Annotated in this window: 43 protein-coding genes and 1 tRNA gene (2 of these 44 running past the window's edge); 13 read left to right on the top strand and 31 right to left on the bottom strand. The window is 42.7% G+C overall.

Annotation, left to right across the window (positions count from 1 at the left end):
• Both LY624_RS15355 and LY624_RS15360 read left to right on the top strand, forming a co-directional pair.
• A protein-coding gene (locus LY624_RS15355; protein ID WP_062568504.1) for a c-type cytochrome crosses the window boundary here: on the top strand, nucleotides 1-18 show its end. 375 nt of this gene lie to the left of the window's left edge; the window shows 18 of its 393 coding nt (coding positions 376-393); its start codon lies off the left edge, out of view; it ends in the stop codon at nucleotides 16-18.
• Nucleotides 19-220: 202 nt separating this feature from the next.
• Nucleotides 221-2785, top strand: a complete 2565-nt coding sequence (locus LY624_RS15360; protein WP_341803401.1) for a diguanylate cyclase domain-containing protein — start codon at nucleotides 221-223, stop codon at nucleotides 2783-2785.
• On the opposite strand, the gene rep is transcribed toward LY624_RS15360, so the two are convergent.
• Nucleotides 2775-4787 carry a DNA helicase Rep gene (gene rep, locus LY624_RS15365; protein ID WP_054561162.1) on the bottom strand — a complete coding sequence of 671 codons (2013 nt, stop codon included), beginning with the start codon at nucleotides 4785-4787 and terminating at the stop codon, nucleotides 2775-2777. The genes LY624_RS15360 and rep overlap by 11 nt on opposite strands.
• A 111-nt stretch (nucleotides 4788-4898) precedes the next feature.
• On the opposite strand from rep, the gene ubiK reads away from it, so the two are divergent.
• Nucleotides 4899-5162: a ubiquinone biosynthesis accessory factor UbiK gene (gene ubiK / locus LY624_RS15370; protein ID WP_054561163.1), complete on the top strand. Its 264-nt coding sequence runs from the start codon at nucleotides 4899-4901 to the stop codon at nucleotides 5160-5162.
• A gap of 45 nt (nucleotides 5163-5207) precedes the next feature.
• Here ubiK and can read toward each other — a convergent pair whose 3' ends face one another.
• The 7 genes from can to ilvG form a co-directional block, all read right to left on the bottom strand.
• Nucleotides 5208-5870, bottom strand: coding sequence for a carbonate dehydratase (can, locus tag LY624_RS15375; RefSeq protein ID WP_341803402.1), 663 nt, complete (start codon nucleotides 5868-5870; stop codon nucleotides 5208-5210).
• A gap of 18 nt (nucleotides 5871-5888) precedes the next feature.
• Nucleotides 5889-7067 (bottom strand): methyltransferase, encoded by a 1179-nt coding sequence (locus LY624_RS15380; protein WP_341803403.1) that lies wholly within the window; start codon nucleotides 7065-7067, stop codon nucleotides 5889-5891.
• 49 nt (nucleotides 7068-7116) lie between these two features.
• Nucleotides 7117-8121: an ABC transporter substrate-binding protein gene (locus tag LY624_RS15385; protein ID WP_341804415.1), complete on the bottom strand. Its 1005-nt coding sequence runs from the start codon at nucleotides 8119-8121 to the stop codon at nucleotides 7117-7119.
• Nucleotides 8122-8249: 128 nt separating this feature from the next.
• Nucleotides 8250-9803 (bottom strand): threonine ammonia-lyase, biosynthetic, encoded by a 1554-nt coding sequence (ilvA, locus tag LY624_RS15390; protein WP_341803404.1) that lies wholly within the window; start codon nucleotides 9801-9803, stop codon nucleotides 8250-8252.
• Between the two features lie 2 nt (nucleotides 9804-9805).
• Nucleotides 9806-11662 carry a dihydroxy-acid dehydratase gene (gene ilvD / locus LY624_RS15395; RefSeq protein WP_341803405.1) on the bottom strand — a complete coding sequence of 619 codons (1857 nt, stop codon included), beginning with the start codon at nucleotides 11660-11662 and terminating at the stop codon, nucleotides 9806-9808.
• 104 nt (nucleotides 11663-11766) lie between these two features.
• Complete coding sequence (gene ilvM, locus LY624_RS15400) at nucleotides 11767-12012, bottom strand: acetolactate synthase 2 small subunit (protein WP_341803406.1); 246 nt, start codon at nucleotides 12010-12012, stop codon at nucleotides 11767-11769.
• A complete protein-coding gene (ilvG, locus tag LY624_RS15405; RefSeq protein WP_341803407.1) occupies nucleotides 12009-13658 on the bottom strand; it encodes an acetolactate synthase 2 catalytic subunit in 1650 nt (549 codons plus the stop codon). Before ilvG ends, ilvM begins: the two co-directional genes overlap by 4 nt.
• Before the next feature lie 536 nt (nucleotides 13659-14194).
• Here ilvG and LY624_RS15410 point away from each other — a divergent pair.
• Nucleotides 14195-15073: a TraB/GumN family protein gene (locus LY624_RS15410; protein WP_341803408.1), complete on the top strand. Its 879-nt coding sequence runs from the start codon at nucleotides 14195-14197 to the stop codon at nucleotides 15071-15073.
• A 37-nt stretch (nucleotides 15074-15110) separates the two neighbouring features.
• Here the strand turns inward: LY624_RS15410 and modF are convergent, their stop codons facing one another.
• A complete protein-coding gene (gene modF / locus LY624_RS15415) occupies nucleotides 15111-16568 on the bottom strand; it encodes a molybdate ABC transporter ATP-binding protein ModF (protein ID WP_341803409.1) in 1458 nt (485 codons plus the stop codon).
• A gap of 129 nt (nucleotides 16569-16697) precedes the next feature.
• Here modF and LY624_RS15420 point away from each other — a divergent pair, with 129 nt between their 5' ends.
• Nucleotides 16698-17321 (top strand): hypothetical protein, encoded by a 624-nt coding sequence (locus tag LY624_RS15420; RefSeq protein ID WP_130149269.1) that lies wholly within the window; start codon nucleotides 16698-16700, stop codon nucleotides 17319-17321.
• A gap of 15 nt (nucleotides 17322-17336) precedes the next feature.
• Here LY624_RS15420 and LY624_RS15425 read toward each other — a convergent pair whose 3' ends face one another.
• The 20 genes from LY624_RS15425 to LY624_RS15520 all read right to left on the bottom strand — a co-directional run bounded on the left by LY624_RS15425 (nucleotide 17337) and on the right by LY624_RS15520 (nucleotide 44135).
• Nucleotides 17337-19085, bottom strand: coding sequence for a hybrid sensor histidine kinase/response regulator (locus tag LY624_RS15425; protein ID WP_341803410.1), 1749 nt, complete (start codon nucleotides 19083-19085; stop codon nucleotides 17337-17339).
• A gap of 94 nt (nucleotides 19086-19179) precedes the next feature.
• Nucleotides 19180-21516, bottom strand: coding sequence for a fatty acid cis/trans isomerase (locus tag LY624_RS15430; RefSeq protein WP_341803411.1), 2337 nt, complete (start codon nucleotides 21514-21516; stop codon nucleotides 19180-19182).
• Entirely contained in the window at nucleotides 21513-21893 is a 381-nt protein-coding gene (locus LY624_RS15435; protein ID WP_341803412.1) for a hypothetical protein, read from the bottom strand. The genes LY624_RS15430 and LY624_RS15435 overlap by 4 nt, the downstream gene beginning before the upstream one ends.
• Nucleotides 21894-22031: 138 nt before the next feature.
• Complete coding sequence (locus LY624_RS15440; RefSeq protein WP_341803413.1) at nucleotides 22032-22697, bottom strand: SDR family oxidoreductase; 666 nt, start codon at nucleotides 22695-22697, stop codon at nucleotides 22032-22034.
• A 99-nt stretch (nucleotides 22698-22796) separates the two neighbouring features.
• Nucleotides 22797-23513: a hypothetical protein gene (locus tag LY624_RS15445; protein WP_341803414.1), complete on the bottom strand. Its 717-nt coding sequence runs from the start codon at nucleotides 23511-23513 to the stop codon at nucleotides 22797-22799.
• A gap of 76 nt (nucleotides 23514-23589) precedes the next feature.
• Entirely contained in the window at nucleotides 23590-25386 is a 1797-nt protein-coding gene (locus LY624_RS15450) for an alkaline phosphatase (RefSeq protein ID WP_341803415.1), read from the bottom strand.
• A gap of 11 nt (nucleotides 25387-25397) precedes the next feature.
• Complete coding sequence (locus LY624_RS15455; RefSeq protein ID WP_130149263.1) at nucleotides 25398-26987, bottom strand: alkaline phosphatase; 1590 nt, start codon at nucleotides 26985-26987, stop codon at nucleotides 25398-25400.
• A gap of 287 nt (nucleotides 26988-27274) precedes the next feature.
• Nucleotides 27275-28459: an elongation factor Tu gene (tuf, locus tag LY624_RS15460; RefSeq protein ID WP_062567544.1), complete on the bottom strand. Its 1185-nt coding sequence runs from the start codon at nucleotides 28457-28459 to the stop codon at nucleotides 27275-27277.
• A gap of 60 nt (nucleotides 28460-28519) precedes the next feature.
• Nucleotides 28520-30634 carry an elongation factor G gene (gene fusA / locus LY624_RS15465; protein ID WP_062568388.1) on the bottom strand — a complete coding sequence of 705 codons (2115 nt, stop codon included), beginning with the start codon at nucleotides 30632-30634 and terminating at the stop codon, nucleotides 28520-28522.
• Nucleotides 30635-30661: 27 nt separating this feature from the next.
• The gene (gene rpsG, locus LY624_RS15470) at nucleotides 30662-31132 is read right to left on the bottom strand and encodes a 30S ribosomal protein S7 (protein ID WP_054554834.1); all 471 of its coding nucleotides are present in this window, start codon (nucleotides 31130-31132) and stop codon (nucleotides 30662-30664) included.
• A gap of 97 nt (nucleotides 31133-31229) precedes the next feature.
• On the bottom strand, nucleotides 31230-31604 hold the full coding sequence (gene rpsL, locus LY624_RS15475) for a 30S ribosomal protein S12 (RefSeq protein WP_002958885.1): 375 nt from the start codon (nucleotides 31602-31604) through the stop codon (nucleotides 31230-31232).
• A 192-nt stretch (nucleotides 31605-31796) separates the two neighbouring features.
• On the bottom strand, nucleotides 31797-35969 hold the full coding sequence (rpoC, locus tag LY624_RS15480; RefSeq protein WP_341803416.1) for a DNA-directed RNA polymerase subunit beta': 4173 nt from the start codon (nucleotides 35967-35969) through the stop codon (nucleotides 31797-31799).
• Between the two features lie 97 nt (nucleotides 35970-36066).
• Nucleotides 36067-40092 carry a DNA-directed RNA polymerase subunit beta gene (gene rpoB / locus LY624_RS15485; RefSeq protein ID WP_130149212.1) on the bottom strand — a complete coding sequence of 1342 codons (4026 nt, stop codon included), beginning with the start codon at nucleotides 40090-40092 and terminating at the stop codon, nucleotides 36067-36069.
• Between the two features lie 272 nt (nucleotides 40093-40364).
• Nucleotides 40365-40730 (bottom strand): 50S ribosomal protein L7/L12, encoded by a 366-nt coding sequence (gene rplL, locus LY624_RS15490; RefSeq protein ID WP_130149213.1) that lies wholly within the window; start codon nucleotides 40728-40730, stop codon nucleotides 40365-40367.
• Between the two features lie 81 nt (nucleotides 40731-40811).
• On the bottom strand, nucleotides 40812-41306 hold the full coding sequence (rplJ, locus tag LY624_RS15495; protein ID WP_130149214.1) for a 50S ribosomal protein L10: 495 nt from the start codon (nucleotides 41304-41306) through the stop codon (nucleotides 40812-40814).
• Nucleotides 41307-41626: 320 nt separating this feature from the next.
• Complete coding sequence (gene rplA / locus LY624_RS15500; protein WP_062568393.1) at nucleotides 41627-42331, bottom strand: 50S ribosomal protein L1; 705 nt, start codon at nucleotides 42329-42331, stop codon at nucleotides 41627-41629.
• A 4-nt stretch (nucleotides 42332-42335) separates the two neighbouring features.
• A complete protein-coding gene (rplK, locus tag LY624_RS15505) occupies nucleotides 42336-42764 on the bottom strand; it encodes a 50S ribosomal protein L11 (protein ID WP_054554827.1) in 429 nt (142 codons plus the stop codon).
• A gap of 226 nt (nucleotides 42765-42990) precedes the next feature.
• Nucleotides 42991-43548 carry a transcription termination/antitermination protein NusG gene (nusG, locus tag LY624_RS15510; RefSeq protein WP_062568394.1) on the bottom strand — a complete coding sequence of 186 codons (558 nt, stop codon included), beginning with the start codon at nucleotides 43546-43548 and terminating at the stop codon, nucleotides 42991-42993.
• A 4-nt stretch (nucleotides 43549-43552) separates the two neighbouring features.
• On the bottom strand, nucleotides 43553-43930 hold the full coding sequence (secE, locus tag LY624_RS15515; protein ID WP_062568395.1) for a preprotein translocase subunit SecE: 378 nt from the start codon (nucleotides 43928-43930) through the stop codon (nucleotides 43553-43555).
• Nucleotides 43931-44058: 128 nt separating this feature from the next.
• Nucleotides 44059-44135: transfer RNA gene (locus LY624_RS15520), tRNA-Trp, on the bottom strand.
• 162 nt (nucleotides 44136-44297) lie between these two features.
• On the opposite strand from LY624_RS15520, the gene LY624_RS15525 reads away from it, so the two are divergent.
• Nucleotides 44298-48242 (top strand): two-component regulator propeller domain-containing protein, encoded by a 3945-nt coding sequence (locus LY624_RS15525; RefSeq protein ID WP_341803418.1) that lies wholly within the window; start codon nucleotides 44298-44300, stop codon nucleotides 48240-48242.
• Between the two features lie 133 nt (nucleotides 48243-48375).
• A complete protein-coding gene (locus LY624_RS15530) occupies nucleotides 48376-49509 on the top strand; it encodes a CsgG/HfaB family protein (RefSeq protein ID WP_341803419.1) in 1134 nt (377 codons plus the stop codon).
• Between the two features lie 50 nt (nucleotides 49510-49559).
• On the opposite strand, the gene LY624_RS15535 is transcribed toward LY624_RS15530, so the two are convergent.
• Both LY624_RS15535 and deoC read right to left on the bottom strand, forming a co-directional pair.
• Complete coding sequence (locus LY624_RS15535) at nucleotides 49560-50060, bottom strand: hypothetical protein (RefSeq protein ID WP_341803420.1); 501 nt, start codon at nucleotides 50058-50060, stop codon at nucleotides 49560-49562.
• Nucleotides 50050-50793: a deoxyribose-phosphate aldolase gene (gene deoC, locus LY624_RS15540; RefSeq protein ID WP_341803421.1), complete on the bottom strand. Its 744-nt coding sequence runs from the start codon at nucleotides 50791-50793 to the stop codon at nucleotides 50050-50052. The genes LY624_RS15535 and deoC overlap by 11 nt, the downstream gene beginning before the upstream one ends.
• Nucleotides 50794-51064: 271 nt before the next feature.
• On the opposite strand from deoC, the gene cysG reads away from it, so the two are divergent.
• The 6 genes in view from cysG to cysQ are tightly spaced (at most 35 nt apart) and all read left to right on the top strand, a layout consistent with a single transcriptional unit that may run on beyond the window.
• Nucleotides 51065-52486: a siroheme synthase CysG gene (cysG, locus tag LY624_RS15545; protein ID WP_130149218.1), complete on the top strand. Its 1422-nt coding sequence runs from the start codon at nucleotides 51065-51067 to the stop codon at nucleotides 52484-52486.
• Nucleotides 52487-52521: 35 nt separating this feature from the next.
• On the top strand, nucleotides 52522-53421 hold the full coding sequence (cysD, locus tag LY624_RS15550) for a sulfate adenylyltransferase subunit CysD (RefSeq protein WP_341803422.1): 900 nt from the start codon (nucleotides 52522-52524) through the stop codon (nucleotides 53419-53421).
• Entirely contained in the window at nucleotides 53421-54845 is a 1425-nt protein-coding gene (cysN, locus tag LY624_RS15555; RefSeq protein ID WP_341803423.1) for a sulfate adenylyltransferase subunit CysN, read from the top strand. Before cysD ends, cysN begins: the two co-directional genes overlap by 1 nt.
• Nucleotides 54846-54876: 31 nt before the next feature.
• Nucleotides 54877-56604 (top strand): SLC13 family permease, encoded by a 1728-nt coding sequence (locus LY624_RS15560; protein WP_341803424.1) that lies wholly within the window; start codon nucleotides 54877-54879, stop codon nucleotides 56602-56604.
• Nucleotides 56605-56618: 14 nt separating this feature from the next.
• Nucleotides 56619-57215: an adenylyl-sulfate kinase gene (gene cysC, locus LY624_RS15565; RefSeq protein WP_130149221.1), complete on the top strand. Its 597-nt coding sequence runs from the start codon at nucleotides 56619-56621 to the stop codon at nucleotides 57213-57215.
• A 3-nt stretch (nucleotides 57216-57218) separates the two neighbouring features.
• On the top strand, nucleotides 57219-57671 hold the 5' portion of the coding sequence (gene cysQ, locus LY624_RS15570; RefSeq protein WP_237120500.1) for a 3'(2'),5'-bisphosphate nucleotidase CysQ. It continues 318 nt past the right edge of the window; 453 of the gene's 771 nt are visible here — the first part of the coding sequence; it begins with the start codon at nucleotides 57219-57221; its stop codon lies beyond the right edge, outside the window.

Below are 57671 nucleotides of genomic sequence, written 5' to 3' on the forward strand. Positions count from 1 at the left end.
TTTATGACTAGCAAATAATTGCTAAATAAATAACGACGAAGGGCTTAACTCTGTTAAGCCCTTTTTTTTGCTCTTTAACTCCTCTCAAACCCAAGCAATTCGTACCTATAATCGCATATCTTCACGACTAATAGAGACCATCATCTACTTGACGATCTACGAAAAAAGTGGAACTATAGAGAACAATAAATAAACAAAAATAATAACTGGCTCTAAATCATTGGAAGATTCAGCAACACACATTGAAAAGCTAGCCCATAAAAATGCTCGCTTAAAATCGCTTATAAAGAAATATAAGCAATCACATCACTTGCAGCATGCTCTACTACAACTTTCAGAGCAAGCAAGTACTGTTGCCGAATTAACCCTGCTCTACCCTGCTATTCATAATATTCTTCAAGACTTTATACCCAGTAAAAGCTTTTATGTCGTACTAAATAACCCTGTTACAGATAACCTTGAACTTTCTTATTTTGCCGATGAAAAAGATGGCCTGTCTGTTCCTCTAAAATATGAACATTTCTTCAAAGATGGTTTAACTGGGTACGTATTTAAGCACGGCAAAACAAGCTATTTTTCTAAACAGCAAACACAAGAAGCCGTTGAGAAGGGGTTGTTTAAAGCATACGGCACGCCAGCAGAGCATTGGGTGGGCGTACCCGTTTACCGTGAGAAAGCCATCATTGGTGTCATGGTCGCGCAAAGTTATGACAAGGCACAAATCTATACAGAGCAGCAAATAGAACTACTAGAAGTCATGTCGCTTTACCTTGCAACAGCAATCGAACGCGTGAAAAAACGCGAGTTACTTGAGTCTGAAGTAAAAATTCGCACCCGTGCACTGACGCAAAGTAACCAAGCTTTAAATGATGAAATTTTACAACGTAAAAAAGCACTCGATCGCCAACAAATTTTATTCAAAATCTCAGAGCTGGCAACTTTGAGTAAAAACGTTGAAGACGTCTATGCCCATGTGCATGAAATTATTAAAACCATCACCTATGCCGATAACCTATACATTGCCTTGTATGATCAAACAACTAATTGGTTAAGCTTTCCCTATTGCGTAGATGAATTTAATGACAACGCAAAACCTAGGCCTTTCGCCAAAGGCTACAGTGAATTAGTACTTAGTACAGAAAAGTGCCAAGTGATAGATGAGCAAAGAGCAAAAGATTTAATAAAACTAGGCGTCATTGAACGCCCTATCGATGTCCCACCACAAAGAAGAGCAACCAGTTGGTTAGGCGCACCACTAAAAACGTCACAAGGGGTCATTGGTCTTATTGTTTGCCAAGCTTATTGTAATAAACATGAATTTAGCCAAGATGATTGCGAATTAATTACTTTTGTATCACATCAAATAGCAAGCGTAATTCAGGCTCATTTAGCAAGCCAAGAGTTAAAGCTGAGCCACCAAAAACTTGAACAACGAGTTACAGAAAAAACGAAAGAGCTCCGCCAAGCAAATATGCATTTACAAATGCAAATTGAAGAGCGTAAAAAAATAGAGCAACAGCTATATCATGATGCACATCATGACTCACTAACCAGCTTGCCCAACCGTAGCTTATTCTTAACTCAACTTGAAAAAACATTACAACATTATCAACGTTATCCTGAGCAACAATTTGCGGTTTTATTTATTGATTTAGATAAATTTAAAGATATAAATGATCAACTTGGTCACCAAGCAGGGGATCAATTTTTAATTGGTGTTGCCGAGTCTTTCTCACATTGTATAAGAGAGCACGACTTATTAGCTCGCTTAGGCGGTGATGAGTTTGTGGTACTGTTAAATCATTTAACCGAAAGACAGCAAGCAGAAGATGTTGCAAAACGTATTATTGAGATAATGAAAAAGCCTTTTTGCATGAAAGGTCAGTGCGTTCAAAGTGGCGCAAGTATTGGTATTACTTATTCAAAAGCAAGTTATAAACATACCGATGAAATTATTCGTGATGCAGATGCTGCAATGTATTATGCAAAAAATGCAGGGCGTAACCGTTTTGAGTGCTTCCATCCTTTATTGAATGCTACCACCTCTCAACACGAAACCGAGAGTATGCATCATCTTGATGACCTGCCAATGCATTTTAGAAGCGCTGAAATCATTACGCTCAACGAGGAGTCTAGAGCTGAATCATTATTGGAAGCATTTGGTGAACACCCAGTGCTTGGCAGTACTAGTTTTGAAGTATTGAAAAAGTTTGCAACTGATAGAGTTCAACATTTCGAAGTGGAGCTTAGCTTATTGAAGCAAGCGTTCGAATTAGCCCATAATGCTAACTTACAAAAAGTACTCTTCCCATGCTCAGGGTTAGTATTAGAACGTATTAATTTTCAATCGTTACGCCAGTTACTAAAGGCAAACAATGCACAAAGAATGTGTTTACTGTTTAATGAACAAGAGATCCGTTACGCATCTGCGGTACAAATTGAAAACTTAAAAAGTTTAATTGAACAAGGGTTTTCAGTAGGACTAAACGAGTTCGCAAAAGACAGATGTGAGCTTAATTTACTGACTGAGTTTAACTTTGATTACTTACTACTTAGTTCTACCTTTAGTAAACGTGTGCTCCAACAAGATAATTATCACCTTCAATTGCAAGGCGTGTTGGCCATTACGAATATCCAAAATATTCAGGTAATCGCCAAGGGGCCATCGATTTTTAACTATCGCACTTTGTTAGATAAGCACGGTCTATCCTTGTTTATAGGCAAACAACACGCCCTAGCCCCTTTTAGTCCTTTTTCACAAACAGTACAAAGTATTACTTCTTAAGCATAGCTCTTAGATTAGCTACACGGGCTTGGCCTTTTTCCATGCGCTCAGCCTGTGAAGACGGTGGTTTTTTCGCTTCGAAGGCTAAATCATCTTGTGGTAACTCTTGCACAAAGCGACTGAGCTCAGTATCTGAAGTTTCACCAAATTGACGGCGTAACTTAGCATAGGTCATTACCAGCTCTTGCTGAGCACGCGTGATACCTACATAAGCAAGACGACGCTCCTCTTCAACGTTATCTTCATCAATACTTACTTGGTGCGGTAATAAACCCTCTTCCATACCAACCATGAACACATACGGATACTCCAAACCTTTTGAAGCATGTAGCGTCAGTAATTGTACCGCATCAGATTCATCTTCTTCTTCGTTGCGCTCAAGCATATCGCGCAGGGTCAGTTTACTGACCACCTCAGCAAGGTTCAGCGGTGGATTGTCTGCATCCCCTGTTAGCATGTCAGTGATCCAACGATAAAGCTCTGAAACATTCTTCATGCGCATTTCAGCGGCTTTTGCACTCGGTGATGATTCATATAGGTATGCTTCGTAGTTAATTTGCCTAACTAACTCTTTTACAGCTTCAAGGGTATCGCCCCGTACCGCATTATCAGAAAGCTCAACCACCCAGCGAGCAAAGCCAGCTAAGGCATTAAAGCCACGGCCTTTTAATCGGTGCGCAAGCTCAGGCTCAAAACAGGCAGCAAATAAGCTGATATGCTTTTCATTAGCAAGCGTACCTAGCTTTTCCAGTGTCACCGTACCAATTTCACGACGTGGCGTATTTACAATACGTAAAAAGGCATTGTCGTCATCTTGGTTCACCAATAGGCGTAAATACGCCATGATATCTTTAATTTCTGAACGCGAGAAAAACGACATGCCGCCGCTGATTTTATAGGGAATGCGGTTGCTCATAAGTGCTTTTTCAAACACCCGGGCTTGATGGTTACCACGGTATAAAATCGCGTAATCTTTATAGCTGGTGCGTTTCATGAATTTATGAGAAATGATCTCTGCCACCACTCGTTCAGATTCATGCTCTTCATCACGACAGCCAATTACTTTGATAGGCTCACCATAACCAAGCTCACTGAATAGTTTCTTATCAAACTCGTGAGGGTTGTTGGCAATCAAAATATTCGCCGCTTTAAGAATTCGCCCAGCACTTCGGTAATTTTGTTCAAGCTTAATTAAACGTAAGCCCGGAAAATCTTTACTCAATAGCACAAGGTTTTGAGGCTTAGCACCGCGCCAAGAGTAAATTGATTGGTCGTCATCGCCTACCACGGTAAAACGAGCGCGTTCACCCACCAATAGCTTAACCAGTTGATACTGACTGGTATTAGTATCTTGATACTCATCCACCAGCAAGTAACGAAAACGCTGTTGCCAACGCTCACGCGCAGTGGCATTTTGGCCTAGCAACAAAGTAGGGATCATGATCAGATCATCAAAATCTAGGGCGTTGTAAGCACGTAATTGATTTTGATAACGCGCATACAGCTGAGCAAACAAGGCTTTTTGTGGCTCACGGGCTTCGCGAACGGCACGCTCTGGTAGAATCAACTCGTTCTTCCAGCTACCTATTTGCATCTTCAGTAGATTGAGTAGATCTTTGTCTTTTTTAAGTTCTTCTTCGGTCAGCTCGGCTAATAACTGGTTGGTATCTTGATCATCAAATAGTGAGAATCCAGGTTTAAAGCCTAGCGTCGTTAATTCTTTTTTGATGATCTCAAGCCCAAGGGTATGAAACGTTGAAACCCATAAGCCTTTCGACTCTTGTTTACCCAGTGTTTGCGTTACACGCTCACGCATTTCTTTTGCGGCTTTATTGGTAAAGGTTACCGCCGCAATATTGCGTGCTTGATACTCACACTTTTGTACTAAGTAAGCGATTTTATTAGTAATAACACGCGTTTTACCAGATCCCGCACCGGCTAATACCAGACACGGTCCACTGATATACTTTACCGCTTCATCTTGTTTTGGGTTGAGTTTCATAAGCCCCTAAAGAAATTATCCAAAGACAGGACGGGCAATTTTACCGTAATCACTACACTACGCCTAGCCAATAAGGTAAGATTGTTTTTTTACGTGACTCAAGGGACGAAGATGATCAACCCAGCAAAACTTGAAGAAATCGCTAAGCAAATTACTGATAACATGCCACAAGGCGTGAAAAACCTTGCCGAAACAGTCGAAGGCAAAACCAAGCAAGCTATTCAAAACAAACTTGCTGAGATGGACTTTGTAAGCCGTGATGAGTTTGATATTCAAAGCCAAGTACTTATTCGTACTCGTGAAAAACTCACTGAGCTTGAAGAAAAAGTGGCTTTACTTGAGCAGCAACTTGCTAGTAAACAAGACGAACAATAAAAAAGGAGAGCGAATTAGCTCTCCTTTTTTCAATCTACTTCGGTATTAGCTTTTTTCAGCAATACGTTCAAATACACGCTTAACAGCCGTGCCATAAGTATCACTTGCTTCTTCCGCACAGGTCACAACCGACTCAAGATCATTAAGGTGACCATTCGCTAAGCCATACACCCAACCATGAATTGTTAACTCTTGGCCTTTCGCCCAAGCGTCTTGCACAATGTTGGTACGGCACACGTTACGTACTTGTTCAATAACGTTTAATTCGATCAAACTGTTTAAACGCTCTTGCTCAGGTAATGCATTGAGTTGTTCGATGTGTTTTTCTTTTACATCACCTACATGGCGTAGCCAGTTATCGATTAAGCCAAAACGTGCTTCGTTTAATACCGCTTGTACACCACCACAGCCATAGTGACCAACAACCATGATGTGCTTCACTTTTAGTACTTCAACAGCGTATTGCATCACTGAAAGGCAGTTATGATCGGTATGAACAACCACATTTGCTACGTTACGGTGAACAAATAACTCACCCGGCAACAAGTCTACGATTTCGTTTGCAGGTACACGCGAGTCAGAACAACCGATCCATAAGTACTCTGGATTTTGCTGCATTGATAGAATTTTAAAAAACTCAGGGTCATTTTCGCTCGTACGTGCTGCCCAACGTCTATTATTTTCGAATAAATTTTTTAACTTTCTCATTGCGCCTCTTTACGGTTTTTAATAATTAGCTTGGATCAAGATATTCCTTGGTGTCAGTTGTTTCTCACAAAACGTGCTCACCGTTACTTGATATCCTTGTTGTTGCAAATATAAAGCACGATCGAGCACGAGCCAAACTTCAATTGCCCTTCTGAACACATGTCGGACGAGTTCAACTCGCTCGGTGACCCTTTTGCGCTTTTTGCCTATTTCTAAAAACTTATTGTAATCAATACCTTCAGGTAGAGATAATGATTTTTTCTCAGCTGCCCATAAACAAAATGATTCAAAAGAATCGGAGAAGATTGCTTTGTTCACTGACGGCACACTCACATAGTGTAATTCACCAGTGATTGATTTACGTAACGCATCAAACCCAAGACGCCATTCAACCTCTGTTTTTCTGACCTTATCTACGCGACTCGGTGCCGTTACCGTTTCTTGCAGCGCCAGTTTTAAATCGCGATGAGTAAGCGCAAGCTGACTTTGTTTTGCAGGCTCGCTCATTGCCTGATAAGCGTTATCTGTGAATAAATGATAACAACATGGTGAAAAGCTGATTTGCTGGGTTTTCGCTTTGCTTGCTTGCTGCATAAATGTTTGATGCAAACGACCACAAGCATGTAAAGCTACAGCATGCTGTTGGCTTTCAAAAAAGCCGTCTGTGTTGTCGGTTAATACATCTGCTTGTGAAAACTGCATCGCCAAGTGCTGTTGTGTAGCACTGTGTAGGCCTTGGTCACATAAGTGCTGTTGCAGCTCAATACTATGTACACTGGGCGCGCCATTAAATGCCAGCATACGACCTAAATGCCCTTTACCTGCACACCACTCTAAAACAGGCTGGTTTAATGACTGCTGACTAATCGCTGCAACAAAGTCTTGTAGCTGCTCAAATTTACGACCTTTGATGCCATTACTTATCCAAAACGGAAATTCACTACGTGCAGAACTGATAGCTGGCAATTCACATAACAGAGCCAACTGGTCGATACCCTCAATTGCCTCAGCAAAATAGCGATATAAAGCAGGCTGATCGGCATCAAGCTCGCTGACTTGTTGGTCATCCAGCGTCCATAGTAAGTTAGCTAGTTCAGGCCAAGGAAGATCATCAAAATCGAAGGCGGTGCATTGCCAGTATTGGCGAGTTTTAAAAAGCAGCGTATCTAAGGCAATAAATTGCTGAGCAAGCGTCATAACTTCTAAACGACAAAAAATAAAAGTGATTATAACAGTTTTTCACCCTTTAACGCCTACCACTGCTGATTAAACGGATATAAAGAGGGATGCATAAAATACTCAGTACAATAGCTAGAATAAGCATCCAAGATAATTCAAAGCCGCCATCGTCTTGATGTTGATACATAAAGTGTTTAAACGCGCGGTCAAACTCGGTTTGATCTAGACCATATAGATCAGCAATTAAGCGCCACTTTGCCATCGACATACTGCCAAGATTTACTCCTGGCGGCTTAATATAACTCGTTAATACATTTGCTTCATAAGCAAGCTCTTGTAAGCTTTTATGAGTAGCATAATCGTGTTTAGTTACAGCAATACTCTCTTCTAAATGCAATAACGCGTAACGCCAGCCTTTAATACTTGCATGATAAAAGCGCTCAACTATATCTGGATTTTTTTCTACCATCGCTTCGCTGGTATATAAAATATCGCCATAAACATTCAAGCCAAACTTTTGTGGACAAATGAGTCGGTGACCCACTCCTTGTAATGTCATCGTGTATGGCTCATTGGTGACATAAACTTGCACCGCATCTAAGTCACCGGCAAGCCACTGTTCAATGCCCCCTTCATGGCTTGCAGCTATTAAACTTTGTTGATCAAGCCCTGCACGTTGCAACATCACTAACAACTCAGCGTTTTCAACTGAGCCGATTTTACTTAGCTTCTTATCGGCAAAGTCTCTGGGCTGAAAAATATCTGAGTTATTTTTTACCATCCAGCAGTAAGGTGAAAACTGCAGTATGGCTCCAAGGGCAACAACCGGTGCGCCTTGTTTGCGCTTATGTAATATGCCTGAGTGAGTAATGGCGAAGTCGGCTTCACCGCTTAATACTTTAGGGAAGGTATCTGGCGCATTCGGATCGGCAGGTATAATGGAAACATCAAGGCCCGCTTCCTTATAAAAGCCTTTTTTTGCAGCCATATAATAGCCTGTAAACTGAAACTGGTGAGTCCATTTTAGTTGTAGGCTAACTTTATCAGCGCACTGTGCGCTCATAGAGAGCATTAGACAGACTAACCCTAGTAGGCTTTTTATACCTTGCACGCATCATCCTTGCTTGAAACCGTGCATTAACTATAGGAAAAATAGAGAGAAAATCAAGACTGCACATTAGCAGTCTTGATGATACTTAGCTACTGATTTGCCGCTTTAACTTCACTAAGTTCTTGACCTTGGCTGGTTAAGAACTGAGTGAAACATGGGTTGTTCGTTTCATCTTGAACGTTGTATCCCAAACGGTTCAAATGCTCATTGAATACCTCATAATCATTCGGTTCAATCGCAAAGGCCGCCAGCACATTACCAATCGATCCACCATGATTACGATAATGGAATAAAGTGATATTCCAATTACTACCAAGAGTATCTAAGAATCGCGCCAATGCGCCTGGATACTCAGGAAACTCAAAGCGAAGTAAACGCTCATGAAGTTGGGCTGGCGCTTTACCACCCACCATATAACGAATATGCAATTTAGCCAGCTCGTTATCTGATAGATCGCAAAATGTATAGTCGTTTTCTGTCAGTGCTGCTTTTAATTCATCGAGCTCTTGTTGGCCTTGCCTTAACGCGATACCAACAAAAATTTGTGCTTCGCCTGGGCCTGCATAACGGTAATTAAACTCGGTGATAGCTCTGCCACCTAACGAGTTACAAAACTGCTTAAAGCTGCCCTTCTCTTCTTTAATCGTCACAGCAAGGAGTGCTTCGTTCTTTTCACCTAGCGCCGTTCGCTCAGCAACATAGCGTAAGCGGTCAAAGTTTAAGTTCGCACCCGATAAAATCGCAGCCACGTTTAAGCCTTTTACACTATTTTGTTGGCACCACTTTTTCAGCCCTGCTGTAGATAGCGCACCTGAAGGTTCTGCTATCGCACGAGTCGAAACAAAGATATCTTGCATTGCGGCGCAGATTTCATCGCCTGTAACAGTAACGACTTCATCACAAAACTTTTGTGCTAATCGAAACGTCTCAGTACCAATGATTTTTACTGCGACACCATCAGCAAAACTGCCAACACGGTCAAGCTCAACAGGCTTGCCTGCTTCAAGTGCTGCTTTTAAGCAGGCACTCTCGTCAGCTTCAACACCAATGACTTTAATATCAGGACGTAACGACTTAATGTACACCGCCATACCTGCAAGTAAGCCACCACCGCCAACAGGAATAAATACAGCATCAAGGTCGTTCAATTGCTGCATTAATTCACGGGCAACGGTACCTTGGCCAACAATGACATCGGGATCATCAAACGGTGGCACAAATACCCCGTTACGCTGCTCTGTCAGCTCTAAAGCATGGGCTTTTGCTGCATCAAAATGATGGCCGTGTAATACCACTTCACCACCGAGTGAACGCACTGCATTCACTTTAATTTCTGGTGTTGTAACTGGCATCACAATCGTTGCTTTATGCCCTAAAAATGAGGCACTGAGTGCCACGCCTTGCGCATGGTTACCCGCTGAGGCTGTGATCACATCAGAACCTTTTGGCAACTTGCTCAGTTTATGAAAAGCACCACGAAGTTTAAATGAATAAACCGGTTGTTGGTCTTCACGCTTTAGCCACACATGGTTGCCTAGCCGTGCACTAAGATCAGCCATTTCGCTGACCTCAGTGACTTTTGCAAGCGGCTCCATGTTCGCTTGAATGATAGCGCGAAAATAATCGAGCTCTTGAGAAACCATAATTAACTAAGCTCCTCAAGTTTTGCTAAATCGCGAACAGCTCCTTTGTCTGCACTGGTTGCAAGTAACGCATAAGCTTTAAGTGCAGATGAAACATAGCGGTCACGATCCAGTGGTTTATAAGCATCTTTACCACGTGCAAGTTGCTTTTGTTTACGTGCTTCAAGCTCTTCATCAGACAGCGCTAAAGTGATTTCACGGGTTGCAATATCAATCACTATCTTATCGCCATTTTCAACATAGGCGATTGCACCACCGCTTGCTGCTTCTGGTGAAACGTGACCAATTGATAAACCTGATGTACCACCCGAGAAACGACCATCGGTGATAAGCGCACACTTTTCACCTAAGCCCATTGATTTTAAGTAACTCGTTGGATACAGCATTTCTTGCATGCCTGGGCCGCCTTTTGGTCCTTCGTAACGAATTACAACAACGTCACCGGCTTTTACTTCACCATTAAGAATGCCTTCAACCGAATCATCTTGTGATTCGTATACAACTGCTGGGCCTTCAAAGTGCAGCATTTCTTCAACTACACCGGCACTTTTAACAATACAGCCATCAAGGGCTAAGTTACCTGAAAGTACAGCTAAGCCACCATCTTGACGAAAAGCATTTTCAACACTGCGGATACAGCCGTTTTCACGGTCATTATCAAGCTCTGGCCAGCGGCATTCTTGGCTCATAGCTTTTGTAGTACGGATTCCGGCAGGGCCTGCTTTATAGAATTTTTGCGCCACTTCATTATTCGGATCGGTCGCATCCCATTTAGCCACCATTTCAGCCATACTGTGGCCTGCAACGTGATCCACAGATAGATCAACAAGGCCTGCTTTACCTAACTCACGGATAATTGCCATCATGCCACCAGCGCGGTGTACATCTTCAATGTGATATTTATTGGTTGCGGGTGCCACTTTACAAAGGAAAGGTGTTTTGCGAGAAAGCTCATCGATGTGCGACATATCAAAATCAACACCCGCTTCTTGCGCTGCAGCTAATAAGTGTAAAACCGTATTTGATGAACCACCCATGGCAATATCAACCACCATTGCATTCATAAAGGCGGTGCGATTAGCAATAGCGCGTGGTAATACTGCTGCATTATCTTTTTGATAATACTCACGGCATAAATCAACAATGCGCGCACCTGCTTCAACGTAAAGTTGTTTACGGTCTTTGTGCGTAGCAAGTGTGGTACCGTTACCCGGCAGTGCTAAACCAATCGCCTCTAATAAGCAGTTCATTGAATTAGCAGTGAACATGCCCGAACATGAACCACAAGTAGGACAGGCAGAGCGCTCTACTTTGTCTGAGTCTTCATCGCTTACTGAGGTATCAGCACCTTTCACCATGGCATCCACTAAATCAAGTTTAATGTCGATATCAGCAAGGCGTGTTTTACCCGCTTCCATTGGACCACCTGATACGAAAATAACCGGAATATTTAAACGCAGTGCTGCCAGCATCATCCCTGGGGTAATTTTGTCGCAGTTAGAAATACAGATCATAGCATCGGCACAGTGTGCATTAACCATGTATTCCACTGAGTCTGCAATTAAGTCACGCGACGGTAGTGAATACAGCATACCGCCATGACCCATTGCGATACCATCGTCGATTGCAATGGTATTAAATTCTTTTGGTACACCACCCGCTTCGGTGATGGTTTCGGCCATTAGCTCACTGAGTTGATTAAGATGAACGTGCCCTGGTACAAACTGAGTATATGAGTTAACAACAGCGATAATTGGCTTACCGAAGTCTTTATCTGTCATCCCTGTTGCACGCCATAAAGCACGCGCCCCTGCACGTTTTCGACCTTCTGTTGTTGTTGCACTTCTTAATTTAGCCATAATTACCTCAGTTGTTGCAGTGGCATGCCACTGACTTCCTCATTCCTAATTTATTTCTCACTAAAGCATCAAACTGATTGCTCTAGTTACCTGTTGATTTTTTACTAGATTGCTTGTTGTTGAAATTGGTTTTCAACATTGACATGTTTTACATCAACCAATTTATTTAACTGTGATGTTAGTAGATAAATCGGCTTATCGCTGTCTACCGTTATGGTGACGTGAAACGCTTCATCAGCCATTTCTAAATTCATGGTTGTTAGATCAAAGCCGCGATGACGTGCAACGCGTAAAAAGCGCTCTACCGCGACACTTTGATTCTTTAGTGCAATCGTTAGGGTGTGTTTCATTTTACTGTCTCCGTCATCATTTCATCATTGGCAGCACCAGGCGGTACAAGCGGCCATACATTTTCTTTATCATCGATACAGGCATGCAGAATGTATGGGCCTTCACTATTAACTAACGCATCAACCGCAGCATCGACTTCATCTGCTTTAGTGATGGTTTGACCAGGAATGCCAAACACCGCTGCTAACTGCACAAAATCAGGATTATCTGAAAGGTTTGTTTCAGAATAACGACCTTCAAAAAATAGCTGCTGCCATTGACGTACCATGCCTAAGCGCTGATTATCTAAGATTAGAATTTTAACTGGCAGATTGTTACGGCGAATTGTTGCCAGTTCTTGAATGTTCATCATGATTGAGCCATCACCCGAGACCGTGATCACAAAATCATTTGGGCGAGCAACTTGCGCGCCAATAGCGGCTGGTAAACCAAAACCCATGGTACCCGCTCCACCACTACTTAAATGATTGCTAGGATGGCTAAACTTCATATGCTGTGCCACCCACATTTGGTGCTGACCCACATCACAGCACACAACACCCGTTGATGGCATTTTTTGGCTTAGCTGGTTTAATAAGTAAGGGGCAAACACTTTTTCGCCCGGATAGTCATAACGCCACGCATGCTCTTTCATCATGCTTTCGATGTGCGTTAACCACTCATCTGGTGTAACAAAACAATCAAGCTGCGGTAATGACGTTTTTAAATCTGCCACTAATGATGCTTTTGCAGGCTTACGCTTACCAACCTCTGCCGCGTCAATATCAAGGTGAATAACCTTTGCTTTTGCCGCAAACTTGCTTAAATTGCCAGTTACACGGTCGTCAAAACGAGCACCGATACAAACCAAAACATCACACTCTTGCACTGCTAAGTTAGCCGCTTTACCGCCATGCATACCTAGCATGCCAAGGTCATATTCATAATCAGGTAATACACTGCCAAGGGCTTTTAATGTTGATACTGCTGGCATGTGTGTTTTTTCTAAAAACTGCATAAGTTCGTTTTGTGCATCAGCAGCTTGTACACCACCACCGATATACGCCACAGGACGCTGCGCTTCACTCAATATTTGATTGGCAATAGCAACTTGGTTTGCGTCTAATTTTGGTAAATAATCTTCGGCGGCTAACCAAGGGTGAAATGGTACTTGCGCCATTTGGATGTCTTTGGGGATATCGACTAACACAGGGCCTGGGCGGCCGCTTTGTGCTATGTGGATGGCTTCTTGTAGGATTTCGGCTAAGTCTTCAGCTCTTTCAACCATGTAACTATGTTTAGTGCATGATAACGACATACCTAACACATCCACTTCCTGAAAGGCGTCGGAGCCTATCGCTGCGGTAGGTACTTGCCCTGTGATAGCAAGCAATGGCACTGAATCCATCATCGCATCAGCAAGCGCGGTTATTAAGTTGGTCGCACCTGGGCCTGATGTTGCAAAGCACACACCTAACTTACCTGTGCTGCGGGCAAACCCTACTGCTGCAAAACCAGCCCCTTGCTCATGGCGCGTCAAATAATGTTTGACTGGCGCACCGTACAAAGCGTCGTAAATAGGCATGATGGCACCGCCTGGGTAACCAAAAACATCCTTAACGCCATGTTTGGCTAATAAATCGATTGTTAATTCTGCGCCTGTCATCGTAAATCCTCATTCCTCAGTGACATTGTGTATTTGCTGCGACTCAAACCTTAAAACAAAAAAGCCCCCCGGACTGTTAAGTGCGGGGGGCTTTTTAAATGCTTCACTTTTCTCTAAGCACTAACTCGCCCCCGCGGTAATAATAATCACCACGACGTTAATCAGAATTAGAGAAAGTTTGTTTGTAAGCATTTATCTGTAACCAAATTTTGTTCATTTGTAGCGGAAATCTAGCCATCCCGCTGCCTTTTTCTATTAGTACCGCGCTAAGCCCTTCAAGTCAACAATAAAATTAATTCAAAAAAACATACAAAAAACACTCAAAAGGAAATTAATATTCAAAATATAGTTAATAAAGGGTTTATATTTCACTTTCACACAAATATGGAAATGTCATACCTCTTTATTAGCTATTCTATGGCTGATTAATTTTTAGCTCTTAGCTCGTATTTTTTCTGCTTTCATTCGATTTAATTTAACTGCTTATGGAAAATTAGTTTAGTATTGAAAACAGTCACAATTTGAAAGGGAAAATTATGAGATTCATTCAGCGCTTTAATGCTCTGTTTTTTATGGTGCTACTACTTGGTTTTAGCCAATGTGCATTGGCAGAGCCGGGACTATGGAAAATAGAAAAAAACGGCATTTCGTCCTATTTATTTGGCACTGTGCATGTTGGTGATAAAAGCATGCAAGGTCTACCAAAGAAGGTTACATCTGCAATTGAGAACAGTGATAAAGTTATTGTTGAGGTTGATATCAGCACCATTTCAGCAACCGAAATGCAGCGTCGTTCACTGCCTTTTATGATGCTTAAAGATGGAAAAACACTGCAATCAGAGCTTTCTGTAGATAACTTCAATAAGCTACAAAAATACTTTGCCGATAAGTCTATAGATATCGCAATGTTTAAAAACTTAGCACCGTGGGCTGTGATGGTCACCATGATGCAAATGGAGTTCCAAAACGTTGGTTTTTCAGATCAATACGGCATCGACAAACAAGTACTTGCTTATGCGCAAGCACACAATAAACCTATCGGTGAATTAGAAACTCTTGAGCTACAAATGGAAATGTTTACTCATTTAGCAGTTATGAACGATAAGATGATTGAAGAAACATTTGAGCAGCTAGCTGATGTCGACACTTACTTTTTTGGCCTTATCAATGCGTGGAAATCTGGCGATATGAAAACGCTAGCAAAGTTTTATAACGAAAGTTTTGATGATTCTCAATACGGTGAACTAAGTGAGCAAGTAATGCTAATCGATCGCAATAATAATTGGGTAAAGCAACTTTCATCACGTATCGGCAAAGAAAAACTATTTATTGCCGTTGGTGCTTTGCACTTGCCTGAACAACATGGTTTGCTAAAGCAGCTAACCGATAAAGGCTTCACGGTTACACGTATCTAAATGTTCTATAATCAAATTCAAATTTTATAAGCGCCTTTTATGGCGCTTTTTTTGTGAAATCAGCCATCTCTAAATAGTGTTCAATACCTGTGATTTTGTCACTTGCATGATGATTAACGTACACGACAGTACTTGTCCCTGCGGCGCAGATTTTTTCTATCAGTAATAGCACTCGCTGCCTATTTGCTTCATCAAGGCCAAGGCAAGGCTCATCTAAAATTAATAAATTAGGGTGTTTTATCATCGCCCTCGCAATCAATAATAATCGCTGATCACCAAAGGATAGCTGACTAAAAGAGCTATTTTTTTTGTCACTTAAACCCAGCAAAGCTAACCAATTGGTAGCAATTTCTAGCTGTTTATCAGTGGCTTTTTGATAAAGGCCAATACTGTCATAAAAACCCGATACAAGGGTATTGAGTGCAGTGATACTAACCCGATAATCCATATGCAGCGCATTAGAGATATAACCAATGTGCTGTTTAATTTGCCAAATACTCTCACCACTGCCACGCTGAAAACCAAACACCTTAATATCGTTGTTATAACACTGCGGGTTATCGCCAGTGATAAGGTTCAGCAAGCAGGTTTTTCCTGAGCCATTTTTGCCGGTTAACTGCCAATGTTCGCCTTGGTTTATTTGCCAGTTTAGGTTTTCAAAAACCGCCTCACCAGCATAACTCACTGAAGCATTATTTAGTCTTACCAGCATAGGTTCTGTGAGCGGGGGTGCTTGATGATCACTATCTGCGTTAGGTATTCGTAACTCAGTATGAGTTAGATGCAATAGCTTTAGTAAATCATCGCGCTGCTCGGTTGTTGGCTTTGCTAATTGCTGAGCCACATGACCTTCTTTAACATAGCCGTAGTGATCAACAAAATCAGGGATCTCAGTTAATCTATTGAGTACAAAAATGAGGGTTGTTGTTTTACTAAGCTCTGCGAGTAGCTGATTAAGTTCGGCCATTGCCGTGACATCTAAACCATCAAACGGCTCATCAAGCACAAGTAAATCTGGTCTCCCTATCAAAGCTTGAATTAATAATAGCTTACGGGTTTCTCCGGTTGATAAATCGCGAAACGCCTTGCTAAGCTTATCTTTAAAATCAAACATGGCAATTAATTGTTGTAGCAACTTACCATCAAACTGTTGCTCATCACGGCCAGCAATCATAATCTTGTAAACGGTGCTAGAGGCAGTAACACCATCAACAATGTCATCTTGATCTTTTGTTAGCTCAGCCGCAAGGAGCTGCTTTTGGCTGTCTGGCGAGACCAATGCAATTCGCTCAAAGCTATTCTCATAGTGGCCTTGTTCTATTTTTGCAAAGCCAGCAATGGCAGCAGCTACCGCTGATTTACCCGCGCCATTAGCGCCAAGTAAAACCCATTGCTGCAATCGCGATACATTGATATTAAGATCATCTAAATAATAAACATCATTACCCTGCCCCTTTAGGCCAGCTCTAACATTAACCAACTGCACTTGTTGCACGTTGAATCCTCATTCTAAATTACCGTTAGCTTGACGTTACCCCATTCAATAAAAAATTAAAAATCGTTTAAACCTTTTTTGAATACAGCTGCGACTAAGGTATAAAAGGTCATTTACAGGAAAAAAACAATGAAAAAATTACTTTGTGTGGCTGCAATAGGTCTAATACTGGCAACTTCAGACTCTACAGCAAAAGATTCACGAGAGCTCAATCACACCTTTACAATTAATGGCGCAAGCCAGCTTGAAATCGATTTTCCAGTTGGCAGCTTAGAAGTACAAAACTACGCAGGCAGTGAAGTAGTGGTCACAGTGCGTATTGAGCCCAAAAACGATACAGGTTGGTTTGGTTCTGAGATGGACTTATCAGATATTAAACTAAGTCACTCACAAAACGCAGGCTCACTGAGCTTAAAGCTTGATAACGATGACATTCAACAAAATTGGTTAGTAAAAATGCCCAACACAATGGCGATTGATGTAGAGCTCGGTGTGGGTGACATTGAAATAAATGATACAAGCAACTCTGTGGATATTGAGCTTGGAGTGGGAGCTGTGCGTATCGATAGTGCACTTGATGACTACAAACGTATTGAGCTGGAAACAGGTGTGGGTGATACAAAAATTCGTGGCATGCTAAATGAAGCAAAACAAAGCAGAAAAATTGTCAGTTCACACTCACAGTATAGTGGTAATGGGCAATTTGAGATTGATGTTGAGGTGGGTGTCGGCGATATAAAAGTCAGTAACTAAAACCTTTAATGGCGCTTATTCTGCTCTATTTTCAGCAAACATAATCGTCAAGGCTTTTTCTACTGTTTCGGCTGTTATTGGTTTATATAAGTGAAGGTTTGCACCTAACGCATAGATGCGTTGCAAATCTTCACTGGAGGTATTGGCTGTTACAGCCAAAATAGGCGTCAGTTGACATTGCTCATTTCTAATTATGTCAATTGCTTGAAAGCCATCCATCACTGGCATGTTAAGATCCATAAATATCACATCATATGGCTTAGTTTCGGTCATATCTGTCGCGATTAAACCGTTTGGCGCTATATCATAAGTATAATTAAATTGGCTCAGAATACGGCCCAATATTGTCGCATTTAAAGTGTTATCTTCAACAATCAAACAATGCAAGTTACTAGGTAATAATGCCTTAGCTGCCTCTTTGGGTGCTTGCTTAAAGGCTAGCTTAACCACAACTTTCACACCATGGGGCTGGACATTAAAAAACTGAATATCCCCTTCAAGCGCTTTAATAATTTGTTTTACCCTGAACAGTCCCGTTTTTAAACCTTGAAAATGCTGCTCTGCATCTTGCTCGTCATTTAAAAAATCACTGGATGAGTGGTCAAACCCTTTACCATTATCTTGCACCTCAAATACAAAACCTTTCTCTCCTTGGCAACTGGCGGTAACCGCTATACGCCCTTGTGTTGGAGTGAACTTGACAGCATTGTTTACAAGCTCTGCAAATACTTGTTGGAGTCGCCCATGATCACTAATGACCTGTTTGTTTACTGATTCTGCAAAGTTAATCGTAAAAGTAATTTTTTTATCATTACACGCATATTCAAAAGGAGTAACGGCCTGCTTAAGGCTAGTTAATAAATTCCCTTGTGATAAATTCAGCTGCCACTCCCCTGTAGTAAGCTTCTGCAAATCAAGTAGCTCATCCAGCATTGAGACTAACCTATTTACGCAGTATAAAGCCTGCTTTTTTGTGAGTTGCTGAGTATCATTAATATCCAGCGCCTCTATTGACGCTGTCAGTCCTTGCAATGGTGTTCTAAATTCATGACTAGCGCGGGCTATAAAACGTTCTTTATTGTGGCTAACACGCTCTACAACTTCTTTTTGTTGCTGATATTGTTTTATTGTTTTTGCAATGAGCTTTTCCATTGGTTTGAAGATAAATATAAGCTCCACAATCAGTAGCCCAATAGCAATAATCCAAAAAACAACCTCTAATATAGAAATGACTTTTACCTTGGTAACAGCGCTTTGCTCTAACAGATAAACAGCTTCATCTAAGTCCATTAAAAGCTTTTCTAAATGTTCACTGCTAAATGGGGAGCGACCTTGAGTACCATAATTAGAGCGACTATTTAATAGCTGCTGCGCTTTGCTAATGTATTGCTTAACGTGCAAATCTAGCTGTGTTGGAGAAGAGAAATAGTGAGCTTTTAGCGCATCATTTAAATAAAGAAACTGCCCGCTGCTATCTTTTTGAAGTAAAAACTGATGGCCCGCAACAAATTGCTCTACAGCATGTTGCAATAGCATTCGATGCTGATATGTTTGCTCTGACTGTTCGAAGATAAGCGCATTTCCATAAAGCGCTATTTTTTGTGACAACATACGCTGTTTACCAGCGAGGTTAATAACTTGCGCGTCACCTTTTTGAATATAAAGTAGATACTGCATCAAAGACACAGATACCGAAATTAAAATGGCGATTGCCAACAATCCCCAGCGATATCGTTTTCTGATATCTACAACCAGATCTAACATATCCGACTCAAGTCTTTTTTATATTCAGTGTAGTATAAAAAGATTTATAAAGCCTACAGCGGTAGGCTCTATAAATCATACTACTTACTCGTTATTACCTATTCTCTAAGCGGTTGTAATCGAATAAGCCAAACTCAACACCACGGTATTCTTTTGCCGTTTTATGCAAAATATCGCTGTACTGCCAAAACTGCGGGTGGGTTCGGCGAATTGCAAACTCACTTTTTAAATCTCGGTATGCAGCTTCATCCGTTACCTTTGCAAGCCCAGATGCAAACGCAGCGACTTGCTGTTCATTATGTAGATACCAAATAGCTTCAGGGTAATCACCAATAAAACCAGGCACAATAGTGACGGTGTCTTCCGCATATGCACGTTGGCCTTCTTCATTCAACAAGCTCGAAATATTATAGTGAGCGTTATGATGAATAAGTGTGTACGCCTTGTGTTTATCAGTGCCACCTTTTACTAACACAAACGATATTTGTGGTAATAGATTCACTGCCTTTACAGGTAAATGATTAATACTGGCTAACGGCTCTGGTACCTTTGTATAGTCAAATCGAGGGCTCAAAACAGACTGCAACTTTGCTTTTAACATAGTGAACAACTCTGCTTGCGGATCTGATGTTTTATAATCAATGCCTGTTGGCTGACTAAACGACAACTCATCTTCAAAGAAATTAGTTAAGCTAGGTGGCGATTTACGATACCACTGCGCTTTAATTTCCTTACGTTTAGCCTCTGGTAGCAATGCCAAATAATTCGCTTCACCTTCTAAACGCAAAAAATCCATATATAAACGGGTAAGTAACTGATGGCCTATATTGCCATACACGTCGAAGCCTGCCACCAGCAAGTAGTGAATACGTTCAAACAACGCATAATCAAGCACCCACGCTGTTTTTGGCTGCTGGCCTATCCAACCTTTGACAACCGTTGCGCTATCAAAATGGCGGAAAACTGTTAGCGCCGCATTTTGGTTATGTCCGTCACCTTGCCAAAGTAGATCTGTTGTTAAATGTTGGCCATTTTCAAACATTTTATTGGCCAGCGCGACTTTTGCTGACAAATACTGGTTTTGACGTTTGGAGTATTTTACCCAGCTTGAAATTGGTAAAGCATTACTCTCTTCCTCAGCTGGCAATGCAAGTGCATCTTCGTGCTGTAATAATAACTCACCCACTTTAGGTGTAGCTGCCATTTCAGGCTTTGCAAAGGCTACCCAAAATTGATCATTAATAACATTTAAGGCTATTTGACCTCGGCATACAGGCCCTTTAATGAAGCCCATAATTATCAGCTCTGCTTCATCAAGCATAAATTGATAACGTGAGTTAACAGGGATTGCAGAAAATGCTTTAAATGGGTTTGATGCAACTTCAGGTTTATAACTCGGAAGTTTACTCACCTGATAATCAGCGTCAATGAATTGCGAACGTATACGTTCAAGCTTCTCATCATTAAGTGCTAAAGGCAGGTGCGTTTTCGCTAAAATAGTTGAGCGATCATGCATTAAGCGATAGTAAACTCGTTCAACTTTAGGATCTTCATAAGGACGACGAGTACTTATTACTTTGATATCTTGCCCCGGTGGGGTTGATGAACGCACAAGTTTAAAGTAACTATGCTTATCAGCATGCTCAGGGAAGTAAATATGGGCCAAATACCAATGTTCATAAATATAGCGCGCAGCTAGCTGAGCTTTTAAATCATCTTGATTAAAAAATGCCTCCCAACGCTTAACCTGCTCAAGAACATCGGGCTCTGGTGACTCTATGTGAGCTAAATATCCCCCCTTTCTTAACCACTTAGCGAGGTGCTGAAACTCTTCAGTTGAAATCCCCGGTAAACCATAAGGCATACCACTGTGAGGATTATCTTTAGCAAATGAATCGAATTCACCCATTGTGGTACAGGTTTGCTCGCGATCAAGGCTGAAATCAAATTCATCGCCTAAAATTGCTTGCGCCGGTAATGGGCTACTTTGCTTAAGTACTAAGGCATTATAAAGCACACTGCCTGCAAGGTTGGCTTCTTCAGTTTGAATGCGCTCATTGAGCACGGGAGTAAAGCCTTTTTCACGCCACTGAGCGGTATTTACCGCATCGAAGAGCAAACGACTAGGCTCTTGAGCAAGTAAGCGTGTACCATCATAAACACGCTCTTTACTAAGGCCACGATCAATTCCTTCTACTGATGACAGTTTTAACTGACACGGTGCATCATAACAGCCATGGCACACAACACATCGGCTATCAAGCACAGGTTTTACGTCCGTTAAAAATTCTACACCTTCAGGTGAGGCTGCTCCGACTACTCGTTCTTGCGGCTGCTCTTTACCAAAAAGCTCATCGTAATGCGCTGCCCCTAAATAAGCACAGCCGCTTAATAATATTAAACCAAACAGCGTGGTTAAGGCCCTTTTCATCCTTCTTCCTCGCTATCTTCGATGTCATCACCTAAATCAAATGTTGGCATCATATCGACCTGTGGCGATACAAAGCTATGCTCCCCTTCAGTGCTCAACATTGCACTTAGCAAGGGACCTCGAACAAGGGTTAATTGGGCATCGTGTTCTGTATCAATAAGCGATTGGTAATCAACGCTAAGAACATCAACACGGTAATCTGTCAGCGTTATAGCTACGCTGCTATCTTGCGCAGGGTTTTGACAAAGCTGAGTCAGCAACTCTTCACTGAGCGTGACATGCAAAAGTAAATCTGGGGACTCAATGTCACGACTGTGAAGGTTCTCGTCAAAATAAAAAAGGGGAAGAGTTAAATCGCTATTTTGCTCTAATTCCATGTGCTGCTCTCTACATCGATATGGCTTTCAATTGTACGAGTATAGCAAACAATAAGTTCAAAAATTAGCGAAAGTTATCAGTAGTTAGCAGCAATTTAACTACTAACTACCCTATTTTTAAACAAGGTGAGCTTAGCCTTACCAAGGCAAGGTTTCACCATTGGAGTGCCAAAAGCCTCCGGTATTACTTAGGTTTAGTTCATCAATACGTTTTATTAAACGCTCTACTGCTGTGTTGGGGCTAATATCACCTGCAAAATTAACCATTTGCGTTTGCACAAATCCCGGATGGAATAATCCGACCGCAATTTTTTTATCTTTAAGCTCATGTGCCAAGCTTACACCTGCAGCATTGAGTGCCGCTTTAGACATACGATAACCAATGTAACCACCTGAACCATTGTCAGCAATTGACCCCATTCGTGATGTGATCATCGCAACCTTCGCATCAAGGCCCAAACTTTGTAGTAATGCATGGGTGACTCGAACAGGGGCGATGGCATTCACATGAAGTTGTTTTTCAATTGCGCTAAAGTCCATGTCGTCTAAAGTTTCATTATGAAAAACACCTGCGTTGTTAATCAAAATATCAATTTTGTCACCATGAAGGTGACTCGCTAAAGTGGTAACATCATCGGCGTTGGCTACATCAATATCGCTAATAATTTTGACATCTAATGCTTTAAGCTCTTCACTTGGGATGCGAACAACGGCGGTTACTCGATACCCTCTAGCCACGTATTGCTTGCAAAAATTAAGACCAATACCTTTGTTCGCCCCCGTTACCACAACATGCTTTGTCATCACCACACTCCTAAAATTATCATGTACCCTATAACCTTGGGGTTAATAAGAAAAAACCAAGAGCTAAAATCCATTAGCTGTGATGGCTGATCATTCTTACTAATGATGATGTTTATGTGAGCCTTGTAACTGATTGCCTTGGGCATCATAAAAACCGCTGGCGCCATGCTCAACAAAGCCTTGGTTGATCATTTTTGCAAGGAATGGGTCGCTCTCATTATCACCGATGTCTGCGTAATCTGTCGTTTGATAGCTATCCCATTTCGCAAACTGCGCCTGCACTTCTTGCTGGTTATGATTACTGGCTGTTAAAACAATTTCACGACTATAGCTTGGTGTTGAAATGCGAATTGATTTTAGTAATTTTTGATTTGCAAGCCAGCTTAGCTCTATCTTGCTCTCACCTTGCTGCTTTGTGTAATACTCCGTTAGCTCACAGCCTTCACCTGTACTTTTCTGGTGCGTCATTGAGGCTAAAAGCTTATCGCTGACTAACTGATATTTACTACTCCAATCTTGCTTGCCTTGCACTTCAGAGGGTTGATACTCAATACCGTGTTGGGCCTCTTGAAAGTAACGAATTGGTCTTATTTGTTGATTCCGTAACTCTTGCCATAATTCAATAAACTGTGGGTTTTGTTTAGCCACTTGATGCGGCGTACGCCAAAGGGTAAAGGTGCTTTCTGTATGCTGCTTTTTAGTAATAGTATCTGTCGTGACTTTGTAGTCAGCTTGCGTAAAACCTGTATTCATGTTGCATTGGCCAGCAACGGCAAGTGGACTCATTAATGTGGCAATTAAGATAGCTGCTTTCACGGTATTCTCTTTTTATCTACGTTTTTCTATCAATAACTTACAGAGTAAGGGAGGCTCAGAGCCTCCCAAAAACTCATTATTGTGCTAATTTAGCATCGGCTTGTTTAACAAGGTCAGCGGCATAATCCATGACATGGAAAATAAGGCTTTGCTCATTAGTACCCGTTACTAAATGCGCGCCAGGGCCTACTGCATACACACCCACATCTTCTGCAGCATGTGTTTCAGAACCCAATGGTACAACAGCCTCTTGGTGGAAGCCTGGTGTAGTTGTGTCAACATCAGTTAAATCAACGCGGCCTGTCACTGGTGCAAAGTTATAACCTGCGTCAGCATCGGTCTCATCACCTAGGTCACGGAAACCGCCGCCATTGGTATAACCAACCGTTGTATACGGCATATTATCGGCGGCAAGTGATGGTTCATCACTACCCACTGGTACCACTTTACCTAAAATTGGGTTACCGCGTTTAGGGTAGCCTGCAATGGTAAATACGTGACTATGGTCAGCTGTTACGATGATTAGCGTGTCTTCAATACTGGTTTTATCAAGGGCAACTTGCACTGCTTTTGATAACTCAACAGTATCGCTTAATGCATTGTATGCATTGCCCGCATGGTGAGCATGGTCAATACGACCTGCTTCAACAGTTAAGAAGAAACCATTGTCGTTGTTATCGAGTACATCAATTGCTTTTGCGGTCATTTCAGAAAGTGACGGCTCACCAGCAACATCGTTGGCGCGGTCTGCTTCGTATTGCATGTGTGATTCATTGAACAAACCAAATACACGTTCAGTTGATTCTGCATTGATTGCATCAAAACCTGCTTGGTCCATCACATATTGACCCGCTGGGTATTTCGCTTTCCATTCTGCGGTTAGGTCGCGACCATCGGTACGGTCGCCTTCAACAGAACTCACAGCATCTGCTGAGTTAAATGCAGCGTCTTTAGGTAAGAAATGACGACGACCGCCGCCCATCACAACTTCTAAACCATCAACATTTAAGCCTGCATAGCGTGCTTCTAAGTTCGCTTCGAAGTTCACTAACTGCGATGCAATATCTTCACAGCCAGCAGTAACTGCAGCTTCAGGCATATCTGATACATCTTCCCAGTTACGATCAGCCGATTTTGCATACGTTGCAGCAGGCGTTGCGTGCGTTATACGCGCAGTCGATACAATCCCTGTCGACTTACCAGCAATCTCAGCAAGCTCCGTCGCTGTTACCAGCTCATTACCCGCAACCGTTGCGCAGTTACCACGTTCGATATCTTCATCAACGCCGATAACACCTGCATCGGTTTTTACACCTGATGCCATTGCCGTCATCGTGCCCGCTGAATCAGGTGTTTGCGCATCCACGTTATAGGTTTTAGCAAAACCAGAAAACGGTAGGGCTTCAAAGCTAAGTTGGTGCTCTTCACCTAGCTTACCTTCTAGCTGACCTGCCATAATACGTGCAGCAGTCACGGTCGAAATACCCATGCCATCACCTACAAACAGGATCACGTTTTTCGCTTTACCTGAGTCTTTCGCAACTGCAGCAATGTTTTCTTCGCTAGTAGCCACTTTGACTTGCGCTTCTTTAAACCAGTCATTATCCGTAAGCGGCGCTAGCTGTGCTGCTGTTAAGGTGGTTGCCGGTGAATTACATGACAAAGTTGTATCGGTAACTTCTGCTGAGTCTAACGTACCGTTATCATTGCTATCGGTGCCAGTTAGAGTTTCTGTTCCACCGTTTACACACTGCTCTGACCCCACAGCGAGTGTGTTTTCAACAGTTAACGTTTTTGGTGAGTTGTCATCATCATCAGAACAACCCGCTAATGCCACTACTACAGCAAGAGAAATTAAATTTAGTTTTTTCATCGTCGTCGCCATTATTCTTCAATTAGTTCGAGAGCTTGATTAATGATGTGGAAAATTACATTCTGCTCCACAACCCCTTGCGCAAGCTGCGCACCTGGACCTTTCGCATGCAATGAAATATCTTCACCAGCATGTGTCTCTGAACTTAACGGCACGATGGCTTCTTGGTGATAACCTGGTGCAGTCGTATCAACCCCCACTAAATCAGCGCGGCCAGCAAAAGCAGCGTCGTTGTATGATGCATCTGCATCAGTTTCATCGCCTAAATCACGGAACCCTAAACCATTTGCATAACCAACGGTGGTATAAGGCATGCCATCTGCAGCAAGACTTGGCTCTTCGCTACCAACTGCAACTACTTGACCTAGAATTGGATTACCACGCTTAGGATAGCCAGCAATTGTAAATACATGGCTGTGATCAGCGGTAACTAGGATTAACGTTTCTTCAGGGTTCGTGTTATCGACTGCTGATTGAACCGCTTTAGCAAATTCAATAGTATCGTTTAACGCGTTATAAGCGTTGCCTGCGTGATGAGCATGATCAATACGACCTGATTCAACAGTTAAGAAAAAGCCTTTTTCATTACTCTTCAAGATATCGATTGCTTTAGTTGTCATTTGTGAAAGTGAAGGCTCACCTGCAACGTCATTATCGCGATCTGCTTCATACTGCATATGTGATTCATTAAACAGTGCAAAGACTTTTTTCTCGTCGCCTACCAGTGCATCGAAGCCAGCTTGGTCCATCACATACTTGCCATCAGGGTACATTGCTTGCCATTCAGCAGTTAGGTCACGCTCATCGGTACGGTCACCTTCAACACTGCTGACAGCATCAGCCGAATTAAATGACACATCTTTTGGTAAGAAGTGACGACGACCGCCGCCCATTACCACATCAAGACCATCGACATCCGTACCAACAAAACGCGCTTCTAAATTTTTCTCAAAATTAACGAGTTGTGAGGCTATGTCTTCACAACCAGCTTCTATCGCAGCAGCTGGCATATCTGATACATCTTCCCAGTTACGATCAGCCGATTTTGCATAGGTCGCTGCTGGTGTTGCGTGTGTGATACGTGCTGTAGAAACAACGCCTGTAGCCAAGCCCTTAATCTCAGCTAGCTCTGTTGCCGTAATTAACTCATTACCAGCAACTGTAGAGCAGTCGCCACGCACAATATTTTCATTAACACCAATAACCCCCACATCCGTTTTAACGCCTGAAATAATTGCCGTCATAGTGCCTGCGGAATCAGGTGTTTGTGCATCAACGTTATACGTTTTAATTTGCGCTGAGTAAGGGAATTCCTCAAAGCTGAGTAAGCCTTCTTCACCCGTTTTACCTTCCATTTGCCCTGCCATGATACGGGATGCAGTGAGCGTTGAGATACCCATACCATCACCAACAAATAGAATGACATTTTTTGCTTTAAATGTTTGCTCAGCCTGAGCTGCCGCTTCTTTTTTTGTTACTTTAGCTTCTGCGGCACTATACCAATCATTTTGTTTTTGACTATCTGGTAACACGCCCGCATTGGCGGTGGCTGATAATGCCAACGTTAAGCCAATTGCAGTGGCAATTTTATTAATTTTCATCGTTACGTTCCGTTAGTACGTTATTTTTTAAAGAGTTAGAGTGCTAACTAAACTGCACAAGAGTAATCAGCGCGGTTATGGTAAAACCGTTTTGTTACTTAAAAAGTGACTTTTCATGACGAAATGATGAAACAAAAGAGGAAGTCTAGTGGTAAGTTAAGCTATTAGTTTTAGAGGAATAAAAAGTAGTAATAATAATGAGTGGATGCTCAACTCATTTTCTTTAGGCATTAAAAAAGGTCGCCTAGGCGACCTTTTTATAAGCTGTGAAGCTCTATCTGTTGATATTACTCAACGATAGTTGCTACAACACCAGCACCAACTGTACGGCCACCTTCACGGATAGCGAAGCGTAAACCTTCGTCCATCGCGATTGGAGCGATTAATTCTACAGTCATCTTGATGTTGTCACCAGGCATTACCATTTCAACGCCGTCTGGTAACTGTACGTCACCTGTTACGTCAGTTGTACGGAAGTAGAACTGTGGACGGTAACCTTTGAAGAATGGCGTGTGACGACCACCTTCATCTTTAGAAAGTACGTATACTTCTGAAGTGAACTTCGTGTGTGGAGTGATTGAACCAGGCTTAGCTAGTACTTGACCACGTTCAACGTCTTCACGCTTAGTACCACGTAGAAGTGCACCGATGTTCTCACCCGCACGACCTTCGTCTAGAAGCTTACGGAACATCTCAACACCTGTACACGTTGTCTTCGTAGTTTCTTTGATACCTACGATTTCAACTTCGTCATTCACGTTGATGATACCAGCTTCAACACGACCAGTTACAACTGTACCACGGCCTTGGATTGAGAATACGTCTTCGATAGGCATGATGAATGGCTTATCGATGTCACGCTCTGGCTCTGGGATGTAAGAATCTAGTGCTTCTGCAAGCTCAACGATTTTGTCTTCCCACTCTTTCTCACCTTCTAACGCTTTAAGCGCAGAACCTTGGATTAGAGGTAGGTCATCACCTGGGAAGTCGTACTCAGAAAGAAGTTCACGAACTTCCATCTCAACTAGCTCAAGTAGCTCTTCGTCGTCAACCATGTCACATTTGTTCATGAATACGATGATGTAAGGTACACCAACCTGACGAGAAAGTAGGATGTGCTCACGAGTTTGTGGCATAGGACCGTCAGTCGCAGCAACTACTAGGATTGCGCCGTCCATTTGAGCAGCACCCGTGATCATGTTTTTAACATAATCGGCGTGTCCTGGACAGTCTACGTGTGCGTAGTGACGAGTTGGTGTATCGTACTCAACGTGTGAAGTTGAGATTGTGATACCACGCTCACGCTCTTCTGGAGCGTTATCGATTGATGCGAAGTCTTTCGCTACACCACCGTATACTTTTGCAAGTACGTTAGTGATTGCTGCAGTTAGGGTAGTTTTACCGTGGTCAACGTGGCCGATTGTACCTACGTTTACGTGCGGTTTTACGCGTTCAAACTTTTCTTTTGCCATCTTAAAAAATTCCTATAAAGAAATTAACGCCTGACCCACTATTGGGCCAGACAAGCTAAATCATGTAACAGCGCGAGCTGCAATTATTGCATCTGCAACATTCTTCGCGGCTTCTGCATACTTTAAGAACTCCATAGAGTACGATGCACGGCCTTGTGTTGCAGATCGCAGATCAGTTGCATAACCAAACATTTCAGAAAGTGGGACTTGCGCATTAATTTGCTTAAGACCACCAAATGCTTCTTCCATGCCTTCGATCATGCCGCGGCGACGATTTAAGTCACCAACTACATCACCCATGTTTTCTTCAGGAGTGATAACTTCAACCTTCATTACTGGTTCAAGAAGAGCAGGATTTGCTTCTAGCGCACCTTTCTTCATCGCCATTGAACCTGCAATCTTAAATGCCATCTCATTCGAGTCTACATCATGGAATGAACCATCAAATAGAGTCGCCTTGACGCCAAGTAATGGGTAGCCTGCCAGCACACCTTGAGTCATTTGCTCTTGGATGCCTTTATCTACCGCAGGGATGTATTCCTTAGGAACCGCACCACCAACGATTTCGTTAACGAACTCGTAAGTTGGCGCTTCATCTTCCGAAATATCCATCGGTTCAAGTTTAAGCCAGACGTGACCATATTGACCACGACCACCTGATTGACGTACGAACTTTCCTTCAACTTCAACAGCTGAGCGGATAGCTTCACGGTATGCTACCTGCGGCTTACCAACGTTACATTCAACACTGAATTCACGCTTCATACGGTCGACAATGATATCAAGGTGAAGTTCACCCATACCAGAAATAATAGTCTGGCCTGATTCTTCGTCAGTCTGTACGCGGAAAGATGGATCTTCTGCAGCTAGTTTACCCAGCGCAATCCCCATCTTATCTTGGTCAGCGATTGTGCGAGGCTCAACCGCAACAGAGATAACTGGCTCTGGGAACTCCATACGCTCAAGCGTAATAATTGAGTTCGGATCACACAGTGTTTCACCTGTTGTTACGTCTTTAAGACCAATAGCCGCCGCGATGTCGCCTGCGTAGACTACTTTGATCTCTTCACGTGAGTTTGAATGCATCTGAACGATACGACCAAGTCGCTCACGCTTACTTTTAACTGGGTTATATACCGCGTCACCCTGTTTAACTGTACCAGAGTAAACACGGAAGAAGGTCAAGGTGCCAACGAACGGGTCTGTCGCAATCTTAAAAGCAAGTGCGGCAAACGGTGCGTTATCATCAGCAGGACGTTCTTCCTCAGTACCATCTTCAACGATACCTTGGATTTGTTTCACTTGTGTTGGTGCAGGCATATATTCAATAACAGCATCAAGCACAGCTTGAACACCCTTATTTTTAAATGCACTACCACACGTCATGGGAACAATTTCGTTTGCTAATGTGCGCTGACGTAAAGCTGCTTTAATTTCAGCTTCAGTCAGGTCTTCACCTTCTAAGTATTTTTCCATTAGTTCTTCAGATGCTTCAGCTGCACTCTCAACTAAGTGAGAACGCCATTCTTCAGCTAATTCCTGAAGGTCTGCCGGAATAGCCTCATAAGTGAAAGTCATTCCCTGGTCTTCTTCATTCCAGTTAATGGCTTTCATCTTGATAAGGTCTATAACACCTTTAAAGTCGTCTTCAGCCCCAATTGGAAGCTGAATTGGAACAGGCGTTGCTCCAAGACGAGATTCCACCTGCTCTACAACCGTTAAGAAGTCAGCGCCTGTGCGATCCATTTTATTTACGAAGATCATTCTCGGAACTTCGTATTTGTTCGCTTGACGCCAGACTGTCTCAGTTTGCGGCTGTACACCAGATGAAGCACAAAGAACAACTACCGCACCATCTAGTACGCGTAAAGAACGCTCTACTTCGATAGTGAAATCTACGTGTCCTGGCGTATCAATAATATTGATACGATGGTCGTCAAATTGAGCGTCCATCCCTTTCCAGAAACACGTTGTTGCAGCAGAAGTGATTGTGATACCACGCTCTTGTTCCTGCTCCATCCAATCCATAGTTGCAGCGCCATCATGTACTTCACCGATCTTATGAGAAAGACCCGTGTAGAACAGAACTCGTTCTGTTGTGGTGGTTTTGCCTGCATCTACGTGAGCACAAATACCAATATTACGGTAACGCTCAAGTGGAGTTGTACGTGCCATATGATCCTCTTAAAGGTTAAGGGCAGATTACCAACGGTAATGAGCGAATGCTTTATTCGCTTCAGCCATACGGTGAACGTCTTCACGTTTCTTAACCGCAGTGCCTTTGTTGTCAGCAGCGTCAACGATTTCTTGAGCTAAACGTAAGCCCATAGATTTTTCGCCACGCTTACGTGCAGCGTCTACTAACCAACGCATACCTAATGCGTTGCGACGTACTGGACGTACTTCAACTGGTACTTGGTACGTTGAACCACCAACACGGCGAGATTTAACCTCTACCTGTGGGCGAACGTTTTCAAGTGCAGCTTCAAAGATTTCTAGGTGCGACTTGCCTGATTTCTCAGCAGCCACGTCTAACGCACCATAAACGATTTTTTCAGCAGTAGATTTCTTGCCGTCTAACATTACTACGTTAACGAATTTAGCAAGAAGTTCCGATCCGAACTTAGGATCTGGAAGAATTTTACGTTGACCTATTACGCGTCTTCTAGGCATTTTGTATCTCCGGTATCTTCAGGTTTGCTCTTTTAGAGTCAATACCCAAAACAATTAATTTAAAAATTTAGTGCTTGGCCTTACTAACGGAGAACCATTAGCCCTTAGGGCGTTTAGCACCGTATTTAGAACGAGCTTGACGACGGTCGCTAACGCCTGCACAGTCAAGTGCACCACGTACAGTGTGGAAACGCACACCTGGTAAGTCTTTAACACGACCACCACGGATTAGGATTACACTGTGCTCTTGTAAGTTGTGGCCTTCACCACCAATGTATGATGTTACTTCGAAACCGTTAGTTAAACGAACACGCGCTACTTTACGTAATGCAGAGTTTGGTTTCTTAGGTGTAGTTGTATATACACGAGTACATACACCACGCTTTTGCGGACACGCTTTAAGCGCAGCTGAGTTACTTTTAGTAACCTTGCTACGACGTGGCTTACGCACTAGCTGGTTAATAGTTGCCATTTAAATAGCTCCTGAAATTAAAATTACTACTGAAAAAATAAAAAATCCGCCCTGTTTACATGCTCGTTACAAAACGTGCAGGCAAATGGGTGGCGGAATTTTAATGAGCAAAGTTTAACCTGTCAACCTTAACTCATCGTAAGGCAGCAGATTACTGCCTCACGATTTCTTAATCTATTGATTAAGCTGAGATTATTGGTTTCCAGAGATATCTGCGTTAAGTGCATCAGTTAGTGCCTGAGTTGCCTCTTCAGCGCTTACTGTTTGCTCTTCAACGATTTCACCTTGCTTGCGACGGTTCAAACGGTCTTGGTGATACGCAAAGCCAGTACCGGCTGGGATCAGACGACCCACGATTACGTTCTCTTTCAGACCACGAAGCTCATCGCTCTTACCATTTACAGCTGCTTCAGTTAGGACACGTGTAGTTTCCTGGAACGATGCTGCAGAAATGAAAGATTCTGTTGCAAGTGACGCTTTAGTGATACCCATTAATTGGATTTCAAACTTCGCTGGGATCTTGCCTTGTTTCTCAAGTTCACGGTTCGCGATATTAACGCGTGCCACTTCAACTTGTTCACCGGCTAAGAACTCAGTGTCACCGCCGTCAAGGATGATACATTTACGTAGCATCTGACGAATAATTGTCTCAATGTGCTTGTCATTGATCTTAACGCCTTGCAAGCGGTAAACCTCTTGCACTTCGTTAACGATATAGTTAGCTACATGAGTTACACCACGTAGGCGTAAGATGTCATGTGGTGACTCAGGACCATCGGCGATAACCTCACCTTTAGACACTTGCTCACCTTCGAACACGTTAAGTTGACGCCATTTAGGGATCATCTCTTCGTATGCGTCACCCTCAGCAGGAGTGATTACAAGACGCTTCTTACCTTTCGTTTCTTTACCGAAGCTGATTGTACCTGTGATTTCTGCAAGGATTGCAGGATCTTTCGGCTTACGTGCTTCGAATAAGTCAGCTACGCGAGGTAGGCCACCCGTGATATCACGAGTTTTCGAACCTTCTTGCGGAATACGTGCAAGTACGTCACCTGGGTTTGCAGTTGCGCCGTCTGTTACTTCAATCGTTGTGAATGAAGGTAGACGTGTTTCTTGCAGACCACGCTCATCGCTTTCGATGATTAGTTTCGGCTCTTTCGCATTCGCTTTACCTAAGTCTTTAACAACCACACGTGTTAAACCAGTTAACTCGTCTGTTTGTGCTTCGGTATTTGAGTCATCAATGTCGCTGAACGAGATTTTTGACTTGTGCTCAAGAACGATTGGGTGACTATGCGGATCCCAAGTTGCAACGATATCGTTACCTTGAACTTCTGCATTATCTTGTACAGTTAACACCGCACCGTAAGGTACTTTATAACGCTCTTTCTCACGACCAAAGCTATCAATGATAGTGATCTCTGTTGAACGAGACGTGATAACAATCTTACCGTCTGTGTTTAATACGTACTTCGCATTGTGTAACTTCAATGTACCGTTAGTTTTAACTTGTACACTGTTTTCAGCAGACGCTCGAGATGCCGCACCACCGATGTGGAAGGTACGCATCGTAAGCTGTGTACCCGGCTCACCGATTGATTGTGCCGCGATAACACCTACTGACTCACCTGGGTTGATGATGTGGCCACGCGCAAGGTCACGACCGTAACACTTAGCACATACACCAAAGTCATTATCACAAGTGATTACTGAACGAACGCGTACTTCGTCTACTGAGTGCTCTTCTAAAAGGTCACACAGTTTTTCGTCAAGCATGATGTTACGCTCAACAAGTACTTCGTTTGTACCAGGGATTAATACATCTTCAGCAATAACACGACCAAGAACACGTTCGCGAAGTGCTTCTACAACGTCACCACCTTCGATAAGCGGTTTCATTGTTAAGCCATCTTCTGTGCCACAATCGTCTTCATTGATTACTAAGTCTTGTGCAACATCTACTAGACGACGCGTTAAGTAACCCGAGTTTGCTGTTTTAAGTGCTGTATCGGCAAGACCTTTACGCGCACCGTGCGTCGAGATGAAGTACTGTAGTACGTTTAGACCTTCACGGAAGTTCGCCGTGATTGGTGTCTCGATGATTGAACCATCTGGACGTGCCATTAGACCACGCATACCCGCTAACTGACGGATCTGAGCGGCGCTACCACGTGCACCTGAGTCTGCCATCATAAACACTGAGTTGAATGAAGATTGCTCTTCTTCTTCGCCTTTCGCGTTAATTACAGTGTCTTTTGATAAGTTCGCCATCATCTCACGTGATAAGTTTTCATTTACACGTGACCAGATATCGATAACTTTGTTGTACTTTTCACCAGCCGTTACAAGACCTGATTGGAATTGTTGGTTGATTTCAGTTACTTCAGCTTCCGCTGATTCAATGATTTCTGCTTTAACCGGTGGGATAACTAAGTCATCGATACCGATTGAAACACCTGACTTCATCGCGTAGTGGAAACCTGTGTACATTACTTGGTCAGCAAAGATTACTGTATCTTTAAGACCTAGACGACGGTAACACTCGTTTAATAAGCCAGAAATTTGTTTCTTACCTAGGGCTTGGTTGATTAGCTCAAACGGCATGCCTTTAGGTAGGATTAGTGAAAGAATTGCACGACCTACTGTTGTTTCAACAATAGATACTTGCTCAACTGCATCACCCTCTTCTGTACTAATTGTCTCGCTGATACGTACTTTTACGCGTGCATGTAACTCAGCGTTACCGCTGCGGTATGCTTTTTCAGCTTCTTTAGGATCTTTAAATACAGTGCCTTCGCCTTTCGCATTAATGCGATCACGAGTCATGTAGTAAAGACCTAATACAACGTCCTGTGAAGGAACGATGATTGGCTCACCATTCGCTGGAGATAGGATGTTGTTTGTAGACATCATTAGCGCACGTGCTTCTAACTGTGCTTCAAGCGTTAACGGTACGTGTACCGCCATTTGGTCACCATCGAAGTCAGCGTTGTACGCCGCACAAACTAATGGGTGTAAATGGATCGCTTTACCTTCGATAAGCACAGGTTCGAACGCTTGGATACCCAAACGGTGAAGAGTTGGTGCACGGTTAAGTAATACTGGATGTTCACGAATTACTTCGTCTAATACATCCCATACTTCTGCCACTTCACGCTCAACCATCTTCTTCGCAGCTTTGATAGTCGTAGCCATGCCGCGACGCTCTAGTTTGCCGTAGATAAATGGTTTGAATAGCTCAAGTGCCATCTTCTTAGGAAGACCACACTGGTGTAGTTTAAGCGTAGGACCTACTGTGATTACAGAACGGCCTGAGTAATCTACACGTTTACCAAGTAAGTTCTGACGGAAACGACCTTGCTTACCTTTGATCATATCAGCAAGCGATTTAAGAGGACGTTTGTTAGAACCTGTGATCGCACGACCGCGACGACCGTTATCAAGTAGCGCATCAACCGCTTCTTGTAACATACGTTTTTCGTTGCGTACGATAATGTCTGGTGCAGCTAAATCTAATAGACGCTTAAGACGGTTATTACGGTTAATAACACGACGATAAAGATCATTCAGATCAGAAGTCGCAAAACGACCACCGTCTAGTGGTACTAATGGACGTAGATCAGGTGGCAGTACTGGAAGTACAGTCATGATCATCCACTCAGGGTTGTTACCTGATTGGTGGAAAGATTCCATTAATTTAAGACGTTTAGTGATCTTCTTACGCTTCGTTTCAGAGTTAATTGTTGGTAACTCTTCACGCATTTCAGCAATTAATTGGCCAAGATCAAGTTCACGAAGCAAGTCTAAAACTGCTTCAGCACCCATCTTCGCTTCAAACTCATCACCGTGCTCTTCTAGTGCATCTAGGTACTCTTCTTCACCTAAAAGTTGACCACGCTCAAGCGTTGTCATACCAGGCTCAGTTACAACGAATGATTCGAAGTAAAGTACGCGTTCGATGTCACGAAGTGTCATGTCTAGCATTAAGCCGATACGTGACGGTAATGATTTTAAGAACCAAATGTGCGCAACTGGGCTAGCAAGCTCAATGTGACCCATACGGTCACGACGCACTTTAGTAAGCGTTACTTCAACGCCACACTTTTCACAAATAACACCACGGTGCTTAAGGCGCTTATATTTACCACATAAACACTCATAATCTTTCACTGGGCCGAAAATACGGGCACAGAATAAGCCGTCGCGCTCAGGCTTGAAAGTACGGTAGTTGATTGTCTCAGGTTTCTTTACTTCACCGTATGACCATGAACGAACCATATCTGGCGAAGCAAGACCAATGCGAATTGCATCGAATTCTTCGGTCTTATTTTGTTGCTTCAGAAACTTAAGTAAGTCTTTCACCTTAGCTCTCCTGTCGGAGGTTAATCTTGAGGGCGAACCAATCGCCCCTACATTCTATTCGGCCTAACAGGTGCGGCTTACGCCGCACCTAAATGGCTTAATTTTCTTCCAACTCGATGTTGATACCCAGTGAGCGGATTTCTTTCAACAATACGTTGAACGATTCTGGCATACCTGGTTCCATCTTATGGTTACCATCTACGATGTTCTTATACATCTTAGTACGACCGTTCACGTCATCCGATTTCACTGTTAGCATTTCTTGTAGAGTATATGCGGCACCGTAAGCTTCTAGTGCCCACACCTCCATCTCACCGAAACGCTGGCCACCGAACTGCGCTTTACCACCCAGCGGCTGCTGAGTAACAAGGCTGTAAGAACCAGTTGAACGTGCGTGCATCTTGTCATCAACCAAGTGGTTAAGTTTCAGCATGTACATGTAACCAACAGTTACTTGACGTTCAAACTGATCGCCAGTACGGCCATCATAAAGTGTAACTTGACCGCTTCTTGGATAACCACCAAGCTCTAGTAAGTCTTTGATCTCGCCTTCACGAGCACCATCAAAGGCTGGAGTTGCGATCGGTAAACCACCTTTCAAGTTTTCAGCTAAGCGACGAACTTCGTCATCTGAGAAAGTGTCAATATCGACTTTCTGACGACAATCACCTAATTCGTAAACTTTCTTAACGAAGCTACGGATTTCGTGCAGTTCACGCTGCTCTTTCATCATTTCTTCTAAGCGCTCACCCACACCACGTGCAGCAAGACCCATGTGTGTTTCTAGGATCTGACCGATGTTCATACGTGATGGTACACCTAGCGGGTTCAGAACAATGTCTACCGTACGACCTTTGTCATCGTATGGCATATCTTCTACTGGTACGATAGTCGAGATAACACCTTTGTTACCGTGACGACCCGCCATCTTATCACCCGGTTGGATACGACGTTTAACAGCTAGGTATACTTTAACAATCTTAAGTACGCCTGGTGCTAAGTCATCACCTTGAGTGATCTTACGACGTTTGTTTTCAAACTTCTTATCGTATTCAGCTTTAAGCTCATCGTACTGTGCAGCTAGTTGCTCAAGTTCAGCTTGCTTGTCTTCTTCAGCAAGGCTTTGAGTAAGCAGCTTTTCAGCATTTAGTGATGCAATTGAATCTGCGTTCAGACCTGCGTCAACAAGTAGCTTACGAGCACGGTCTAATACACCGGCTTCTAAGATACGGAACTCTTCGTTGAAGTCTTTCTTCGCTTCGCGAAGCTGCATGTCTTCAACTTCTAACGCACGCTTATCTTTTTCAACACCGTCACGGGTGAAAACTTGTACGTCGATTACAGTACCAGTTACAGAGTTTGGTACGCGTAAAGAGCTGTCTTTAACGTCTGACGCTTTCTCACCGAAGATAGCACGTAGTAGCTTTTCTTCTGGCGTTAATTGCGTTTCGCCTTTCGGAGTCACTTTACCTACTAGGATATCGCCGCCTTTCACTTCAGCACCGATATAAACAACGCCTGATTCATCAAGCTTGCCTAGTGCAGACTCACCCACGTTAGGGATATCTGCTGTGATCTCTTCAGGACCTAATTTAGTATCACGTGCGATACATTGTAGTTCTTGAATATGGATAGTCGTTAGACGATCTTCTTGAACTACACGCTCAGATAGTAGGATTGAATCCTCGAAGTTATAACCGTTCCATGGCATGAATGCCACGCGAAGGTTCTGACCAAGTGCTAAGTCACCTAAGTCAGTCGAAGGACCATCTGCTAATACGTCACCACGTGTTACCGGCTCACCAACCATACACGTTGGTTTTTGGTTAATACATGTATTTTGGTTTGAGCGAGTGTATTTAGTAAGGTTGTAAATATCGATGCCCGCTTCACCTGGAATACGCTCATCTTCATGTACATTTACAACGATGCGGCTTGCATCCGCATACATTACTTCACCACCACGCTTAGCAACGATCGTTACACCAGAATCTTTCGCTAGTGTAAGCTCGATACCTGTACCTACTAACGGTTTGTCCGCGATAAGTGTTGGTACGGCTTGACGTTGCATGTTTGAACCCATCAATGCACGGTTAGCATCATCGTGTTCTAGGAACGGGATAAGTGCTGCCGCTACAGAGATCACCTGCTGTGGTGATACGTCCATATATTGCTGGTCCATCTTGCCCATAAAGGTTGATTCACCTTTGTGACGACATGGAATTAGTTCATCAACAAACTCATTGTTGTCGTTCAAGTTTGAGTTCGCCTGAGCGATAACAAACTGACCTTCTTCAATGGCTGATAAGTAATCTACTTCATCAGTAACTACACCGTTTACCACTTTACGGTAAGGTGTTTCTAAGAAACCATAGTCATTAGTACGTGCGTACGTAGACAATGAGTTAATTAGACCGATGTTTGGACCCTCAGGCGTTTCGATTGGACATACACGACCATAGTGAGTTACGTGAACGTCTCGCACTTCGAAGCCAGCGCGTTCACGTGTTAAACCACCCGGACCTAATGCAGAAATACGACGCTTGTGCGTTACTTCTGAAAGCGGGTTATTTTGGTCCATGAACTGTGATAACTGAGATGAACCAAAGAACTCTTTAACCGCTGCCGAAATAGGCTTAGCGTTAATAAGATCTTGTGGCATTACCGCATCAAGGTCACCTAAGCTTAAACGCTCACGTACAGCACGTTCAACACGTACTAGACCAACACGGAATTGGTTCTCAGCCATTTCGCCAACACTACGGATACGACGGTTGCCTAAGTGGTCGATATCATCAACATCGCCAACACCGTTACGAATAGCGATAAGCACTTTCATAACAGCTACGATGTCTTCTTTCGATAATGTGCCTGGGCCTGTATCTGAGTCATAGCCTACACGGCTATTGAACTTCATACGACCAACTGTTGATAAATCGTAACGCTCGTCAGAGAAGAACAAATTATCAAATAAGGCTTCAGCCGCGTCTTTCGTCGGTGGCTCGCCTGGGCGCATCATACGATAAATTTCTACTAATGCTTCTAAACGGTTGCTTGTTGTGTCGATACGTAATGTATCTGACATGTAGGCGCCGCTGTCCACTTCGTTGATATATAGTGTATCAATCTTAGTGTGACCTGCTTTAACCAATTCAGCCATTAGCTCAAGTGATAGCTCGTCATTCGCGTTTGCGATGATCTCACCTGTTGATTCATCAACATAGTTTTTAGCTACAACACGACCAATGATGTACTCATGCGGTACTTCTAATTGGTTAATACCTTTTTTCTCGATGTTCTTGATGTGACGCGCAGTAATACGACGACCCGCTTCAACAAGGACTTCACCGTCTTCGCCTTTGATATCAAAAGCGGCAGTTTCACCACGTAAACGTGAAGGCACAAGCTCCATAAGAACTTTACCATCAGTTACTTCAAACGCAGTGGTATCGAAGAAGATATCTAGAATTTCTTCTGTAGAAAACTCTAGTGCACGTAAGATAATTGACGCCGGTAATTTACGACGACGGTCAATACGTACATATAGGTTATCTTTTGCATCAAACTCGAAGTCTAACCATGAACCACGGTAAGGAATTACACGCGCGTTATAGAGTACTTTACCTGACGAGTGAGTTTTACCACGGTCGTTATCAAAGAATACACCAGGGCTACGGTGTAGCTGAGAAACGATAACACGCTCTGTACCATTGATTACAAAGGTACCGGTATCAGTCATGAGCGGAATTTCGCCCATGTAAACTTCTTGCTCTTTTATGTCTTTAACTGTGCCTGGTGCTTCTTTGTCCATCACCACAAGACGCAATTTTACGCGAAGTGGAGCAGAATAAGTCACACCGCGAATTTGACATTCTTTTACATCGAATACTGGCTCACCAATACGATAACTTACGTATTGTAGCTCAGAATTTCCCGAGTAGCTTTTGATCGGAAACACAGAACGGAAAGCAGCTTCCAAACCGTGATCGCCATCAGCGTCAGGGACTAAGAATTTTTTAAACGATTCTAACTGCGTCGACAGTAAGAAAGGTATATCCAAAACTTGTGGACGTTTACCAAAATCCTTACGGATACGTTTCTTTTCAGAATAAGAGTAAGCCATGGGGTTCCTCAGCTTGCTGATCTTTGACCCGACCTGTTCTTGTAAGAACAGACTTAACTGGCATCTATGCCAAGATGTACAACATTAAATTGTTGTTCTATTTTGCTCGGTTACTTTCACCGTTAATTTACATAACAAATTGAAAATAAAGAGAAAATTAGATTTTGTTTGCGCTACAGGATTGCATCGCTCCATAGCGCAAAAAGGCCGGTGATTAAATAATCACCAGCCCTTGCCTGATTACTCAGGCAGCGAACCTAGCGTAAGCTAGATTACTTAACCTCAACTTCAGCACCAGCTTCAGTAAGGTCTTTTGCAAGCGCTTCAGCTTCTTCTTTAGATACACCTTCTTTAAGAGGTGCAGGAGCTGATTCAACAAGAGCTTTCGCTTCTTTAAGGCCAAGACCAGTTGCACCACGTACAGCTTTGATTGCAGCAACCTTGTTAGCGCCAGCGCCAGTAAGGATTACGTCAAACTCAGTCTTTTCTTCAGCTGCATCACCAGCAGCAGGACCTGCAACAACAGCAGCAGCTGCAGTTACGCCGAATTTCTCTTCCATTGCTTCAACTAGAGCAACAACGTCCATTACTGACATTTCAGCAATAGCATCAAGGATTTGGTCTTTAGTTACAGACATTACAAATTTCCTAATTATTACGGACTAATTCTAGCCCAAAAAAAATATTACACCGAAAGTGAACAAAAAAACAGCTTAAAATTAAGCAGCTTGCTCAGCTTTCTGTACACGTACTGCTTCAATTGTTTTACACAATTTGCCAGCAGACGCTTCTTTCATAGCGCTCATTAAGCGTGCAACAGCTTCGTCGTAAGTAGGTAGAGTTGCTAGCATAGCTGCGTCTACTACATTACCTTCAAATGCAGCCGTCTTAACTTCGAATTTCTCATTCTTTTTCGCGAATTCTTTAAAAATACGCGCAGCAGCACCTGGGTGCTCTGATGAGAAAGCGATTAAGCTTGGACCAACAAGTGAGTCAGAAAGGCACTCAAAGTCTGTACCTTCAACAGCACGTTTAGCTAAAGTGTTACGAACAACTTTCATCCATACACCAGCTTCACGAGCTTCTTTACGAAGGGCAGTGATAGCACCAACTGTTACACCACGAGAATCTGCAACAACTGCAGAAAGAGCACCAGTGGCTGCTTCGTTGACTTCAGCAACAATTGCTTTTTTGCCTTGAAGATTTAAAGCCATGGGTGTTACTCCTGGTTTAATGGGTCGCCTACATAGGCTTCCCTGTTCTACTCTTCCCCATCAATGATGGAGATGCTTTTTACGGCGAGAGCCAGAAGATTAGGAAAAATCTATCTGGGGATTCACACCGTCTACGTAGGTAAATTTATTAAGGCCGAAGCCGCCTACGGTCTTGGACGGAAGCTCAATTTATCGTTTTTACCCGAAGGCAGTACGAAATTATGGACTTCAACCCGAATTCTTTACTTGTTTCGAAATTAACTTTCTCAACAAAATGGCGCAAAATTATAGTTTAAATTTCGCGCCATGTAAACTCTTAATTAAGCAACAACTGTGCTTAAAGAGTTTTGGTCAACAGCAACACCTGCGCCCATTGTTGTAGAGATAGTTACTTTTTTCACGTAAGTACCTTTTGCTTGAGAAGGTTTAGCCTTCTTAAGCGCAACAATAAGAGCTTCAAGGTTTTGTTGAAGTTGCTCAGCAGTGAAATCAACCTTACCGATAGTAGTATGGATGATACCGTTCTTGTCGTTACGGTAACGAACTTGACCTGCTTTCGCATTTTTAACTGCTTCTGCAACGTTAGGCGTTACAGTACCAGTTTTAGGGTTTGGCATTAGACCACGTGGGCCTAAGATTTGACCTAGTTGACCAACAACACGCATAGCGTCTGGAGATGCAACAACAACGTCAAAGTTCATCTCGCCTTTCTTAACTTGTTCAGCAAGATCTTCCATGCCCACTAATTCAGCACCAGCTTCTTTCGCAGCATCTGCGTTAGCGCCTTGTGTGAATACAGCAACACGAACTTCACGACCAGTACCGTTAGGTAGTACAGTTGCACCACGAACGTTTTGGTCAGATTTACGAGCATCGATACCAAGGTTAACAGCAACGTCAACACTTTCTACGAATTTAGCTGTCGCTAACTCTTTTAAAAGAGCAACGGCTTCGTTGATTTCGTAATCTTTAGTCGCATCCACTTTTTCGCGGATTGTACGCATACGTTTAGTTAATTTTGCCATTATCTTAGTCCTCTACGTTCAAGCCCATCGCACGCGCAGAACCTGCGATAGTGCGAACTGCAGCATCCATATCAGCCGCTGTAAGGTCAGGTCGTTTTGTCTCAACGATTTCTTCAAGTTGAGCACGAGTAACTGTACCCACTTTTTCAGTGTTAGGACGGCCAGAACCTGATTTGATACCTGCAGCTTTCTTAAGTAAGTAAGCAGCCGGTGGAGTTTTCATGTCGAACGTGAAAGAACGGTCACCGTAAACAGAGATCACTACAGGAACTGGAGCGCCTTTTTCGATAGACTCTGTACGTGCGTTGAACGCTTTACAGAATTCCATGATGTTTACACCGTGTTGACCTAGTGCTGGACCTACTGGAGGACTAGGGTTAGCCATACCAGCGGCAACTTGTAGCTTGATAATAGCTTCAACTTTTTTAGCCATAATAAATACCTCATTTGGTGGGTCATAGCCTTGTGCGCGCGAGGACGCGTACTCTAACGGCTTCCCAGTTTAAAAATTGGTTCTCACTTTTCGTGATAAAACAAGTGATAAAACAAGTGATAACTTGCCCTAACACAAAAAGGCCGCTGATTATAAGTTAATCAACGGCCTTTTTCAAGCTTATTGCCAAAATATTAAACGATTTTGGCAGCTTTAATTTTTTTACTTATTTGTCTTGTTCAACTTGACCAAATTCAAGCTCAACTGGTGTCGAACGACCAAAGATAAGTACAGATACTTTCACGCGGCTCTTTTCGTAATCCACTTCTTCAACGACACCGCTGAAGTCAGCAAATGGACCATCAATAACACGAACAACTTCGCCTGGTTCAAATAATGTTGCAGGCTTAGGTGCTTCAGCATTCTCTTGCAGACGATTTAAGATGCGATCAGCTTCTTTTTTGCTGATTGGTGCAGGACGGTCTGATGTACCACCAATAAAGCCCATTACACGCGCAGTGCTGTTCACTAAGTGCCAGCTTGCATCGTTCATGTCCATTTCTACCAATACGTAACCTGGGAAGAATTTACGCTCAGATTTACGCTTTTGACCAGCACGCATCTCAACAACTTCTTCAGTTGGTACTAAAACTTCACCAAAACTATCTTCCAAACCTTCGATCTTGATATGCTCAAGAATAGTTTGTGCAACACGCTTCTCATAACCCGAGAAAGCTTGTACTACGTACCAACGTAGTTTCTTTTCGTTCTTCTCATCCGACATGGGATCAGATCTCCAATCCAGTTAAAAAGCCTACAGCGCGGAATAAAATGCCATCTAATCCCCACAGGATAAGTGCCATAATCACAGTTGCAACCATTACAATTAATGTTGTATGGGTTGTTTCTTGGCGCGTTGGCCAGACAACTTTACGCACTTCAATACGTGCCTCTTTTGCAAACGCAATAAAAGTACGGCCTTTTTCAGTAAGTGAGGCAATACCTAAACCTGCTGCAACAGCAACCACTACGCCAATTGCACGTAATAATACAGATTGGTCTGCGTACATGTGGTTACCAACAACTGCGCCTGCTAGTAGCGCTATCGCTACAATCCACTTCACTGAATCCATCGCACTTGATGGTGTTTCTACATTCGTGCTCATAATATTATTACCTTAACTACAGACACAACAACCCTGCTCTTTGGCAGGGTTAATCCATTAAAATCTAAACTTAAAAACTGACTGTTTAAACCGATTTTTAATTTTAGACTTCACACACAGTGTAAAAGTGGCAGGGGCGGAGAGATTCGAACTCCCAACCGTCGGTTTTGGAGACCGCTGTTCTACCAATTGGAACTACGCCCCTGCAAAGTGGATGCCTATTATACTTACGCAATTCATTAACACAAGTGTAAAAGATACCCAGAAGTTAAATTCTCGTCAGTCTATTTAAAAATCAATATTAACATTGATTAAAAAGCAGTTTATTATAAACCCAATAAAGGAACTGAAAACGACATGGATACATGTGTTGCCGTTAAAATTTGCCCGCTACGTTGTATTATTTAGTATCACTTTGCTTGTTAGTCAGCTTGCTAATGCTCGCCCATTACACCTGACAACCTTTAATAGTCAGCAAGGTTTAAGTCAAAACTCCATCAATTGCAGTATTACTGATCAACAAGGCTTTTTATGGCTTGCCACACAAGGCGGGTTAAATCGTTTTGATGGTTATGAATTTAAACGCTTCAAAGCCAACAACCATAGCAAAAGCATTTCGGGAAATTGGATCACTTCCTGCCAAAAAGATCAGCATCAACAACTCTGGTTTGCAACTGCAAGTAAAGGACTCAATCGCCTTAACACGCACACTGGCGAGTTCGAAGTATACTCGTCAGGCAATAATTCAGGGCTAAGTGACGATAAAATTTGGTCGATGGCATTGACGAAAAGCGGTAACCTTTGGCTCGGGCATGAGCAAGGTAGATTAAGCTATTTTGATCTAACCACGAAAGAGTTCAAACATTTTCAATTTAAGGCGCATGGTCAGCAAAACACGCTCATTCGCGACATCATCATCACTGATAAACAGCTTTGGCTCGCTACCAGCCAAGGGTTGCTTTCATTTAATCCAAATACACAGCAATTTACTCAACACGCGAGTATCAGCTCGCCGTTATGGCATCTCAATCTACTTAGTCATGAAAAGTTGCTTGTTGGCGGCAAGCAAGGACTCTATATACTTAATTTAACAACGTTAGTGAGTGAACCAATTAAGCACTTTGAAGGTACTTGGATCACTGACAGCCTTATTGATGCTCAAAACAACCTTTGGCTAACAAGCTATGGGCAAGGTTTATACTTTTTACCTGCTGAGGCAGACTTACAAGAAGAATACATTCAATACCGTCATGACAAACAAGAGCACAATAGTTTAAGCAGTGATTATCTCCTTTCACTCTATCAAGACCCACAAGGTGTTATTTGGCTAGGGACTGATGGCTATGGCGTACACAGATACGACCCCAAACAACAGCAGTTTTCTCATCAATCAACAACCTCTCAACCACATTCTTTGAGCCATAATTTTGTTCGCTCAATCATAAAAAGAGCGAATGGAGAGGTATGGATTGGCACTCGTGATGGGCTGAACCGTAAAACAACCCAAGGCTATCATCACTATAAAAACGCATTACCAAACAGTAATATATTTGCCCTCCATGAAGACGCTAATCATCAGTTATGGATTGGCACCTACGGTGGCGGCTTGGTCAAATATCAAGATAGCAGTGATAGTTTTGAAGTTTTCACCACGCAAAGCCACCAGCTTAGTAGTGATCGTGTTTATGCGATAACCAGTGACAAAACGGGTGCACTTTGGCTTGGCAGTAACCAAGGACTTACTCGGTTTGAGCCTAAATCAGCAAAGGTCACTCACTTCAAGCATAACGACACAAACAACAGTCTTGCAAACAACACTGTATTTACGCTTGCCTATGATAGTGATGACCATGCTCTTTGGATTGGCACCCGAGCAGGGCTCAATAAGCTAGATATTGCAAGTGAGCAATTCAGTTTATTAGATCAACAAAGCTCAGCCGATACAGGGCTTAGTCATAACATGGTGACTTCTTTACTGCTAAAAAAGAACATCATTTGGGTTGGTACAATGCAGGGACTGAACCAAGTCAATAAACATAATTTTAACGTTAAACAAATTACCGAGCAGCACGGCTTAGCGAATGATAATATTTTTGATATTTTAACTGATCAGCAAGACATGCTTTGGCTAGCAACCAATGGCGGACTAACACGCTATAATCCATCCACAGATCAGATACAGCAATTTTTGCCAGAAGACGGTATTCAGCACCAATCATTTATACTGGGCGCGAGCTTTCAAGCAGACGATGGCGAATTATTTTTTGGCGGTATTAATGGTTATAACCATTTTTATCCAGAGCAGTTAAACTTATCGCACGCTCCCCCTACTCCCGTGTTAACTGAGCTATTACTGAACAATCACGTAATTGAAAGTAACCACTTTGGAAAGCAAACAAACACGCTTGCCAGTTCCACCCATTCACTCTCTTTTGAGCAATCAGCTGGCGTTATTGGCTTTAAATTTAGCGCATTAAATAATGGTGCCACACCAAAACATTACCAATATGGCTATAAGTTAGCAGGCTTTGATGAACAGTTTTTGTATACAGATGCATCCCTTAGGCAAGTTAACTATCCACAGTTGCCAGCTGGTCACTACCAATTATTAATCAAGACAAAAGACCAATATGGTCTATGGAGTGACAGTGTATCTTTGCTAGAACTAACCGTTGTGCCTCCTTGGTGGCAAAGTAAATTAGCCTATGGCATCTATCTAATAATGGCATTAACGTTAACTTGGTTACTTCTAAATGCGCTCTACCAACGCAAGCTTGCTGAGCAAGAGAAGCAAACTGAAATTGAATTAAACAAATTAAAAGATCAATTTTTAGATAACATTAGCCACGAGCTAAAAACGCCACTGAGCTTAATACTTGCTCCAGTGAGTCAGTTACAGCACAGTAATACTGACCAACATACACAAACGCAACTTGCTAGTATAAAGCGCAATTGCCAGCGTTTGCTTGAGCTCATTAATCAACTTTTACAATTGAGCAAACGTCCAAGTACAGCTATTTATACGGTATCACCGTATTCATTAAATGATTTTCTGACCAACTTGATAAACGACTTCACGCCGCTCTTTAAGCAAAAGCAACTGCAATTTAATTTTCACACTAATACGGCTGAAGAATGCATGATTGCCCTTGCCCCCGAGCATGCTCACTCTATCTTTAGCAACCTAATTAGTAATGCCCTTAAATACACTCCGCACGGTGGTAGAGTAGATATTAGCCTCTCTATAGAACAGCAACAGGCACTGTTTAGCATTATCGATACGGGTATCGGAATTGCCGACAAGCACCAGCAACAAGTTTTTAAACGCTTTACTCGGGTGGCTGCATCTGAAGAGTCAGGAAGTGGGATCGGCCTGACCTTGGTAAAGCAGCTAGTTGAAGAGTACGGCGGGGCAATAACCCTAGAAAGTCAAATTAACAAAGGGAGCTGTTTTAATGTATCACTTCCTCTTGCAATCGCCTCTGGTAAACATATAAATAACTCAATTGAACTGCATTCCTCACAGCCAACTATTCTCATTGTTGAGGATAACCAAGACATGGCTGAGCTATTACTTTCGTTATTTAATGAGGAGTTTCGTTGTATCTGCGCAATTGATGGTCAACAAGCTATTGAACTATGTCAAACGAGTCTACCAGACCTAATCATTAGTGATGTCATGATGCCTAACATGGATGGCTATCAACTATTGGCTAAACTACGTGCCAATCCCGCCACCAGCCACATTCCTGTCCTATTGCTTTCAGCAAAGGCAGACACACATAGTCGTTTAAAAGGCCTCGACTTATTAGCCGATGATTTTTTAAGTAAACCGTTTGAACCAGCAATACTGATCAGCCGTGTAAAGGGGTTGCTTAATTTAAGACACATCTTAAACCAGCATTTAACAGCGCAGCTTGCTGCCCCGCTACACACAGACCCATCCGCGCAGATTACGGTTCACAATAAAGACTACTCCTTTACAGAGAAGCTTAAGCAGGTAGTGCAAACTCATTATCAAGATGAAAGTTTCTCCGTCGAACAACTTGCCTCTGCATTATGTTTAAGCCCCCGTGCACTTCAATTAAAAATGAAAGCATTATATTCACAAACTCCATCAGACTATTTGCGCAATACACGTTTAGAATTTGCAAAAGAACAACTAATCAATAGCACATCAGCAATTGGCCTGATAGCTGAACAAAATGGCTTTAGCTCGCAAAGTTATTTTGCTCGAAGCTTTAAAAGTTATGTTGGCCTATCACCAAAACAGTATCGAGATAACCATCAAAAACGCGCTGATTTCGTGTGAGTGAATAAACTTTTCGCTTGAGTGCTATTTTTAATGCACTGATTTTTATAACTTATCCTAATAAACATTTATAACAACTAAGCCCGTATTGTGGCGTTATTTACTGCATGAGATATAAGTTAAGGAAAGTCATATGCTCACCAAAACACACAAAGCGATTACGCTCACTTTACTTGCTGCTGCACTAACTGCATGCCAAAGTACCACGACAACCACAAGCAATAACAACAGCCCGAATATCAACGAAGTCGCGCAACAACAATACAATGGTCCTAAAGCCAGAGTCGCAGTGGCACGCTTTACCGATAAGTCCAACGACTCGCGTTGGTGGCGTAAAGAAATTGGTGAAGGTATGGCAGATCAGCTAACAACTGCATTAGTTAGTACCAATCGATTTATCGTCCTAGAAAGACAAGCACTTGATGCTGTTTTATCAGAGCAAGACTTAGCGGTATCAGGTCGAGTAAGTGCAGCATCAGGCGCAGCCTATGGCGAAATAGAGGGTGCCGAAATTGTGGTTGTAGCAGCGGTCACAGAGTTCGATGACGACAACTCTGGCACTCGTGTAGGGAGTGGTGGGTTTATTGGTGATGTGTTTAGTTCAGTATCAGCGGGCTTTTCAAGTTCACACATGGCTATTGATTTACGTTTAATAGACACCCGTACCTCGCGTATTCTAGCAGCCACTAGCGTAGAAGGCGGCAGTAAAGATTTTAATTTTACCTCTGCTGCAACTAACTTTGGTGGCGCCCTAGTCGGCGGCAATCTAAGTAGTTGGTCAAACACACCAAAAGAAAAAGCATTGCGTGAAGTGATTGTAAAGGCGGTTGAGTTCTTAGAATCAAAAGTGCCAGCGACTTATTATCGTTACAACAGTGATAACACGATAGCGGCTGGTCACACAGCGCCTGCGCCATTAAAAGTAACGGCTGCTACAGCCCCCGCTAAAGCCCCAGTCGCATCGGTTAGCGTTCCTAATCACAGAATGCCTTACTACGAAAAAACAGACTTGGCGATGTCACGACTGAACTTGGTTTGTTTGGGTTATTTGAAAAGACAGCCTCACTATGAAGAATATGAAGTAGAAGACGTAGAGTACGATGAAGCAACCGTGATTGCACTCACTGAGTATCAGCAAGAAAAAAAGCTCAAAGTGACTGGTCTTGCGGATGAGACGACCAAAAAGTCTCTTGATGATTCAGGCTGCATTGCCAAAACTAACAAATCAAGTTTAGAAAGCCTTGGCAGTATTTTTAAATTCAACTAAGCAAACTAACAGCCAGTGCCAGCACTGGCTGTATACATTTTCGTTTATCACTACAAAATTTGTATCAATTCGCCACGGTAAAAATCACACAATAGCCAAATTTGTTGAAATGGATGTTTTGCTGGCACTTTTAAGTTAGTAAGTACTGACTTAAAATCTTCTAGATGCCAAATCGTACTGGCATTTCGTATTAATAACCAAGGGTGAGTAGACTCGTAATGTTTCTTGGCCTTTTGTGCAAGCAATCGATGCAAAGCACAGTGCAGACGCTCGTTACTCGGTGCTAACGCCATTTCCGCAAGGTCTCGTTGCATACCAATCGACAAAGGTCGGCCAAGCACCGCCATCGCTTCTGTTTCACTGGCATATAAATGCGCTATTTCAATATCGAGTCGCTCATCACCTTTATAGCAACTAACATCGGGCTTACTCGGTGTGTTATGCCAGATATTACGCATAGTTACACCAAATTGCTTTTCGTAACAGCGCAAAAATAGCTTTGCCGCACCATGCTCTAGCGCTATTTTTTCTTGCTCACTTTCACGATTCATTTAATGTCGTATACACATCACTTAATAAACCTGAAGCGCCAAACCGAAAAAGCTCGGGTTGTAAATACGCTTCACCCATAATTGACTCAGCTAAAGCTAAGTATTCAGCAGCGTCAGTAACAGTTCTTACTCCACCCGCCGCTTTAAAACCCACCTTTTTACCACTTGCTTCAATGGTCTCTAAAATAATCTTAGTCGCCGCAAGGGTGGCATTCACAGCGACTTTACCAGTACTGGTTTTCACAAAGTCGGCACCGCCTTCTATCGCCAGCTTAGTTGCTGTAGCAATCAACTCATTGGTCAATTCACCGCTTTCAATGATCACTTTAAGTTGCACTTGAGTACCGCAGGCATCTTTTGATGCTTGAACATACTCTAAAACTTTGCGTTCATCACCGGCAATCAGTGCTTTGTATGGAATCACTAAGTCTACTTCATCGGCTCCGCGTTCAATGGCAAACAACGTTTCGTTTATCACTTGTTCTAAAGACTGCTCCCCATTAGGAAAGTTAGTCACAGTAGCCACTTTAACTTGTTGTAACTCGCGCTCAGCGAGTGCAAGCTTGGCGTCACTAACAAACTGGCTATACACACAAACCGCAGCAGGAATGCCTAACTTTGGCTCAACACTCGCAACCAAGTTATTAATAGACTCTGTAGTGTCGGTGTCATTCAGTGTTGTTAAATCCATTAGTGCCACCGCTTGGGCAGCGATTGTTTGCATGTTAGTCATTGATCTTATTTTGTATTGCCATATTAGTACTCTATAGTAGCAAATTTTTATGATCTGGCTATAAATCATAACTAATCACCATAAGGCATTTAATTTCCTTGTAACTCGCCGCAATCCCTTGTTAACTAAGCCTTAAGCCAAACAAAGCCACCAAATATAACTTTTAGTTATATAAACTTGGTTTTAATTATTTTTTACTTTATTTAGAGCACTATATTCTGCTTGCCTGCAATAAGCAGTTTCTTTGATGTGTTTTAGGGGTGAGAACAACGTGCAATATTTACCTATCTTTACCAAGTTAGACGACAAACCTGTATTGGTAGTCGGCGGTGGAGATGTTGCGTTACGCAAGTGCCGTGCATTTTTAAAAGCACGTGCCAATGTAACGCTAGTCGCCCCTGAGTTTTGTGATGAACTTACTGCGCTTGCAACGCAAGGTGAAGTAACGCTTATTGTTGATATATTTAAAGAGCAGTATTTAGATCAACAAATGCTAGTTATTGCGGCGACGGATATCGACAGCGTCAATAATGACGTTTTTGAACGTGCCAATGCGCGTAATATTTTCGTTAATGTGGTGGATGACCAGCCTAAATGCAGCTTTATTTTTCCTTCGATTGTTGACCGTGATCCAATCACAATTGCTATTTCAAGTGCTGGCACTGCCCCCGTACTTGCACGTCGGTTACGTGAAAAACTCGAAACGCTTATTCCACAACACATTGGCCCACTTGCTACATTAGTTGGCAGCTTTCGCGATAAAGTAAAACAGCGTTTCAAGCACTTTGCTGACCGTCGCCAATTTTGGGAAGGGGTGTTTGACTCATCAGTTGTGAGTAAAGTGCAAGCGGGTAATACCGAGGCAGCAACTGTGCAGTTAGAGCAACTGTTAGATGCAAAGCCAGAGCCTGAAGGCGAAGTGTATGTTGTCGGTGCAGGCCCAGGTGACCCTGAGTTATTAACACTAAAAGCACTGCAGTTAATGCAGCAAGCAGACGTCGTTGTGTATGACTATTTAGTCTCTGATGAAATTATGGAACTTGTGCGTCGTGACGCTGATTTAGTCTGTGTTGGTAAACGCTTGGGCGATCACAGCGTTGCACAGGAAGATACCAATCAAATGCTCGTAGATTTTGCCAAACAAGGTAAAAAAGTATGCCGTATTAAAGGAGGCGACCCATTTATTTATGGTCGTGGTGGTGAAGAAGTGCAAGTGCTAGCCGCAAATCAAGTACGTTACCAAATCGTACCGGGTATCACTGCTGCTGCCGGCTGCAGTGCTTATGCTGGGATCCCTCTAACACACAGAGACCATGCACAAGCCATTCAATTTGTGACAGGACACTGTAAAAAAGATGGTCAAGAACTTGATTGGCAATCACTAGCAAAACCAAATCAAACTTTGGCAATTTATATGGGTGTCATTAAATCTCCCCATATTCAAGCACAATTATTAAAACATGGCCGTGGTGCAGAAACACCGGTTGCCATTATTGAAAATGGTACGCGAAAAGAACAGCGTGTCGTTACAGGACAACTGGGTGAATTGGCGGACTTGATTGCCCGTCATAGTATTATCTCACCCGCTTTACTAATTATAGGCGAAGTTGCATCATTGCATCACCAGCTTGCATGGTTCGGACAAACCGAACAAACCAGCAGCTTTGCCCAGCCTATTACAGGCGTAGCGTAATTTAACTTTTAATCATTTTAGTAGGACGACTAACAATGGCTTTAACACACCTTCAGCAATTAGAAGCTGAAAGTATCAAGATCATGCGCGAAGTGGCTGCTGAGTTTGAACATCCGGTGATGCTTTACTCGATAGGTAAAGATTCATCGGTATTATTACACTTAGCACGCAAAGCGTTTTACCCAGCAAAGATCCCATTTCCATTATTACATGTTGATACCAACTGGAAATTTAAGGAAATGATCGAGTTTCGTGACCGCCTAGCCAGAGAATACGGCTTTGATTTAATCGTCCACAAAAACCCTGAAGGGTTAGAGATTGATATCAACCCATTTGTACACGGCTCAGCAAAACACACTGATATCATGAAAACCCAAGGCTTAAAGCAAGCATTAGATAAATACGGCTTTGATGCTGCGTTTGGTGGAGCACGTCGTGACGAAGAGAAATCGCGTGCTAAAGAGCGTGTTTACTCATTCCGTGACAAACACCACAGATGGGATCCAAAAAACCAACGTCCAGAGCTTTGGAATACATATAACAGCCAAGTTAACCCAGGTGAAAGCATTCGTGTTTTCCCGCTATCTAACTGGACTGAGCTTGATATTTGGCAGTATATCTACCAAGAAAACATTGAAATGGTTCCACTTTACCTTGCCAAAGAACGCCCTGTTGTTGAGCGTAACGGCACGCTAATTATGGTTGATGATGAGCGCATGCCTCTTGAGGAAGGCGAAGTACCACAAATGAAATCTGTGCGTTTCCGTACTCTGGGTTGTTACCCGTTAACGGGTGCTGTGGAATCAACGGCAGGAACCTTAACGGAAATTATTGAAGAAATGCTGCTTTCAACCTCTTCTGAGCGTGAGGGCCGTGTGATTGATCATGATTCAGCTGGTTCAATGGAAAAGAAAAAACGTGAGGGCTATTTCTAATGTCTAAAACAAACGACACGATTAACGAAGTAAGAGAGCTAGGCATTGACGCTTACCTCGCACGTCAACAAGATAAAAGCCTTTTACGCATGCTGACATGTGGTAGCGTTGATGACGGTAAATCAACGCTGATTGGCCGCCTTTTACATGACAGCCACCAAATTTATGAAGATCAACTTGCCGCCCTGCATAAAGACAATGAAAAGGTCGGTAATGCGGGTGAAGAGCTTGATTTAGCACTCCTTGTTGATGGCTTACAAGCTGAGCGTGAACAAGGTATTACGATTGACGTTGCTTATCGTTACTTCTCAACAGCAAAACGTAAATTCATCATTGCTGACACACCAGGGCATGAGCAGTACACACGCAACATGGTAACCGGTGCATCAACAAGTGATGTTGCGATTATCTTAGTGGATGCGCGTTACGGTGTACAAGTACAAACAAAACGCCATAGTTTTATCTGTGATTCGCTTGGTATTAAGCAGTTTGTTGTTGCTATCAATAAGATGGACATCGTCGACTTTGATGAAACCGTGTATGAAAAAATCAAAGCGGATTATCTTAAATTTGCGGAGCAGCTAAACGTTACAAATATCAAGTTTGTGCCTATGTCTGCACTTAAAGGTGACAACGTAGTAACACGCTCAGAGCACACACCTTACTACACAGATAAACCACTGCTTGAGTTACTTGAAGACTCGCCAGCTGCTGAAATTGATAACGGTTTCGAAGCTCGCCTTCCGGTGCAATATGTCGTACGCCCTAACTTAGACTTCCGTGGCTTCCAAGGTACTTTAACCTCTGGCAAGTTCAGTGTTGGTGATGCAGTGAAAGTGCTACCATCGGGTAAAAGCTCAAGCATCAAAGAGATTGTCACTTTTGATGGCAACTTAGATACCGCTGAAGCAGGACAAGCAATCACCTTAACATTAAACGACGAGATAGATATCAGCCGTGGTGATGTGATTGTACCAGCCGCTTCAAAAGCCGCGGTCACAAATCGTATTCAAGCTAAATTAGTATGGATGCACGAAGCGCCGCTTGTATTAGGTAAAAGCTATAACTTTAAGTTAGGCAGCAAGAACATCTCTGCAGTGGTAAGAAAAATCGATCACACGATTGATGTAAATACCCTAGAGCATGGTCAAGCTGACTCATTACAACTGAACGAAATTGCCATTGTAACCTTAGAACTTACAGAAACAATTTTGGCTGATGAGTACCACAACAACCATGAAACAGGTGCGTTTATCCTAATCGATCGCCTATCAAACCTAACTGTAGCAGCAGGTATGATTGAGCAATTACTTAACATTGAAGAACAGCAAAGTAACTTTAGCGACTTTGAAGTTGAATTTAACGCTTTAGTACGCAAGCACTTCCCTCACTGGCAAGCGCTTGATATAACTAAGCTTAAATGATCACTTTTCGCCTGTTATAGGAAGTAATAGCATGTATCAACAGCTGGTATTAACAGGCATTATGCTGGTATTAGTCGGGTGCCTTTTTGGCACACGACTAAAACCAGCATGGTTATTTGTTGGCGCCATTGGTATTAGCTATCTAGCAGGGCTTATAAGCCTTGAAGATATGCTGGTGAACTATGCAAACCCCTCTTTAATTACTTTAATACTGCTTGTATTAGTGTCTATTGCTGTAGAAAAAACCACGTTAGTACAGAAACTTGCTCAGTCACTTTCTAAAGGAAGTCTAACCAGCTCAGTGACTAAACTTGGTTTATCTACTGCTTTTTTATCATCATTTACTAATAATACGGCGGTTGTGGCCTCACTTATTAGTGCAATAAAAGACAGCCCAACTCATTCCCCGTCTAAGTTGTTGTTGCCCTTGTCGTACACTGCAATTTTAGGGGGCACGATTACCCTAATTGGCACATCAACTAACTTAATTGTTAATGGTTTTGCAGTAGAAGCTGGCATGGCGCCCCTTGGCTTTTTTGATTTTACATTAGTGGGCTTGGGTGCTTTAAGTGTTGGCTTAATCACTATCATTGTGATGTTGAAATACCTTCCTGATAATGGCAAAAACGATCAAGAAGTCGTCCCTTTCTATCTAGAAGGTAAAGTTGAAATCGGCTCAAAACTCGCGGGTAAAAGCGTTGAAGAAAATGGTCTTCGTGAACTTAAAGACCTATTCTTAGCCGAAATCATCCGTGAAGATAAACGTATCTGTGCAGTCACACCAAAGCAAGTGATAAAAGAAGGTGACGTGCTTCTATTTGTCGGTGACATAAAATCGGTGCCGCTGCTTACTCAGTTTGATGGTCTAAAAGTCGTTCACGACAAACACGAAAAAGATGTTGAGCACTTAGTTGAAGTCGTTGTCAGCCATTCATCTAAATACATAGGTAAAACCGTTAAGGAAGTGCGTTTTCGTGAGCAATTCCATGCGGCAGTTATTGCCATTCGCCGTGGTCATGACCGTTTGCAAGGTGGTTTAGGTAAAGTACAACTTCAAGCTGGTGACTCACTCATTCTTGCACCAGGTAAAGAGTTTTACTCGCTTCCTGACCTTAAAAGAGAGTTTGTTTATATTTCAGGCCTTGATTTACAAACTCACTTAAAGCCAAAGAAATCTAATATCGTATTGGCAAGTTTTGCGGGGGTTTTAGGCCTGAGCATTCTTGGAATCGTGCCCTTGATTAAAGGTCTACTTGTTTTACTGATCGGCCTAATGCTAACTGGCACAATTAAACTTAGTGAAGTAAAGCGCCGCTTTCCGATTGAGCTACTCGCCGTGGTAGGCAGTGCTATCGGCCTGGCTAAATTAATGATAGGCACAGGCCTTGCCGGTGAAATATCATCAGGTATGTTATACGTGCTTGGCGATTTTGGACCTTATGGTGCTTTCATTGCCATTTTCTTAATGACCGTGATGTTTACCGAGCTCATTACCAATAATGCTGCCGCGGCACTTTCGTTTCCAGTTGCCTACGCATTAGCCATAGGTTTTGATGTATCGCCACTCCCTTTTATTATGGCTGTCGCTTTTGGTGCATCGGCCAGTTTTATTTCACCATATGGTTACCAAACTAACCTAATGGTATACAGTGCGGGTAACTACCGTTTAAAAGATTACATTGCAATGGGCTTACCGTTATCGATTATTTATTCAATAACGGTGCTGACATTAATACCACTGGTTTTTCCATTTCAATAATGAGAGTAAAAACAATGGATGAGAATATTGTATGGCATAACTACGCCACCACTAAAGCACAGCGTAGTGAGCAAAAAAAACATAAGCCAACTATTTTATGGTTCACTGGTTTTTCAGGCTCTGGCAAAAGCACCGTTGCCAATGCACTAGAAAGTGCCCTGAATCAATTAGGTGTGCACACATACCTATTAGACGGTGATAATGTCCGTCATGGTTTATGTAAAGATCTTGGCTTTAGTGATGAAGACCGTATTGAAAATATTCGTCGGGTGGGTGAAACCGCAAAACTCATGGTTGATGCCGGACTTGTGGTACTCACCGCATTTATTTCACCCTTTCGAAGTGAACGCGATATGGTAAGAAACTTAGTTGAAGAGGGTGAATTTATCGAAGTATTTTTAGATACCCCATTAGACGTTTGCGAAAGCCGCGATCCAAAGGGTCTCTATAAAAAAGCCCGTGCAGGTGAGATAAAGCACTTCACTGGAATCGATTCTGATTATCAACCCCCTATTTCACCAGAAATTAAAATCGATACGAGCGCAAACACCCTAGACCAATCGGTGCAAGAACTGGTAGCGTATTTAAAACAACAGCAAATTATAGGTTAAGCCATGAATCAAACGGAACTGCTAGAAGAAATCTTACTCCTCGCACGCCAAGCGGGTAGCGCAATAATGGGGATTTACGAAAAGGACTTTAATGTTGAATACAAGGCTGATGAAAGTCCTGTTACCGACGCAGACCTAGCAGCTCATAAAGTGATTGTGAATGGCTTAAAACACCTTACCCCAGATGTGCCAATTCTAAGTGAAGAAAGCGCTGATATAAGCTGGGACGTCCGCCAAGCATGGCAACGCTACTGGTTAGTTGATCCTATAGATGGCACCAAAGAATTCATCAAGAAAAACGGCGAGTTTACCGTCAATATTGCACTGATCGAAAATGGAAAGCCTGTATTAGCTGTGGTTGATGCACCCGCTTTGGGCGTTTCGTATATTGCAAGTGAAGCAATCGGTGCCTTTAAAGATAAAGGCGATGAGCGTATCGAACTAAAAGTTACCCGC

The organism is Pseudoalteromonas sp. N1230-9, assembly GCF_032716425.1.
GTDB lineage: Bacteria > Pseudomonadota > Gammaproteobacteria > Enterobacterales > Alteromonadaceae > Pseudoalteromonas.

Excerpts from the sequence above, each read along its gene's own strand:
- LY624_RS15420 (WP_130149269.1), top strand. The coding sequence starts at position 16,698 with ATGAAAAAATTACTTTGTGTGGCTGCAATAGGTCTAATACTGGCAACT.
- tuf (WP_062567544.1), bottom strand. The coding sequence starts at position 28,459 with ATGGCAAAAGAAAAGTTTGAACGCGTAAAACCGCACGTAAACGTAGGT.
- rplK (WP_054554827.1), bottom strand. The coding sequence starts at position 42,764 with ATGGCTAAAAAAGTTGAAGCTATTATCAAGCTACAAGTTGCCGCTGGT.
- ilvD (WP_341803405.1), bottom strand. The coding sequence starts at position 11,662 with ATGGCTAAATTAAGAAGTGCAACAACAACAGAAGGTCGAAAACGTGCA.
- ilvG (WP_341803407.1), bottom strand. The coding sequence starts at position 13,658 with ATGACAGGCGCAGAATTAACAATCGATTTATTAGCCAAACATGGCGTT.
- rpoB (WP_130149212.1), bottom strand. The coding sequence starts at position 40,092 with ATGGCTTACTCTTATTCTGAAAAGAAACGTATCCGTAAGGATTTTGGT.
- LY624_RS15535 (WP_341803420.1), bottom strand. The coding sequence starts at position 50,060 with ATGAATCGTGAAAGTGAGCAAGAAAAAATAGCGCTAGAGCATGGTGCG.
- rplA (WP_062568393.1), bottom strand. The coding sequence starts at position 42,331 with ATGGCAAAATTAACTAAACGTATGCGTACAATCCGCGAAAAAGTGGAT.
- LY624_RS15450 (WP_341803415.1), bottom strand. The coding sequence starts at position 25,386 with ATGAAAAAACTAAATTTAATTTCTCTTGCTGTAGTAGTGGCATTAGCG.
- rep (WP_054561162.1), bottom strand. The coding sequence starts at position 4,787 with ATGAAACTCAACCCAAAACAAGATGAAGCGGTAAAGTATATCAGTGGA.
- LY624_RS15425 (WP_341803410.1), bottom strand. The coding sequence starts at position 19,085 with ATGTTAGATCTGGTTGTAGATATCAGAAAACGATATCGCTGGGGATTG.
- LY624_RS15440 (WP_341803413.1), bottom strand. The coding sequence starts at position 22,697 with ATGACAAAGCATGTTGTGGTAACGGGGGCGAACAAAGGTATTGGTCTT.
- ilvA (WP_341803404.1), bottom strand. The coding sequence starts at position 9,803 with ATGGTTTCTCAAGAGCTCGATTATTTTCGCGCTATCATTCAAGCGAAC.
- ubiK (WP_054561163.1), top strand. The coding sequence starts at position 4,899 with ATGATCAACCCAGCAAAACTTGAAGAAATCGCTAAGCAAATTACTGAT.
- rpsL (WP_002958885.1), bottom strand. The coding sequence starts at position 31,604 with ATGGCAACTATTAACCAGCTAGTGCGTAAGCCACGTCGTAGCAAGGTT.
- rplL (WP_130149213.1), bottom strand. The coding sequence starts at position 40,730 with ATGTCTGTAACTAAAGACCAAATCCTTGATGCTATTGCTGAAATGTCA.
- fusA (WP_062568388.1), bottom strand. The coding sequence starts at position 30,634 with ATGGCACGTACAACTCCACTTGAGCGTTACCGTAATATTGGTATTTGT.
- deoC (WP_341803421.1), bottom strand. The coding sequence starts at position 50,793 with ATGACTAACATGCAAACAATCGCTGCCCAAGCGGTGGCACTAATGGAT.
- ilvM (WP_341803406.1), bottom strand. The coding sequence starts at position 12,012 with ATGAAACACACCCTAACGATTGCACTAAAGAATCAAAGTGTCGCGGTA.
- cysN (WP_341803423.1), top strand. The coding sequence starts at position 53,421 with ATGTCTAAAACAAACGACACGATTAACGAAGTAAGAGAGCTAGGCATT.
- rplJ (WP_130149214.1), bottom strand. The coding sequence starts at position 41,306 with ATGGCTTTAAATCTTCAAGGCAAAAAAGCAATTGTTGCTGAAGTCAAC.
- cysC (WP_130149221.1), top strand. The coding sequence starts at position 56,619 with ATGGATGAGAATATTGTATGGCATAACTACGCCACCACTAAAGCACAG.
- LY624_RS15430 (WP_341803411.1), bottom strand. The coding sequence starts at position 21,516 with ATGAAAAGGGCCTTAACCACGCTGTTTGGTTTAATATTATTAAGCGGC.
- LY624_RS15380 (WP_341803403.1), bottom strand. The coding sequence starts at position 7,067 with ATGACGCTTGCTCAGCAATTTATTGCCTTAGATACGCTGCTTTTTAAA.
- LY624_RS15435 (WP_341803412.1), bottom strand. The coding sequence starts at position 21,893 with ATGGAATTAGAGCAAAATAGCGATTTAACTCTTCCCCTTTTTTATTTT.
- LY624_RS15560 (WP_341803424.1), top strand. The coding sequence starts at position 54,877 with ATGTATCAACAGCTGGTATTAACAGGCATTATGCTGGTATTAGTCGGG.
- LY624_RS15530 (WP_341803419.1), top strand. The coding sequence starts at position 48,376 with ATGCTCACCAAAACACACAAAGCGATTACGCTCACTTTACTTGCTGCT.
- LY624_RS15385 (WP_341804415.1), bottom strand. The coding sequence starts at position 8,121 with ATGCTCTCTATGAGCGCACAGTGCGCTGATAAAGTTAGCCTACAACTA.
- LY624_RS15455 (WP_130149263.1), bottom strand. The coding sequence starts at position 26,987 with ATGAAAATTAATAAAATTGCCACTGCAATTGGCTTAACGTTGGCATTA.
- can (WP_341803402.1), bottom strand. The coding sequence starts at position 5,870 with ATGAGAAAGTTAAAAAATTTATTCGAAAATAATAGACGTTGGGCAGCA.
- LY624_RS15410 (WP_341803408.1), top strand. The coding sequence starts at position 14,195 with ATGAGATTCATTCAGCGCTTTAATGCTCTGTTTTTTATGGTGCTACTA.
- nusG (WP_062568394.1), bottom strand. The coding sequence starts at position 43,548 with ATGTCGGATGAGAAGAACGAAAAGAAACTACGTTGGTACGTAGTACAA.
- secE (WP_062568395.1), bottom strand. The coding sequence starts at position 43,930 with ATGAGCACGAATGTAGAAACACCATCAAGTGCGATGGATTCAGTGAAG.
- rpsG (WP_054554834.1), bottom strand. The coding sequence starts at position 31,132 with ATGCCTAGAAGACGCGTAATAGGTCAACGTAAAATTCTTCCAGATCCT.
- cysD (WP_341803422.1), top strand. The coding sequence starts at position 52,522 with ATGGCTTTAACACACCTTCAGCAATTAGAAGCTGAAAGTATCAAGATC.